Here is a 57,671-nt window from a genome sequence, read left to right as displayed (position 1 = left end):
TGAACATAGGCGGGATTGGGTTGAAAAGAAACTACTTCAACTTGGTCGGATATTTTGTATAGATATTTGCGCCTACGCAGTAATGAGTAATCACACACATCTGGTTCTGCACATTGATATAGCAAAAGCGAAGCGTTTAAGTAATAAAGCTATTTTGATTAGGTGGCACAAGGTATTCAACAGTACATTCCTATGCCAACGCTTCTTAAATGGCGAATTACTAACACAAGCAGAGCTCTCGGCAGTTAATGACAGAGTTAATTTATATCGAGAAAGGCTAAGTAGTATTAGTTGGTTTATGCGTGTTCTTAATGAGAGCATCGCACGAAAAGCGAATCAAGAAGATGATTGCAAAGGGCGCTTTTGGGAAGGTCGCTTTAAATCGCAAGCCTTGCTTGATGACGCAGCACTTGCAGCTTGCCTTGCTTATGTTGACTTGAACCCTGTGAGAGCAAAAGCAGCTAATTTACCAGAGCAATCAGACTACACCAGTATAAAATCACGTATTGAGTCAGCTCAAAAAGCAAAGCAACCGAAAACACTTATGCGCTTTGCAGGTAAACTACGCAAACATATGCCTAAAGGACTCCCATTTGAACTTAAAACCTATTTGCAACTTATTGATTGGACTGGCCATTCTATAAGAGAAGGTAAACCTGGTGTAATCCCCCTAGATGCAGCACCTATATTAGAAAGATTAAATATCTGCTCTGATAATTGGCTTACACTTACCACTTCCTTTACACGCTCATTTAAAAATACTGCAGGTAAAGAGCAAGCTATCACGGCTTATGCAAATAACATGAAACGAAAGCGAAGAAGCTCAATTACTAACAGCTTAGCTTTATTTGCTTAATTATAAATTAAACCTCCAGAACATAATTAATGAGCACAACCTCGTTGCAAACCTGAGGTATGCACTTTTTACAACTAATGCTTAGCAAATTGTCCAAGAAGAAACTAAATCCATCATTTTTAGTGTTAATTTGCATTTTAGTGGGCAAATATTATTCATACCTTAATATCCACACGCTCTTTTAGTTAAAGACCATATAGATTGTTAATTACGATTTAAAAAATAAAACTGGGTGTCTTATTAAAAGAGTTTTAAAAAGTGGATTTTACTAGGCTAAGTTATGCGTATCAGTGATAAGTACGCATTATCTATATGCAAAGCTCAACATTCATCACACAATCAATTTAATGCATAGTTACACCTGCAAAAACATAAAACCACACTTTAATTTGCAATAAAAACATACAAAAATGAAAATATAGAAAAATTAATGCAAAATAACACTTTTGCGGTTGACATCAGTTTCTAAAACACTTAAAAATACATCTAACATTTTTTAAACAACAGCCTTCTAGTCGGCTGTGATTTTTAGAAGAAATTAATAAACAATGAATATTAGCCGTCACCTTTTAGTCGTCAATGTACTCGTACTGGTCTTAGTTACAAGCCCAGCGGGAGTCTATTAAAAGGTGAAAGCACACTTTTTAAAAAACCCCCGCCCTATGCGGGGGTTTTTTTATGCATTTATGCTTGCACACACAGAGGAATGAGGATGAGTACAACAGAATACAATGGATCCGAACTAGTTGTTCGGGCACTTAAAGAATTGAATGTAAAGTATATTTTTGGTTACCCTGGTGGTTCTGTACTTGATTTATACGACGCATTATTTCAGCAAGAAGATATTGAGCATATTTTAGTTCGACATGAGCAAGCCGCAACACATATGGCCGATGGCTATGCCAGAGCAACAGGTGACGTTGGTGTTGTTCTTGCCACCTCAGGTCCGGGTGCAACAAACTGTATTACGGGTATTGCAACCGCTTATATGGACTCTATTCCTATGGTGGTGCTTTCTGGGCAAGTGCCTACAGGTTTAATTGGTGACGATGCTTTCCAAGAAACAGATATTGTTGGTTGTTCTCGTCCAATCGTTAAACACAGTTACAACTGTCGCAGCGCAAAAGATATCCCTACTATTTTAGCTAAAGCATTTTACTTAGCGAGCACCGGACGCCCGGGCCCAGTTGTGGTTGAATTACCAAAGGATATGTTAAACCCTGAGCTTAAATTTCCTTTTGAGTTTCCAAAAACAACTGAACTACGTACTTATAATCCAAATACCAAAGGTCATTCAAAACAAATTCGTAAAGCTGTCACAGCAATTTTAGAAGCGAAGAAATTAGTGATCTATTCTGGTGGCGGTATTATTTTATCAAACACCTCTGAGCAACTAACGCACTTGGTTGAATCATTAAACGCACCAATCACTAACACCTTAATGGGCCTAGGCGGTATCAGTGGTACTCACCCTAACTTTATTGGCATGTTAGGAATGCATGGTAGCCTTGAGGCAAATAAAGCCATGGCGAACGCGGATGTGATCTTAGCGCTAGGTGCACGATTTGATGATCGGGTTACGAATAACGTTAAAAAATTCTGCCCAAATGCAACCATAGTGCATGTTGATGTCGATCCAACTTCAATCTCTAAAACAATTAAAGCGCATATCCCGGTTGTTGGCTGCTTAAAGACCGTACTCGAACAATTACAAGCGGCTATTGATAAGAGCTCAATATCGATAGACCGTTCTGCGCAAGAAGATTGGTGGCGACAAATCATCAGCTGGCGTGAGCAAAAATGCCTTAGCTACAGCACAGATGGCGATAAAATCAAACCACAAGCAGTTATCGAGGCAATTTACAAAGCAACCAATGGCGATGCTTACATCAGCTCTGACGTAGGCCAGCATCAAATGTTTGCAGCTCAATATTATCCATTTAAACATCCTCGCCAATGGATTAATTCTGGTGGTTTAGGCACCATGGGCTTTGGTCTACCAGCGGCAATGGGTGTTAAGCTTGCCTTCCCTGATAAAGAGTCAATCTGTGTAACTGGTGATGGTTCAATCCAAATGAACATTCAAGAGCTATCAACATGTTTACAATACAATTTAGCAGTAAAGGTTGTGTCGTTGAATAACCGCTCACTGGGCATGGTACGTCAATGGCAGGATATGATGTATTCAGGACGTCACTCATCTTCTTACATGGAATCACTTCCTGATTTCGTAAAATTAGTAGAAAGCTATGGCCATGTAGGTATTCGCGTTGATCATATTGATGAACTACAGCCTGCTATTGAAAAAGCCATGTCTATAAACGACAGACTGGTATTTTTAGATATCTGTGTTGATGAAAAAGAACATGTTTACCCAATGCAAATTAAGCTAGGGGCTGTAGATGATATGTGGTTACGTAAAGGAGTAAAAGCATAATGCGCCGTATTTTATCAATCTTATTAGAAAACGAACCTGGTTCATTATCGCGCATTGTTGGCTTATTTTCACAACGTGCTTATAACATCGACAGTTTGACTGTTGGTACGACTGACGATCATTCATTATCACGAATTACCATTACCACCATGGGTGATGATCGTATTGTTGAGCAAATCACCAAGCAAGTTAATAAGCTAGTCGATGTACTAAAAATTATCGATCTAACTGAGATGGCACATATTGAGCGTGAACTGTTATTAGTTAAAGTATTCGCACAAGATGAGAATACACGTGCTGCTGTTACACGAGTTGTTGATGTATTCCAAGGGGCTATCTTAGATATGGGCCGTCATAGCTATACTCTGCAGCTTGTAGCGAGCACAGAGAAGGTTGAATCCTTCCTTGATACATTACGTCATGAAAGTGATTTGATTGAAGTAGTTCGCTCTGGCGCGGTTGGTATTGGTCGTGGTGATAAAGCGTTAAAGGCATAAGCCTTTTTCGCCACTTCGATTCAAATATAACAAATACAAAAAAAGGGCTATAAGCCCTTTTTTCAATATAAACCTAGTTACCCAATTATGGATTAACTTGGTCTTTAAGACCTTTACCCGCTTTAAAGCTTGGGATAGTTGCTGCTGCGATTTGAATTTCTGCACCAGTTTGTGGGTTACGGCCAGTACGCGCTGCACGCTCTTTTACTGAGAAAGTACCGAAACCAACTAATGCTACTGAGTTACCTTCTTTAAGAGAATTAGTAACTGCGCCAGTGAATGCATCTAGTGCACGCGTTGCTGCCGCTTTTGAGATTTCTGCATCAGTAGCAATTTTTTCAACTAATTGAGCTTTATTCATTGTTAGATTCCTATTCGTTATTATTTTGCCTTCGCAAAACCTATCTTTATGCATTTTTGAGAAGTTAGCAACAGCAAATTGCTATTTTTACGTAATTTGTTCAAAAATGACTACTATTTAACTATCAAAAACGAGGTTAGCGACGTTAATATTAATAAAGACTTAATTTAACCAACATCGCGAAGTTTTCTGGTAATTAAACGATTACTCGATTTTCTCGATAACTAAGGTTACTTCCCCGACCTCGATGCCAAACTTATCAATAGCAGTGCGGTTTATCAAGCGTGATTGTGTTACCAAGTACATCCAATCATCGAAATTTACCACTAAAGTACTATCATCATATGGAAGCTCGACAGAATATGTCCAATGGAACACACTGCCATTACTTTCACCTTTTGCTTCGCCAATAACATCTGATGCCGTACCTGTTATACTGCCATCATCATTAATGGTGATGTACCAAACACGTGTTTGCGTTTCACCGTCATCATAAACAAATTGCTCGTCAATTACGCCTTTGTTGCCATCCCAGCTTGCTTGCATGTCGACTACCAGCTTACGAGTTAATTCGCCTTTGTGGTCCTGTACTACCCCATAGGCTTTTAGCTCACCACTAAAAAACTGCTTAAAGTTAAATTCAGGTTCTGTGCCTCGATAATAATCAACATCGGGCGCAGAGCAGCTGGTAATTAACATTACCATAGCTAAAATAAGGATTGCTTTGAGTTTAATCATGTTTCCCTCCAATAAGCTGTTTGCGTAGTGATGGCTCAGAAGTCTCTGCGCTTAGCCAGATTGCTAAAAAGTTATCGGCAAACTTGTCATCATTTATCTGTCCAAGTGGCTTGCCATTAAAGTAAAAGGTCCCTATTGCCTGCTCATTTGTTTGAAACGTTAACGAATCGTTTTTAGAAATATCAGGCCATAAGTCCAACAGCTGTTTGTCGTAAGCCCCTACCATTTCATCTAAGCCTAAATGCTGCCATTGCTCGTTAGTGGCTTTAACAATGTCTTTGGCTTTAAAATCACGCAAATAGGTAAGTGTTAATTTACTAGGGTGTTGACCGAATGTGTAAGTGCCGTTGGGAGTTTCAAGTTTGGCGTTATAAACATCCCAAAATAAATACTCCATTTTAGCTTGGCCAACGGTTTTAAAACCATTTGCAGCAACATCTGCCATAAACAATGAGCACATAAATGCCGCTATAGTCATAAACTGTTTCATCGTCTTATCCTAAAAAACTAGTTATGCAATGTTACGTAAAACCATCACTAACTGATCATTTAGCGGCTAAAAAACGCTTATTAAAGGTAATAATGCATACAAACATCGTTGCCCAGCCTAAACCGTAATACAGCCAAAAACTTACAACAGTCAGATCCGTGCTTAATACACCAAATCGTATACCTGCATAATAGCTAGCCGGAGCAAAGGCTAAACAAACCAACCAAGCGAAATACCAAGGAAGCTTTTGCAAAAACTGCATAGACGTATTAATGGTAAGTAATAGTGCAGCCCAAAGAAAAGCGAGCCATAGAGGCAATGGAGATACTTTATAATTAATTAGCTCAAAACCACTTGCAAGCCATTCATAGCCCAGCGCAATTGGTAGACCACATGCTAAAAGCAGTATGTCTTGCTTGCGTTGCTCTGATAAAAAAAGCATTAAACAAATAATAAAAGAGGCAGGGATTACCGCATCGCGCTCAAGGAGTAAGGCACTAAACCATACTCCTTGAAACAACACGAAATTAATAATCGAGCGCAATGCCATCGTCAGAGTGTCCAAATCGCGGTTTACGGGCTACGAGGTGCACAGTGCTTATTGCACGAGTTCTAAATGCACCTTCACAATAGGCTAGGTAAAACAACCATAAACGATAAAAGCGCTGATCAAACTTAACTTTATCAATTTCAGGCCAGCTGGCAACAAAGCGCTCTCGCCAATCAGCCAATGTTCTTGCATAGTGAACACCAATATCTTTTACACTATGTACCACCATGTCAGTTTGCTGTTTAATTTGCTTATTCATTTCGTCTAAGCAAGGGAGACAACCACCCGGGAAGATATACTGCTGAATGAAGTCAGAGTTTTTCAGGTAATGACTATAACGTTGATCAGCAATGGTAATGGCTTGGATCAGCATTGCGCCGCTGTCTTTCAACAAAGAGTGACATTTGGCAAAAAAGCCTGGTAAATATTCATGCCCAACAGCTTCAATCATTTCAATAGACACGAGCTTGTCGTATTTGCCCTCTAAGAGACGATAATCCTGCTTTAATAAGGTGATTTTATGCTCAAGATTTAGCTCTTTAACTTTTTCTTCAACATAGGCATATTGCTCATCTGAAATAGTTGTAGTCGTTACATGGCAGTCAAAATGCGTTGCCGCGTAAATCGCAAAGGCGCCCCACCCTGTGCCAATCTCAATTACTGAGTCACCTGGCTGTAGATCAACTTGCTCACAAATTAATGCCAGTTTGTGATCTTGGGCTTGTTCAAGAGTGGCTTGTTTTGAAGGGTACACGGCACATGAATACAACATTTCATCACTTAAAAATGCACTATAAAGGTCGTTACCTAAGTCATAATGCGCTGCGATATTTTTCTTAGAACCTTGAGCTGAATTTCGATTTCTAAAATGGTTTAAGCGATGAGCTATACCACTAAAAAAAGCGAATTTTTTCTCAAAAGCATCAAGCTCGTCTTGGTTTAAGGCAAATATTTCAATTAATTTAGTAAGGTTATCACAATCCCAGAAACCTAGAATGTAGGCTTCACCAGCGCCCACGCTTCCTGACAATGCAAACAATTTATACATAGCTGCATCGTTAACTGTAACAGTGGCGTGTATATCACTGGTTGTATCACCAAATTGTGTACGGTCATTTCCTTCAATTAAAGTAATGCGACCAATTTTGATGCTATTAAATGCACCTATTACTAATTTTTTGTATAGTTTTGCCACCCAACCTGTTGCTTGAGTCTCAGTCAAATTTGATACTTTTTCCATCACATCACCTAGTTTAATTCTCTTGTTTGCCCGAATGACCAATAAATGGCACACGTTTACAAAATAGTTTCAGCGCGTGAATATAAATACCTTTGAATATACTCAACGTCATTGCTGGAAACTGCTTGAGCACCGCACTCATCCTCTCTTTATTGAGTGGATGCTTTTGTAAACGTAGCGTTGCGTCAAACAAGAGTGTGTCGTCTTTTTTATTTTCAATATGAATCATGGTGTTATCAGGATTCATTCTGATATGCCAATAATAGTTCATATCTAAGTTCATGAAAGGTGATACGGAAAAAACCTTTTTAAAGTTCACTTTTTTTTCGAGCGGCACGACATAATAATGACGTTCATTCCACGGAGTATTACTTACTTCAGCAAGCATATGCGTGAAATTACCATCATTACTTTGGTAGAAAAAAAAGTTAACAGGACTGAAATATATTCCCATACAACGAAGTTGCCCAAGCATATACACTTTAGTAAAGGTTTGCTTTACACCTAATTCAGCTATCTTGGCGAGCGCACGTTGCTGTACTGATAGCTGCATGTTTGTCTGAAAATTAAAATAATCGCTTTGTTTAAACTTTAGAGGTTTAAAGCCTGAACAGCCCAGCCATGGGTGAATGTTATTAAGTTCTTCAGGCTGAGCTAAATCGACCCACATCATGTAAAGTGGGTATTTGAAATGATGTTTTTTAACTGCAAAACGTCGGTGTCTTACGTCACCGACATAAATGGCGCTATTCAAATTCAACCCCAAGCTGCTTTGCCACGTTGACCGCACTTCTTACACCATCTTCATGAAAGCCGTTATACCAATAAGCGCCACAGAAATAGCTATTATTTTTGCCGTCGATTAATGACTTTTGCTGCTGTGCGGCAATCGATTCTTTATTAAATACCGGATGGTGGTAGGTAAACTCGCGTAAAATTTTATCTTTATTGATACCGTCAAGGTGGTTAAGGGTTACACAAAATTGCGTGTCGCTTTGAATACCTTGCAGAATATTCATTTGATAAGTCACAACAGCCGCTTTGTCTGTGTTGTTATTCAACAAGTAGTTCCAGCTAGCCCAAGCTGCCTTGCGTTTTGGCAACAACGCTGTATCAGTATGTAAAACCACTGAATTAGCAGTATAAGGAATGGCTGAAAGTACATTCTTTTCGTCTTCACTTGGGTCAAGTAATAACTTTAAAGCCTGATCAGAATGGCAAGCAAATACCACTTTGTCGAATATTTCGCTATGACCATCATCAAAATGAACGTGAACACTGTCATCTTTTCGAGATACCGAGCTGATATTACTATTTAAACGAATTTTATCAGCGAAGCCTTGGATCATGGGTTTAATGTATTCGCGAGAGCCACCCGGAATAACATACCACTGCGGACGATTAGTGATATCCAGCAAACCGTGGTTATAAAAGAACTTAACAAAAAACTCTACGCCAACTTGTGCCATTTCTTTAATACTGGTTGACCAAATAGCAGCGCCCATCGGCAAAATATAATGGAAGCGAAAGAACTCGTTAAAGTCATGCTCATCCAAAAATTCGCCTAATGTTTGATTGGCCTTGTAGTTTTGTTGTGCATGCAATGATTTGCACACTTCATTGAAGCGCACTATGTCTTTTAAGAGTTTCCAAAACTTAGGACGAAAGATATTACGCTTTTGTGCGAACAAGCTCCAAAATGTATGACCGTTATATTCAAAGCCCGTTTGCTCGTTATGCACACTAAAGCTCATTTGAGTTTTCTGACGCTCGACACCCAAACGCTTAAGTAATTTTTCAAAATATGGGTAAGTGCGGTCGTTAAATACAATAAAACCTGTGTCTACAGCGTATTCAACGCCATCAACCTTTACGTCAATGGTTGCAGTATGGCCACCTATGTAGTCGTTTTTCTCAAATACGGTTACATCGTAGTGCTTATGCAATAGGTGCGCACAGCTTAAACCCGCTATGCCAGATCCAATAACAGCCACTTTTTTCAACGTGATAATCCTTTTGCTAGCTTCAGCCAAAGTGGCGTAGGAAGCATTCTTAAAAATTTCAAAATGAAGGTAAAACGGTGCGGAAAGTGCACTTCTTTGCGCCTTTTCGCGACCCCTTTATAAATATAATTTGCCGCTTTTTCAGCACTCACCGCCATTGGCATTGGAAAGTCGTTTTTATCAGTCAGCGGCGTTTTAACAAAACCAGGGTGAACTAAAGTCACATCAACATCTTTTAAATCAACCGCTAAGCTATTAGCTAAATAACTTACACCGGCTTTAGACGCGCCATAAGCTTGACTGCGCGGTAGCGGTAAGTAAGTCACACTAGAGCTTACAATCACCAGCTGACCACCGGGTTTTATCTTTGGTAGTAATGCCTCAAGGCAATAGCCCATACTGAGTAGATTAGTGGTGATCACACGTTCGAACAAACTGCTATCAAAATTACGAGCATCATCAATATATTCACAATTGCCTGCATTTAGAATGACACGATCGAATTGTGTATAGGCGACTGTGCTCGAACGTATATCCTGAAGGTCTGTTGCATCAAATTGGCAAGACTCAATGTTTTGATGTTGGCTCAATTTAGCAAGCTTTTCTGTATTCCTGCCGCATGCAATCACATGCTCATTATTGTCTGCGTATAGCTTTGCTAATGACTCGCCAATACCGGAAGTTGCGCCTGTAATTAATGTTGTCATTATGCACTCGCCCTTTTATCAATAAATTTAACAGCCGAGCCAAGTACAGGGATATGCCTGTAAAGCATAGCGCCTACGTCAAAATAATCGCGATGATTAATTATTTTATCACCAGCGAACTTTAAACGGCTATGACCTGCAACAGAGATTGCTTGCCCTTTATTGAGCTTGGGATGACGGTATTGCATGGTCCAATAGATAAAGGCGGTATCATCTTTGCTCTGAGTATTTTCAGTAACATAGCTGTCTTCAATAACAAATTCACAAGATATAACGTTAGCATAGAGGTTTTTGAAATACTCACGTAGCTCGCCAAGACCATTTACCGCATGCAAGGGATCTGCAAAGTGAATATCTGGATGATAGATTTCATCCAGTAGCTGTAAATTGTCTTTATTGAGTGTTTGATAAACATCAATAAATCTATCAAGGATCGCCTTGTCCATGTCACACCTTAAATGCGTTTAGCGCTCGCTCTCGCGCGGCTTTATGATCAACAATTGCTGGCCAATAACTGCTCGACTTACCCTGTTTCGCTAAATAATCATGCGGAAAATGGATTTGCTTTGCAGGTACTTTTTCCAACTCTGGTAGATATTTACGGATAAATTCACCATCTGGATCAAATCGCTCACTTTGGGTGATTGGATTGAAAATTCGAAAATACGGCTGAGCATCACATCCCGTACTTGCAGCCCATTGCCAGCCACCGTTGTTAGAGGCAAGGTCGCCGTCTATAAGGTGCTGCATAAAAAAGCGCTCACCTTTACGCCAATCAATTAATAAGTGCTTAGTTAAAAAGCTTGCGACCACCATGCGTAAACGATTATGCATCCAACCAGTTTGCAGTAACTGCCTCATTGCAGCATCAACTAGTGGGTAGCCTGTTTTACCTTCGCACCACGCTTTAAAGTCGCTCTCATCATCACGCCATTTCACAGCGTTGTATTTATCATTGAAGTTGTCGTATTTACTTAGGTTTGGATAAATAACGATAAGGTGACGATAAAACTCACGCCAAATCAATTCGTTAACCCAACAAAACAAGTTACTTTTGCTGCTACGTAGTACATCAGGATGGCGCTGCTGAATAAGTGCCAATAATTGCTGAACGCTAACAATACCCAAGGCTAAATATGGGCTTAATCCCGAAGTGCCTTTAATGCTTGGGATATCACGCTGGTCTTGATAGGTTGCTAGCTTTTCTTCAATAAAGCGTGCGCAAACGTGGCTGAGGGTATCATCATCAACAGGCCATTTTTCTGAGCTGCCGTCTGAGTCTAATAACTCATTTGGCTGCCATTCAATGGGCTCGAACATCTTAGGCGGCTCAGCAAAATAAAAGTGGGTGTCTTGATAAGTTTTAAGCCATGCATTTTTAAATGGCGTAAATACTTTGAACATTTCACCACTTTGATTTTTGATGCTCCCAGGTGGCGCAATTACATCACCGTCGTATGCATAAAAAGCAATATTTTTACTGTCAGCATGCTGTAAAAACGTTTTATCACGGTTTACTTCGTTAAGCTCATATTCGTTGTTAGCGTATACATTTTTTACCTGATGTTGCTCACAAAATGACGCTAATTTTTCAACGCACCCATCGTAATCAACCGCATCAATGACATGTAATTTAATACCTTTACTGGCTAAAAGCTCACCTAAAAAGCCAAGCCTACGCTTTAGTAAATCAAGCTGTATAGTTGCCACATCATGTTTTTGCCATTGCTTTTCAGTAATAAAAAAAACTGCATTCTCGCAACCATTCTCGATTGCCTGATACAGTGCATCGTTATTAAAAAGGCGCAAATCGCGCCTAAACCAAAATAAAGTGTTCATTAAATTCCGTAGCGTAGTTTTAATTCGTTCGGATAGGGGTCTAGATAAACTTGTTTCGCCAAGTATTCATTTGGGTGAACTTTTAAATGATGCTTAATTAATGTCAGTGGAACATAAAGTGGTACGAGACCTTTACGGTATTCGTCAATTGCATCTCTTAGTTCTTGCTTTTCTATTTTAGAAAGTGACTTTTTAAAATAACCCTGTAAATGCATCAAGGTATTTGCATTATTTTTGCGAGAAGCTGGTTTTTTGAGGGCTGTCATTAACCCTAAAATGTATTCATCTGCCAAGGCTTGGATATCTTCACCATCAAAGGTGCCCAGTAAATTCCCTAAACTACGGTAAGCTTCGTAATTATGTGCCATCAATAAATACTTATATTGAGCATGGAACTGGGTCAATCTATGAACTGTGAGTGGCTGCTCACATAGTGTTTGCCAATGCTTATAGGTGTAAACGCGCATAACAAAGTTTTCACGAAGATGCATATCGTTTAAACGACCGTTTTCTTCACAAGGCAACAATGGATTGTGCGCCATTATTTGCTCTGCAAAAAAGCCGACACCTTCTGAGGTGTTACCTGTACCCGCTTCGTTGTAGATTTTAATACGTTCCATACCGCAACTAGGGCTTTTTGCACAAAACACAAAGCCGCTTAACTCAGCGGTTTGCTCTGTTGCCACTCGTTTACCATATTCTGTTAGTTTAGGGCCAACATCGCCAGTACCATCAGGACGGCACACTTTAATGGTGTCGCCAACTCGCACTTGGCGAATCGTTGGTCTAGGGATTGGCAACCCTACCGCTACTTCAGGGCAAAACTTTTTATACTCAACATGGTTAGCCAACTCATCCATGCAAAAATTAGATTTTTTGTGTCCACTGTCAAAGCGAACTTTGTCGCCTGCTAAACAGGCGCTTAAACCAATTTTAATTGTCGATTGCTGCATATAAACTCTACTAATAGATTAGATTACCAATTGGATTTAGTAATTTACTAATACCTTTATTGAAGTGTAGGGCACTACTAACAACTGTAAAGCACAAGCACCCTTCAATTGTTTTTGGCGTGTGATTGTGGCGACCATCTAACATCATAAAGTCACCTGGTACATAGTGTCCGTCTTCATCACTAAACTCACCATCTAATAATAAAGTTAGCTCAAACCCCGTATGTGTGTGCTCAGGTATTTCACCACCCGCATCAATGTGCAATAGACTTGCTCGTAATGGGCCGTCGTCTAAATCAATGCGAGAGCGGGCAAGTTTACCTATTTGCATAAAGTTACTGTGGCCAATACGCGTAAGTGCTCTAGGTAATGTGTAGGTTTTATCTTTAACATCAACCGATACCTGTGCTTGCTCGTATACCTCATCAATTGACTCGTCAGCTATGATGGCATCAAAAAGAGTTTTATCGAACATATCATCCATATCATTAGCAGACTCGATAAATATGTCGTCAGCATTTTTTGCCTCAAGCGCGGCTAACTCTTTTTGGCACACAGGACACATTTCAACATGAATAGCGACTGCAACACTCAAAGTGGCAGGTAAATTACCTTCACTGAACTTGGCAAGTAATTCGTTGCTAGGATGGTGCTTAATCATGGTGATCTCCCATTTCATTGCGTAACTTCTGCAAGGCTAAGCGAAGACGGGACTTCACTGTGCCTACGGGAATATTTAAATGTTCAGCAAGTTGCTCTTGCGACATATCTTGAAAGTAAACGCCACGCACGACTTCACGTTGTGCAAGTGGTAATTTATCAAGGTATTGTTTAATTTGTTTATCTTCTAAGTGGTCACTAAATTCGTGTTGACCCGGCTGGGCTTCATCAATTAGAGGCCAAATATCTTCACTGATACACTCTTCTTTACTGCTCTTCATTTTTCTGAGCATGTCGAAAGACGCGTTACGCATCACGGTATAAACCCATGTCGTCGCCGCCCCTTTCTCTTTATGGTAAAGATGTGCTTTACGCCAAACTGAGGTTAACGTTTCTTGAACTAATTCCATTGCTTGTGCTTCAGAGCCGAACTGCTTTATCCCAAAACGTTTAATTTTTGGTGAGAAATATTGGAAAAGTATTGCAAACGCACGTTTATCACGGTGCGTAGCAACAGCAAATAATGCATCAGCAAGCTCTTTGCTTGGTGTATCTGGCATGGCAGAGTATTGACCTGTGTTAGGTTTACAACCTGTTTGAAGTTGTTGACTTACCATCTTTATGTCATCCAATTATTGTCGTTTGTAGTAATACGCCAAAAAGTTGATGTTAGATCACATTAATCAGTAAATTCGTTGTTAATTAGAGTATGGAGGAAACTTAGCAAGTTTTCAAAGCTAGATTTATAAGCAAGTTGTTGTTTTTTAACTAACGATATAGGCAGGATCTCTAGCCAACGAGCAGCGACCCAAGCAAGGTTATCAAATTGTGGAGTTTTATATAGACCCGCTAAGTCAGGTTGATTTGCAAACACAGCACGAAGTGTGTCACTTAGTAAGGTATTTTCGTCATTAATTGGCGTGCTTACATACCACGAAGGTGACGTAGTTATTTCGATGTCAGCATGGCGTAGCTGCTGCTTATCCTGACTAGCGTTGTGAATAGAAACCGCATGTTCAGCATAAACATCAATTAATAGTTGGCCATTATCATCTTGATTGAAATCGGTTATTTGCATTAAACAACCTATCTCGGGCAAGTTAAGATCTGTGTCGTGTTGGTAAGTGCAAAGCACAAAACCTGTATTATCTTGCACAGCTTCTTTGACCATTGTTAAATAACGTTGCTCAAAGATTCTTAGCTTGGTGAACCCTTCAGGTAAAATAAAAACCGGTAAAGGAAAAATCGCACGCTTCATAAAGTCTACTATTCTAAAACCACATGCCTTTAATTACGTGCGCTTTCTATCCGCCGATCAATATTTCATGAAATCTTAATATCTACTTGTACTTTAGAAGTTGAACCATTGCGCAACGTTACGAAATAATTCGATTGATGCATATGCACTGAGTAAACTCAAAACCGGTGCAACCATAAGTAAAAATAAGCTGATTTCACTACTCATTGTCTTGTTTCCTTACTGCTTGTTTGTTGCTTTAGGAGCTTGAGCAACTTTTAACTCTTCTTCTTTCGAAGCAATTGCATCTTCACTCATGTATGTATCTAGTAACTTTTGAGCATCAAACTCAATGCTGTTCATTACGCTTTGTTTCAATTCGTTACTTGCTTGTTGAACATAGCTTTTAACAGATTGTGTAATTGTGTTGCTGATATCTAATTCAAAGTCAGTAGCACTTGCTTGAGTTGACGCAAATACAAGTAACGCAGCAGTAGTTAATTTAAGTGAGTTATTCATAGTGGTATTCCTTGTCTCTTTAAGTAATTAGTCGTAATTACTTAATCAAAGGTTGTGCCACCCTGAAAATAAATTTTAAGTTATTGATTTTAAACTATTTAAAAATATATTTATTTTTTAACCCCATTCAGTGTTAGTTAATAAAACCAACCAATTTAGATATTTTGACCAATATTTAGTGAAAAAATAAGCATTGCCAACTTCAGCGTACACTTGTACACTGAAACTGTTTTAATCACTCATTTTTAGTAGATAGATATGACAGAACAACTCCCCTACTCACGCCAAGAAGAACAACTTAACGTGCTTACTCACGGCATGGGAGTCCTGTTTGCGGTATATGTACTGTGGGATTTAATATCACAATCTAACGTTATATCAGCTACGGTAAGTGCCATCGTCTATGGAGCAAGCCTACTAGTATTATTTTTAGCTTCTACTTTGTATCACGCAAGCACCAAGGAGCGCATACGGGCCATTTATAAAAAATGTGACCACTGTGCGATTTACTTGCTTATTGCAGGTACCTACACGCCTTATTTGGTTATTTCGTTATCAGGGGCATGGTCAATTGCAGCTTTGGTGTTTATTTGGTCTTTAGCGCTTGGTGGTGTTGCATATAAATTACTGGTCAAAAACACGAATAAAAAAGTCTCGCTCGCTACCTATTTATTAATGGGCTGGTTTGCATTAGCACTTGTTTATCCACTTTATTTGAACCTTGATTTGAGCGCTTTATGGTGGCTGCTAGCTGGCGGGATTGCCTACAGTTTAGGCACTGTATTTTATAGCGCTAAAACCCGCCATTACAGCCATGCAATTTGGCATGTATTTGTGCTGGTTGGCTGTGTTTGCCACTACTTATCAATTAGTTTGTATGTTTATTAGTCCCATTGATGCAGGCGCATATTAATTTTAGCCTTATTAAAAGTAACACCTTCACTGAGTAGTTTTTGTCGTTGCTCAAAGTGTTTATTGCTACCTTCTGGAAACGATATTTTACCTTGGCTATTAACCACCCGATGCCATGGAATGCTTGAGCCCTCGGGCATCACTTTTAATAACCGCCCCACTAGTCTTGAATTATTAGGGTATCCCGCAAGCTTTGCAACTTGCCCATAACTGGCTACTTTTCCCGCTGGAATGGCGCAAATAATAGTATAAATTAAATCTTCTTTAGTTGCCTGCTGCACGACTAGACTCCAAATACTGTTTGCTGACTTCGCTAAAATCTTGCCAAATTGCTCTCGCAACAGGGCCATGATGGACAGAGTGCTGCCTAAAAACACGTATTTCAGCGCCAAACTGGTGTTCACGGTCAGTAATTTTTATTTGCTGCAACAAACCGGCTTCAATCTCAGCTTGGCAATGTTGCAAACTAATCATCGCCCAACCCGCACCAGACAGTAAAAACGACTTTACACTGGTTATATCGTCAATTTTCATTAATGCAGAGCCCAATGTATAAGACAACCTATCACTATCGAAACTCAAGTCACTCTCAAACATAGCCAAGCATGGGTAATTTTGAATATCAGCAAAGCTAATTTTACTAGGTACCACATTAGGTGCGCTGACTATACCGATATCAAATTTACCTATAGGCAAACTTTCAAGATCCCCTGTTGCATGGAACAGGTCAAACCAAGGCCCAATCCCTAAGTCCGCTTGATGACTGTTTACTTGTTCAAGGGATACAAAGCGTTTACCTGAAGAAATACTAAACTCAGTACTAGCAAAACGTTGGAAGGTTTCACTTATGACTTGATTGTAACTAGGTTGGTGGCAAAGTTGCTCGTAGCAAATTTTATAATTAGCTTCATTTCCTAGCGCCAACTCTTTAGCAAGCGAGCTCAGTTCACTGTTTGCGTTAAGTAACTGACGTGCCTCACGATAAAAAATACGGCCTTTTTCAGTAAGATGTAAGCGATACTGGCTACGGTCTAAAAGCTCAAACCCCAGCTCAGATTCGAGTTTTTTTATCGCCAGTGTTAGTGCAGGTTGGGTTTTATGAAGTTTTATAGCGGCTTGGCTCAAACTAGCACTCTGTACAATTGCATCTAAAATAACGAGTTGATTTAGGTTCATGATATAAAAACCACTACATAAATAAAATTAATGATGTTTCTAAAATTTAATAATTTTTATTTTATATGTTTGCAGCGTATCCTGCAGCTAATTTATGCATCATATCTATGGAGAAGACAATGAAATTGGCATTCGTTGCGATAACTACGAGCCTAATTTTGATGCTTGCGGCATGTTCTGAGCAGGCATCTAATACTGAGGTTGAGCCAGTTGTACGCCCGGTAAAATTATTCACTATAAGTAATCTTTCAGATGAAACTATACGTAGTTTTCCTGCTGAAGTTGTTGCTAACCAAGGTTCATATCTCGCCTTTAGAGTGAATGGTGAGTTACTTGAGTTCCCAGCGCTTGCCGGTCAGCATGTTGAAAAAGGACAACTGCTTGCCAAACTCGACCCTGAAGACTTTCAACTACAATATGATGAGCGCAAAGCGCGCTTTGAACTCGCAGAATCTCAACTTGAACGTGTACAAAAGCTTTTTGACCGTTCAATCGCCAGTCAATCTGAGTTAGACCAAGCCCTTGCTAACAAGCAAGTAGCAGAATCAGCATTAAAGATAGCTAAAACAAATTTAGATAACAGTGAACTACGTGCGCCGTTTGCAGGCACTGTAGCAAAGGTGTTTGTTAAAAACTTTGAGAACATTCAAGCCAAGCAAAATATTTTACGACTTGAAACCCGTGATTTAATGGATGTTGTTATTCAAGTCCCAGAAAAACTCATTGCACGCATCGATAAAGATGTTGAATATCAACCTGATGTTGTCTTTGATGGCTATCCTAACAAATCTTATAAACTGTCTGTGAAAGAATTTGATACTCAAGCAGATCCAATCACCCTAACCTATAAAGTGGTATTTTCTTTACCGGTTCCTAAAGATTTTAATCTACTTGAAGGTATGACTGGCCGCGTTGATATTGATTTAAGCAAGATCACCAACTCACAATCACCCTATACATTATTACCTGTAGAAGCTGTTTTCTCTGAGCCAACCGAGCCTGAAAGTAACAATAGTTATGTATGGATTTATGACGAAGAAAGTGGCCTTGTCCATAAGCAAGCTGTAGAAGTAGGACAGCTACATCGTGATAGTATTGAAGTATTATCGGGTATCAAAGCAGGACAAAAAATAGTCGCTGCAGGGGTTAACTTTTTAGAAGAAGGCATGAAAGTTCGTCCTTGGCAAAAAGAGCGAGGCTTATAATGAGCTTTGCTGCACTTGCTATCGAAAGGAAAGTGGTAAGTTGGATGTTTGCGCTGTTTTTGCTTATTGGCGGAACAGTGGCTTACTTTGGCTTAGGACAACTTGAAGACCCTGAATTCACCTTAAAAAAAGCCATGGTGATCACCCTGTATCCAGGTGCGTCGCCACAACAGGTTGAAGAAGAAGTTACATTTCCCATAGAGAATGCGATTCAACAACTGCCGTATGTTGATTACGTAACCAGTATTTCATCACCGGGTAAATCGCAAATTACCGTCGAGATGAAAAGCAATTATCGTAAACAAGACTTACGCCAAATATGGGACGAACTGCGTCGTAAAATCAACGACCAAGCAGCCTCAATGCCATCTGGGGTTTATCCGAGCAAAATTATGGATGACTTTGGTGATGTATACGGTGTGATGTACGCGGTAACTGGCGATGGTTACTCTTACGATGAACTGAAAGATTACGTTGATTATTTAAAACGTGAGCTTGTGTTGGTTGATGGCGTTAGTAAAGTAACTGTTGGTGGCGAGCAACAAGCACAGGTTATGGTTGAAATTTCAACCCGTAAACTTGCCCAGTTAGGTATTTCACCCAACCGCATTTATCAACTTTTACAAACTCAAAACAGTGTGTCGAACGCAGGTAAGGTACGCGTCGGCGATGAGTCAATTCGCTTACACCCAACCGGTGAATTCAAAGACGTTAAAGAGCTTGAAAATCTTCTTATTTCAAAGCCAGGTGAAAATGAACTTATTTATTTAGGTGATGTTGCTAAGGTATTTCGTGAATACGCTGAAGTACCAAACAATATTATTCGCTATAACCAACAGCAAGCATTACTGGTAGGTGTGTCATTTAGCACAGGCGTAAACGTCGTTGATGTAGGGGCAAATATTGATGCCCATCTAGCGTCACTCGAATACCAGCGACCGCATGGTATGGAAATCAACAGCGTTTATAACCAGCCAGCCGAAGTTGAGAAGTCAGTAAGTGGCTTTATTATCAGCCTGCTTGAAGCGGTTGCCATTGTTATTATTGTACTTTTAGTTTTTATGGGCTTTAAAAGTGGCGTATTGATTGGTGTAATACTTCTGCTTACCGTATTAGGCACTTTTATTTTCATGAAGTTGTTTGCCATAGATTTACAACGTATCTCATTAGGCGCCCTGATTATTGCCTTAGGTATGCTGGTTGATAATGCCATTGTTGTAACCGAAGGTATATTGATAAACCTCAAGCGCGGACAAACAAAACTGCAAGCTGCAACTAACATAGTTGATCAAACCAAGTGGCCGTTACTCGGTGCGACGGTTATCGCTATTACGGCATTTGCGCCAATTGGTTTGAGTTCAGATGCCAGTGGTGAATTTGCTGGCAGCTTGTTCTGGGTGTTGTTTATTTCATTATTATTAAGCTGGATCACAGCTATCACCCTAACGCCATTTTTTGCTGATTTAATGTTTAAACAAGCAACTGAAAAACAGCCACATCATGATGAAGACCCTTATCAAGGTGTTATTTTTAATGTCTATAAAGGCGTGTTACATGCGGCAATGCGTTATCGTAAAACCACATTGTTACTAATGGTTATCATGCTAGTGAGTGCTGTGTTTGGTTTTAAATTTATCAAGCAGTCGTTTTTCCCTGCATCAAATACACCAATGTTTTATGTTGATTATTGGCATACACAAGGTGCTGATATTCATACCACAATGGATGGCGTCGCAAAACTTGAAAAATTCTTACAAGCAGACCCTCTTGTAGAAGAAGTAACAACGACAGTCGGTCAAGGTGCCCCTCGCTTTATGCTGACTTACGCACCTGAAAAATCATACCCAGCTTATGGGCAATTGATTATTCGTGTAAAAGACCGTGAAGCCGTCACCACTATGATCAAAAAAGTACGTGATTACCAACACGAGCACGTACTTGATGCTCAGCTTAAAGTTAAACGTATGGAAATTGGCCCATCAACTGATGCAAAAATCGAAGCGCGTTTTTCTGGTGCTGATCCTGTGGTACTTCGCCAGTTAGCAAAAGAGGCAAAAGACATTCTGCATCAAGATGCAGGAGCATTTAACATTCGTGACGATTGGCGAGCACGTTCTAAGTTAATTCGTCCTCAGTTTAACGAGCAAAAAGCCCGTCGTTTAGGGATTGCCAAATCTGACCTCGATCAGCTGCTGTTAACCAGCTTATCAGGTAAGCAAGTGGGTGTTTATAAAGATGGCACGCAAATGCTGCCCATTATTGCCCGCTCGCCTGCAGAAGAGCGCTTAAACGTTGAAAGCCTGCGTGACTTACAAATATACAGCCCTGTGTTAGGTGTGTTTGTACCCGTTACACAAGTGGTTGATGACTTTGTGGTTGAGTGGGAAGACAGCTTGATCATGCGACGTGATCGTAAGCGTACTATCACAGTGATGGCCGACCACGATGTTATTGGTGATGAAACACCAGCAAAGCTCTTTGCACGTGTTCGCAAAGATATAGAAGCCATTAAACTTCCTAATGGCTATGAACTGCAATGGGGCGGCGAGTTTGAGTCGTCAAGCAAAGCACAAAAAGCCATTTTCGGTTCATTGCCACTTGGTTATTTAGCCATGTTCGCAATCACAGTACTGCTGTTTAACTCTGTTAAGCAACCATTAGTAATATGGGCGACGGTGCCGTTAGCAATCATTGGTGTATCGGCAGGTTTATTACTAATGAATGCAGCATTTAGCTTTATGGCACTGCTTGGCTTACTTAGTTTAAGCGGCATGCTCATCAAAAACGGCATTGTATTAGTTGATCAAATTAACCTTGAACTCGATAGCGGGAAAGACCCTTATAAAGCAGTGTTTGACTCTGGTGTAAGCCGTGTTCGCCCTGTAGCGATGGCTGCGATTACCACCATTTTAGGCATGATCCCACTGCTATTTGACGTGTTCTTCCAGTCAATGGCGGTAACCATTATGTTTGGCCTTGGTTTTGCCACAGTGCTGACCCTGATTGTTGTGCCTGTGCTTTATACCATGCTGTTTAAGATCAAAGTACCTAAACAGCGTCACGCTAATTAATACAGATTGACTCTCAACCAAAAGCCCTAACAGCAAACTGTTAGGGCTTTTTCTTTATTAGAATGACTGGTAACTAAAACCGCCACAGCATAAAAAGCTATTCAAACACTACATTTTAAAAGCTCAAGCTTACTTTTTCAGGCTTAATGTACCTGTGCGTTTGGTGCTGCTACGTTTCGTTTGATTTGGTTTTGCTGAGTGCGAATTGCCAGCCTTTGCTCTTGATTGACCTTGTTTGGCATCGTTGCGTGCTTTTTTCACGTATTTAGAAAAATCGCGCTTTTTTTCTTCTTCATTACGTGGTTTTTGCTTGGCACGGGCTTGGGTTGGCTGTTTATTTTCATCAATTGAGCGCTCTTCTGTTTTACCTGAGTCGGCAATTGAGTTATTGATCTCTGCCATTTCTTGCTCGGTTAAATGACGCCACTGCCCTACTTTTAACCCTTTTAGGGTAACGTTCATGATACGTGTGCGTTTAAGAGTCACCACTTCATAGCCTAAATATTCACACATGCGGCGAATTTGGCGGTTTAAGCCTTGTGTTAGCACAATGGTAAATTGCTGTGGGCCAGTTTGTTTTACCTTACACTTTTTAGTAACAGTATCAAGAATAGGAATACCGTTTGCCATCTTGTTAACAAACTGGCGGTTTAGCGGTTTATCAACTGTCACTACGTATTCTTTTTCATGATTATTACCAGCACGCAGGATTTTATTAACGATGTCGCCTTCGTTGGTTAAAAAAATCAAGCCTTCTGAAGGCCTATCTAAGCGTCCGATTGGGAAAATACGCTCTGGGTAGTTAACCGCTTTAACAATGTTACTTTGAATTTTTCGCTCAGTTGTACAAGTAATACCAACAGGTTTGTTATAGGCGATATAAACTCGTTTAGGTTTTGCTTTTAATGGCTGACCATCAATTAGAACGTCATCATCATTGCTGACTTTTACGCCCATTTCAGGCAAGTTGCCGTTAAGAGTTACACGACCTTCTTCAATATATTTATCTGCCTCACGGCGTGAACAAAAACCTGTTTCACTGATAAATTTATTTAATCGCTTTAACTCTGTCATGGCATACTTCTGTCTGGATTTTAAAGCCGCTAGTTTATACCAGAAGCCTTTGCCAAGCTAGGTAGAATCTAGGCTCTTTCGCAGCACTTTTAGTGCAGCGCTGCATTTTTAGGCTTTTCACTCAATAAACTATGCAGGGTATCAAAATCGAACGCGTACTCGCTACTTTTAGTGTTTTGCAGTAAAAAGGTTTCAAAGGGGATAACCGACCAGTCTTTAATATTTCTAAGCCAGCCATAACTTTTTATGTTGTGCTGTGTAATGACCCCAAGTTGAAACTTAATCGCATTATGGTTTTGCCAATAAGGATTACCATTATTATGATCGACTAAGCTTATTAATGCCCACGCACCCATCATAAAATGCCCGCCAACACTGGCCGTGAGTTTTTGCTGTTCAATCAAGTCTAAATTTTCATCAAGCCAATCTATACCACCAATAAAATAAGCTTTCTCTGCTTTTTCTTTTACTGCTTCAAGTGCACCTTGTGCCATTAAATCAGAAGCGCACCAAATTACATTAGTATCTGGATATCGTTGTAATAAACGACTGACTTTATGCACTGCCTCTTGCTTGCTCCAGTTGGCATAAACAACTTGCTCAAGCTCTACATCTTGTTTACGTAAGTAATGAACAAGGCCATCACTGCGGGTATCTGATTCGGAGCCATAATGACCATTAATCGCAACAAAATGCGGCGTTTGCTTTGCAGCTATTGCCTCATTAAGTAAAGCTTTGCCAAGTTGCTCTCCCGCTTTAAAGTTATCGTGAAAAACCTCTCCTAACCAGTATTTAAAGCGCTGGCGAGGCTTACCAACTTCATCTCGCTCAACGCCGACAATGGTTTCTTCCAGTGTTATAAAGTTAACTTTGTGCTGCTCAAGTAGAGTCATTGACTGCTCAGCACCACCTGGGTAATTGATCAAGATAGCGTAATCTGGCTTGGGGTTATATTGTAGGTACTGTTTTAATTCAGCTAATTGAATATGACGATTACCGCCGCCGTAAATGGTCGTGAGATTGACATTATTTTGCTCGGCAGCCACGTGCATGATATCACTCACTTTTTGCCAAAATATGTCGGTTTTAACTGATGGATTAACGAGCAACACAGAAAACTGATCGCCTGCATAAAGTGGTGAACAGCAAAGCAATGTTAAAACTAACCAGCAAGTGCGCATAACCACTCCGTTTTGTTTTCTTTTATTGTAGTATACGAGACATTATCTCGACAATTTTCGCCAGATTAATTCACACGGACCATGTTTAAAGTACTGGCTATAGACTTTACAAAATACCAATTGAAAAACAAGCACACCCGCAATAACCAACCAATAATCTATTCGATCGAAATTAAGTGCAGCGCTTGAGAATGCAACTTTAAAAAACAGTATAAATATTACTGTTTGCATCAGATATAAAGTCAATGACATGCGTCCAGCCTGCTGTAGCAGTAACCATTTACTGGATTTATTTTTAACTATTTTTACAATGATATGGCAATAGCAAATGGCCATAGCTAAAGCTGCTAGCCAATTTATAGGCTCGACAATCGCGTACATAAATACACTACTGTTAGGGTCTATCATCAACCTTACGACTGTTAAACCAATAGCCGCTGGAACAATCATGTTAAGCTGAGCTTTCGTTAAGCCGTCAACAAAAACCCCTTGTTTATATAGATAAACGCCCACTAGCATTAGCCCTGCGGCCATCCACATAGTGATCAGCGGCACTGCAATAAGCATCACAGTAAACATTAATACGTTACTGACAAATCCGGCAAAGTAGGAAGAATAAGCCGCATCATAAGCCATCAAAAACGCGTCTGAGCTTCGCGTTAAAGGCGTTAATTCAGGTTCGACAAAGGCAAGTAAAAATGAAATAAAGGCACCGAGAAGTAAAAACAACATGCCCATACGCAGTATTTTTTCGTTATCTTGCTGGCTAAATTTAAGGGTTAACCAACCAGCACAGGCATAAATAAACAAAATATCGCCGGCCCAAAGCAAAAAGCCGTGAGCAAGGCCAATATAAGCAAGCACTTTTAAGCGATTGTGTTGTTTATCTATACTTTGCCAAAGCTGCCATTGAATAACCAATGAGGCACCAAATAATAGGCAAAAAAGGCTTCTAAAACGTCCATCAATAAATAACACATTAATGATGTTTATGACGGTATCAGAAATTGGTGGCGATGAGCTTGGGGTATAATCATACTCAAACATAGCAAAGGTATAGATGTTCATAAACATCAAACCTAGCACCGCAATACCTCGTAAAACATCCATATTTATATTGCGCATAGTTCCCTTATAAGTTTTGTCTACAGCTATCGCTCCAATTTACCGCATTTTCGTATATTTTGGGAAGCTCCCCACTCTCAATATTTAAATAGGCAACTGCTTGCTCCAGTGCCCACCAGCTTCCTGTTTCGTATGCTTTAACAGTTTCGAGAATGTAATAGAGAATATTCTTTTCTTGCATTAATGCTGCATGTATTTCGTCAGGAAACGGCAATCTATCCAACAGCTTTTCCATCGGCTGATCTAATATTGCATCGAGTAATGAAAACAGCCCCGTTAAAAATGCCTCTCCGGTTTGTTGTTTTGCGACACGCTGCGCTATTAATTCACAAAAACGCGCTCTGACAACACAAAGCCGAGTAAGCTCGGCTGGTTTTGATTGGGCGCTATGGGCGGTGATGATCAAACTAACAAACTTTTTCAGTCGTTCATGACCTAGGTACACAAGCGCTTGCTTTAATGAACCTATTTTACTTTTTATTGGAAATACACCACTGTTTATTAAGCGTAATAGCTTATACGCAAGTGCAGTATCTAAAGAAAACAGTCCCGCGATTTCGCTAATATTAGGATCAGGGCGCATTACTTCAGCATAAATCGACAAAACTAATGCATAGTTGTAATCTATATCGCGATGTTGGATCATTTTTGGTTTTGCAAAAAAGTAACCTTGGAAAAAATCGAAACCCATTTTGTAGGCTTTCTCATAATCATCGGCAGTTTCAAGCTTTTCTGCTAATAGTTTTATTTTTTTATGCTTTTCCAGCTTCTGTAAAACAGGCGCAATGTCCTCAAAGGGGGTTTGCTTCACATCGAACTTAATCAAGCGAATTAACTTTAAAAAGCGGTCCCATTCAGGTTGGTATACGAAATCATCAAGAGCAAGTTTGTAGTTATTATGGAAAAGCTCCCGACAAAATTCATAGTTTTCATCTGTTGGCTCCATCGTTTCGAGAAGCTCAATAACCACGTCTTGAGTTGGCAAAAACGCGCATAGGTCCAGTTTCAACGATTCTGGACCTATGTTAATTAACGCCTTTTTGCCCGACGTAATATGGCGAGTGCCTAGATTGAGCTGGTTTTCCATAATCAGACGCGCAGTAGCTGTGCTCTCTGAAACATCCGGGAAACTGTTTTTTAAACTATCTCTAAATAGTAGCTCATAGGCGACAACTTGTTGACGACGATTAAAGACCGCTTGCCTAGCAACAAATACAGCCACTTTACCTACTTTTGAATTTTTATATCACACTAAGTAATTAATAGCTGAAATAGACAAAAAAGTCACTTAATTACCATGAATCACGCAATATTTATTGATATAAGCCTGATAAATAGCCATCTGCTACAGATCCCCATGTAAAACGAGCATTTTTAGCTTGTTCACATATCGAGCGCCATTGCTCAGGTTGCGACTTTTTAAGGTCTAGCGCATCACTAAAACCAGTAATAAGTTCGTAGCTTTGAGAGGCTAAACTCTCACCTCTAAAACTAAAACCACTGACATTATGCTCGACCGTATCCTGTAAACCGCCAACACCATGAACTAAGCATGGCTGTCCAGCGCGCATTGCTAACATTTGACTTATTCCACATGGCTCAAATGAGCTTGGCATTAAGAATAAATCACCCAAGTGATACATATATTCACCAACCAAGTGTGCATAGCCTTTTAAAAATAGCAGATTCTCTTGGCGTGCCATGACAGTTGTCATGATTTGCTCAAGTTCAGCATCACCAGAGCCAAGAATTATCATGTAGCCATCATGTTGCTTTAAGCGTTGACATAACTCATCTAAAACCAATGCTTTTTCATAAGGTTGACGCAGTAAAAGTGCCTTTTGATCTGTTAATCGACCAACACTCGTCACAAGCGGACCCGCAAAAGGTTTTGTTTTGAACTGTAATAAACGTTGGTGAGCAAGATAATAACTTGAATCTAAGATGGGGCTCTTCGCCATCCATTGAAATAGTGCCGACTCTGCATGATGGTAAAGTGTTGCAAGGTTGATATCTTTGAGTTCCATTCCTGGATATTCACAACCATTTAGGATCCCTACCACACGACCTTCACGATAGGCTGCCTGCAAATCAGCTTCTAGTCCTTCTCCACCAAAAAAACCATTTGCAGCATCACTCGGACGCAATACTTCTTGACAGTAGGTTGGTGAAACAAGGTGCACTTTATCAACTAAATTAATCGCTGCTCGCATCGGATTAAAACAATCGTGATAACGCGGATCGCACAATTTCTCGCCGTTATAATTTAAGCCCGGAAACCATGCTTCTAAACTTGAGCTATCGCCTTTAAATGGGCGAATACCCTGCAATGCCAAATTATGAACGGTATAAGCTAAAAATAACTTAGATAATGTACGGTAACGACCGTCATTTTTTAGTAATAATGCCACACAGGCGCTATGCCAGTCATGCAAATGCATTACATCAGGGGTTCGGATAATTCCTTGTAGTAAGGCTTCACACACCGCCGCATTAAACAATGCAAACTTACTCGCATCGGTTGCAAAGGGCCTGCCAGGTTCATCATTACAATACACGGCACCATTATGGCGACTGAATTCCCAATGAGAAATAATCAGTTGCGTAACACCGTGTTCACTATTGGCAAGTTTCCACACGTCTAGTTGCTGCATATGCCCTGCAAATGGAACATGTACAACACCGATATGATGACGTTCAAGATAATGAAATCCGTAATCAGGGATCACAACATCAACAGTAAGGCCTTTATCAACTAACGCTTTAGGACAGTCCCTAACAACATCCGCTACACCACCGACTTTAGCATTCGGTAATGCGTCATTCTCTGCAGCCACCATCAACACATGCATGATTAGCAGTACTCCATAACATTAATTCTTACTATGAAACAAGGAGTAGCAATTGCTACTCCTTACTACACTATGACTTTACCATTAAACAAAGTATTTATTACTTTGCTTTTGTTGCCTTTGCTTTTTTCTCAAGCTCATTCAACATGTCTCGAGTAACAAGTACGATACCCTTTTTCGACACTCTAAAGCCATTTTCTTTATCAGCTTCATTATCAAAACCAATTTCAAGGCCAGCAGGGATCTCACAGTTACGGTCTATAATAGCACGCCTAATGCGGCAATTACGGTTAATTTTAACCCCAGGTAAGATCACTGACTCTTCGATTTCACAATATGAATGAACATATACATTCGAAAACAGCAGTGATTTTCTAACCATTGAACCAGAGATAATACAGCCACCCGATACCGTTGAATCCACAGCCATACCACGTCTATCATCATCATTAAAAATGAATTTAGCAGGTGGTAATTGCTCTTGATATGTCCAAATCGGCCATTTAGGATCGTATAAGTCAAGCTGAGGCTCTGGCATAACAAGCTCCATATTGGCTTCCCAAAACGAATCCAGGGTACCTACATCACGCCAGTATGGCTGGCCTTCATTTTCATCTCTAAATGGGTATGCAAATACATTGTGCTCTTCAATGATGGCCGGGATAATATCGTGACCAAAGTCACGACCAGAACCCTCTGTTTCTGCATCTTTTTTTAACTGTTCAAATAAGAACTCTGTGTTAAAAATGTAGTTACCCATTGACGCTAAACAAGTACCTGGTTTACCCGGCACTGAAGTTGGCTCAGATGGTTTCTCATCAAAACGGCGAACTCTGTTATTCTCATCAACAGTCATTACACCAAAGGTACCTGCAGCCTCTTCACACGGTACTTCGATACAGCACACTGTCATATCTGCACCAGTTTCAACATGCTTAGCAAGTAAACCGCCGTAATCCATGCAGTAAACGTGGTCACCTGAAAGGATCATCACATATTTAGGCAGCTCATGACGAATGATATCCATATTTTGGAAAACGGCGTCTGCCGTACCACAATACCAATCATCACCTTTACGTTGTGATGCCGGCAGTATTTCTACCGACTCACCGAGTTCTTTTTTAAAGTGTCCCCATGCACGGTTTACATGGCGGATTAATGAGTGTGACTTGTATTGAGTTGCTATACCAACACGACGAATGCCTGAGTTAATACAGTTTGATAGAGGAAAATCGATTATTCGATGTTTCCCGCCAAAATACACTGCTGGCTTAGCACGCCAGTCTGTTAATTCATGTAAACGAGAACCACGCCCACCTGCTAAAATGAGTGCATACGTTTCTCTTGTTAAACTACTTATGTATCGATTTGCATAACTAGGCATAACTCTCTCCGTCTTAAGTTAGCTGCTTTTCTTCTGTGTGTTTTGCTTTGCGCTAATGTCTAACAGTGGTTCCAAGTGCCAGATGTCATCACTGTATTGACTAATTGTTCTATCGCTCGAAAACATGCCACTAGCCGCCGTATTTAAAATACTCATTTGCGTCCAGTGAGCAGTGTCTAGGTAAGCTTTTTCAACTTGCTCTTGTGCCTCAACGAAGCTGGCAAAATCATGTGCAACTAACCACGGATCGTGCGGGCTCTTAATCGCAGCAATAATGTCGTCGAATAGATTTGGTTCAAACAAGTTAAAGTGACCGCTTTCAAGTAACTGCATTACCTTGTATAGGCTGTCGGTTTGATGAATAATCTGCTCAGGATTATAGTGCGCTTTGATATCATCAATTTGTTCTGCTCGAGCACCAAACAAGAAGAAATTATCAGCACCTACTGCGTCACGGATCTCGATATTGGCACCATCTAACGTACCAATGGTCAAAGCACCATTCATCATGAATTTCATGTTACCGGTACCCGATGCTTCTTTACCTGCTGTTGAAATTTGCTCAGACAAATCCGTTGCTGGGCAAATAGTTTCCATTGCTGTCACGTTATAATTTGGTAAAAAAGCCACTCTCAAGTACGGTTTTGCCAATGGATCTTTATTGATCACTTCAGCAACATTATTAATTAACTTAATTATCTTCTTCGCCATGTAGTAACCAGGTGCTGCTTTACCACCTAATAACACACAACGAGGGACTATATTTGAAGTATCACCTTGGCGAATACGATCATATAAGTGAATAACATGTAATATATTTAATAATTGGCGCTTGTATTCATGAATACGTTTTACTTGCACATCAAACATCATTGATGGATCAAACTCAACGCCACAACGAGCCTTAACAAGTTCAACAAGGCGTTGCTTATTGCTATGTTTAACTGCTTGCCATTCTTTGTGGAATTTAGTGTCGTCGTATAAGCGACGTAATTGACTAACTTTACTGAAGTCACCTACCCACTCATCACCTATGTGCTTATTGAGTAGTTTGGCTAAATCAGGGTTACAATGTGCAAGCCAACGACGTGGCGTAACCCCATTGGTCTTATTATTGAATTTTTCTGGCCAAAGCTGATAAAACTCATTGAATAAGCCCGCTTTAAGTAGCTCGGTATGAAGTGCAGCAACGCCATTTACTGAGTAGCTACCAACAATTGCCAAATACGCCATGCGGATTTGTGGCTCTGGGCCTTCTTCAATAAGCGATAATGCTCGTTGTTTTTCAACATCACCAGGCCATGCTTGAGCAACATCTGCTAAGAAGCGGGCATTGATTTCATAGATTATTTCTAAGATACGCGGTAATAATCGCGCAAATAATGATACTGACCACTTCTCTAATGCTTCTGGCAGTAAAGTGTGGTTAGTATAAGCCATGGTTTTTGTGGTAATAGACCAGGCTTCTTGCCAATCTAGCTCATACTCATCAACCAAAATACGCATCAGTTCTGCTACAGCAATACTTGGGTGTGTATCGTTTAATTGAAAAACATGGTAATCAGCAAAGTCAGAGAAATCTTCGCCATGTTTGCTAACCCACGTATCTATGATGTCTTGTAAGCTCGCCGATGATAAGAAGTATTGCTGGCGTAAACGAAGCTCTTTACCATTTTCACTGCTATCATTTGGATAAAGTACCATGGTGATTTGTTCCGCAAGGTTTTTACGAGCAACAGCTTCTGAATAACTACCTGCGTTGAATTCGCTCAAATCAAATTCGTCAGTCGCCTCTGATTTCCATAAACGTAGCGTGTTTACGATATCGTTTTTATAGCCTGGAATTGGCACATCATAAGGCACAGCTAAGACATCGTGAGAATCAAGCCATTGACGGTGCTCACGTCCGTATTTATCAGTATAACTTTCAACATGACCAAAGAATTTTACACGCTTTGATTGCTCTGGGGCACTTAGCTCCCAAGGATGACCTTCGCGTAACCAGTTATCGGGCTGTTCAATTTGATGGCCATTTTCAATCGCTTGATTAAACATGCCATATTCATAACGAATACCATAACCAATCACAGGTAGTGCCAAGCTTGCACAACTATCCAAGAAACACGCAGCTAGACGGCCCAAACCACCGTTACCTAAACCTGCGTCGTGCTCAGCTTCTGCAACTGTCTCTAACTTTGTACAGTAATCTTGTAATGCTTTTGCAACTTGATCGTCTAAATCTAGGTTTAGAATGGCATTACCAAGAGCACGACCCATTAAAAATTCAAGAGATAAATAAGCAGTTTTACGACGCTTTTGTCCGTGAATTTGCTGATTAGTTACACGGCAACGTGCAACCAATCTGTCACGAATAGTTAATGCTAAAGCATGATATAAATATAATTGCGATTCACCGACTTTGTCACGCCCAAGGGTGTAATAAAAATGGCGAGATAAATCATCATCTAAGGTGCTTTCATCAACGGTAGGGGCATCCTGCCAGCCCTTAACAACACATACTTGATCGGCATTTTTAGCCATGATTAGGATCCTCTGAATTGGCGGTAAAAACCCAGCTGCTCATTGCAGCAATCTGTTGTTCCTTATCAACATCATAAGTTGACATAGGATGTATACTTGTCAGTGCTAAATGCCACTTCCCTTTCGCAAGAGGGGGTAATTGACAAGTAACAGACTCTGACCCAGCATTTAAAATGATCAATAAAGCTTGGTTTGTGTGTTTATCAGTCAGGCTATAAATCAACACTTGGCGATCACCTTGATGCCAATCGTCTTGTTCCATTGCGGTGCCTGATTCGGTGAACCACGCGACGTCGTAACGTGGATCATTATCATGAACAAAAAAACGATGCTTAAAGACACTAAACTGCTTTCGTAAACGCAAAACATCATCGATGAATCGAGTTAATGGATGATTAATTTGCGAGTCTTTCCATGCAAGCCAGCTAGTGCGATTATTTTGGCAGTACGCGTTATTATTACCACCTTGTGAATGGGCCATTTCGCTTCCTAGTGAAAGCATTGGAACCCCTTTTGAAAGTAATAACGTCAATAGAATATTTTTTTGTTGCTGCAAACGTAATGCGTTAATTTCTTTATCGTCAGTAAAACCTTCTACACCACAATTAAAGGAGTGGTTGGCACTGTGTCCATCTCTATTTTGTTCACCGTTGGCTTCATTATGTTTCTGTTCATAACTCACTAAATCATTAAGCGTGAAACCATCATGGCTCGTCACAAAATTAATGCTGTTAAGTGGTCCTCTGAGATTATGCTCAAATAAGTCGAACGAACCATGTAAACGCTTTGCAAGCTCACCTATAACCCCCTGCTCTTGTCGCCAAAAACGTCGGATAGTGTCACGATACTTGTCGTTCCACTCACGCCAAGGTGCAGGAAAAGCCCCTAATTGGTAACCGCCCGGGCCAATATCCCATGGCTCAGCAATCAGTTTTACTTTACTCAAAACAGGATCTTGGTTGATTGCTTGGAAAAACGCATGCGCTTGATTAAAGCCATTAGGATTACGAGCAAGAATCGTTGCAAGATCGAAACGAAAACCGTCTACCCCCATTACTTCAACCCAATATCGCAAGCTATCAAGCACCAGCTGTAAGGTTCTTGGTGAATCAATATTCACAGTATTACCACAGCCGGTATCATTGATATAATGCTGAGGTTTATCAGCCACAGTGCGATAATAGCCAAGGTTATCTAAGCCGCGTAAAGAAAGAATAGGCCCATCAGTTCCTGCTTCAGCAGTATGGTTATAGACAACATCCAAAATTACTTCGATATCAGCCTTATGAAGAGCCGCAACCATTTGCTGAAATTCGCCGATATCATCATTCACTAGATAATCTTTGTGCGGCGTGAAGAAATTAAGCGTGTTGTAACCCCAATAGTTTTGTAGGCCTTTAGCCGTTAAGAACTGCTCACTTATGAATGCGTGCACAGGGAGTAATTCAAGACAAGTCACCCCTATAGTGCGTAAATGCTCTATAAAACTCGGATGGCTTAAGCCTAAGAACTTACCTTGTAGTGCTTTAGGGATCATTGGGTGTCGACATGTTGCGCCAGTAACATGGCACTCATAAATCACCGTTTTACCCCAACTATGATTAGGTTTTTTACCTGTATAAGGTGCAAGCTCGCGAACTCGAGACTTGGGCATATCAACAGCGTTATTGACTTGACTCAACTTACCTACAGGCATCTGACCATAATGGCGCTCACTCCAAGTAAACTCACCATGCAAGTCTCGCGCATAAGGGTCTAGTAGTAGCTTGTGATTATTAAAGAAAAGCCCTTTTTCTGGTGCATATTCACCATCTGCCCTGTAACCATACAATGCCCCTGCTTTTAAAGGGCTAACGTGCAATGTCCAAATGCCACCTTCGTTAAGGTGCATTGAAAGAGTCATTACTTCTGAATGACCGCTATTGTCAAATAAACACAATGACACATGCTGAGCTTGGGGTGCATACACAGCAAAATTAACACCGTTTTCAACAATAGATGCCCCTAGAGGCATCGTTGAACCGATTTGAAGCTCTACACTATGACTCATCGTTCACCTTCTTCAGGTAAATAGTTGCAAGCCCAGGTAAAGACACGCTTATACTTTGATTGTAACCATGACTCGCAGTAGGCTGACTAAAGATAAGTTGTTCTGTATTACCGCTAACTTCAACACCCGAACCAAAGTATTCTTCATTGTCAGAATTAAAGATAACTTGATAACAACCTGGCTTAGGAACGCCTATTACATAGTCATGATAAACTTGCGGTGTTAAGTTACTAATTACCAGAACATAATCGTCAGCATGCTTGGCATAACGGATGAAACTAAACATGCTTTGTTCTGCATTAGAACTATCTAACCATGCAAAGCCCGCAGGGCTAGTATCTTGCTCATAGAGTGCAGGAGTCGTGGTATAAATATTATTCAGTTGTTTAATTGTTTGTTGCATACCACTATGACTAACATGCTCAAGCAAGTGCCAGTCAATTGATTGGTCATGATTCCATTCACTACGCTGAGCAATTTCAGCTCCCATAAATAACAGCTTTTTACCCGGATGAGCCCACATAAATGCGTAGTATGCTCGTAAATTAGCAAACTTCTGCCAATCATCACCTGGCATTTTCTCTATCAATGAGCCTTTACCATGCACAACTTCGTCGTGACTTAAAGGCAAAATGTAGTTCTCGCTATAGGCATACACCATTGAAAACGTCATTTCATGATGATGGTGGGCACGATATAAAGAATCACGCTGCATATAATGCAAACTATCGTTCATCCAACCCATATTCCATTTATAGCCAAAGCCTAAACCGCCATGATCGACCTGCCGTGTCACTCCCGGCCAAGCAGTTGATTCTTCAGCTACCATCATAATGCCAGGATTTTTACCGTAACAGCGCAGATTAACCTGCTTTAAACATTCTATTGCACCAAGATTTTCACGACCGCCATACTGATTTGGGATCCATTGCCCTTCTTCTCGGCTGTAATCGAGATACAACATTGATGCAACCGCATCAACACGCAAACCATCAATGCCAAATTCATGCAACCAATACATTGCATTAGCAATCAAAAAGCTGCGAACTTCAGCACGATCATAGTTGTAAATATAGGTATTCCAATCAGGGTGAAATCCCTGTCTTACATCTGCATGCTCATATAAATGCGTGCCATCAAAACGATGTAGACCATGTGGATCACTTGGGAAATGACCCGGCACCCAATCTAAAATAATACCAAGATCAGCGTCATGGCATTGCTCAATAAAATATACAAAATCCTCAAAACTGCCATAACGGCTAGTTGGGGCAAATAAGCCCACAGGCTGATAACCCCAAGAACCATCAAATGGATACTCACTGATAGGCATTAATTGTAAATGCGTAAAACCAAGATCTTTAGTGTACGGAATAAGGTTATCAGCAAGCTCACGCCATGTTAAATAGCGGCCCTCATCATCGCGTCGCTGCCAAGAGCCTGCATGCACTTCGTAAATACTGATTGGTGCATCGATACTGTTACGCTTTGCGCGATTTGCTAACGCTTCATCAGACAACTGTATCTTCTTATTTAGCTTTTGTAAGACAGAAGCAGTGCCCGGCGCTTGTTGCATTTTAAATGCAAACGGATCGGCTTTATCAAGTACTTCACCAGAAGGTGTACTAATCGCAAACTTATAGCACTGATGCTCTTTTAAACCTGGGATAAATAATTCCCAAACGCCACTGGCTGGGTGAAAGCGCATAAAATGACGGTTGCGCTGCCAATAATTAAATTCGCCAATAACTGAAACGCTACTCGCGTTAGGTGCCCAAACAGTAAATCGCACACCTTCAACACCTTGCTGGGTTACAAAGTGCGCACCAAAGTGCTGATAAGCGTGTTCAAGACTACCTTCGTTAAATAAGTACATAGCTTGTTCATCAAGTGTACTTGTAAAACGATACTCATCTTCTTGAAGATACTGACTGCCATCCCCATAATTCACATCCAGTTGGTAATCAGGGATTGATTTTGCTTTGACAGTTGCAATAAATAAATCGCTGTCACCTTGCTTTTTGGCCTCAATAACCTGCTTGCCTTGCAAAATTGACAACTGGCTTGCCCCAGGTAAAAAACAGCGAATCTCAAAGCTTGATGCACTAACTTTATGGGGTCCTAAAAAACTGAAAGGATCTTTATAACAACCTGAAGACAATGCATCGATATGTGCTTGATAAACCATGGGTTCAGCAAAAGGCTTTTGACCAACACGACTGCTCATTTATTGATTCCTTATCGAAATTAAATTGGCTAAAAATGCATGCTGAGCACGAATAATTTGCTCAGTTGGGCGTGAAAGAACGCGCCGCCAATTTGGGTATTCTTTATCAGTTCCGGGAATGTTCACCGGCAAAATTTGCTGATCTAAATCGTCAATTTGAATGGTAAATAATCTGGCTGGAGCAGCTGCTAACGATGAGGCTAATAACTCATACACCACAGACGCTTCAGAATCTAATGATAAGTGCTGCCCTGATTCTCTTGCGATAAAATTAAGCATACGATGCTTTTCGACATTTCTCGCTTCATGTTGCGCAGCGCTTTGTGCACTATCAAGCAAACCATACTCTTGCTTAACAGTAATATCGTGACCAGTCCACCACCCTTTAAATGGCGGTACATCATGATTAGCAATCATCAACAAACTATGCGGTGCAAAGTGCTCTGATGCTAAAAATTCACCTTGATAATCTTTTTCAAAATAGAACAAGCCATTTGAATAAATTGCACTTGCTTTTAGTGCTTCGCGAACCTCACTTGGTACAACACCTAGATCCTCACCTATCACGACACAGTGATTAAGATGGGATTCTATTTTCAGTATCGCCAACAAATGTTCAAATGGGTAGTAAACATAACATCCATCTTGCTGGGCGTTATTTTCAAAACACCACCACAGCCTTCTGATTGCCATCACATGATCTATGCGCAATCCACCAACATCTTCCATATTGGCGCGGATCAAAGAGCGATAGAAGGCAAAATTATTTTTACTTAACTTTTGAGGATTTAAAGCTGGCAACCCCCAATTCTGACCTTGTTCAGCCCAAGGATCAGGAGGCGCTCCCACATTTGCCCCCACTGCAAATAACTCTTCTTGGCTACGAAACTCACTGCCATCACCAGCGCAACCAACAGCTAGATCGTTAATAAGACCTATCGCCATATTTGCTTCATTTGCGATATGCTGACAATGATTTAGCTGTAAATGTGCCTGCCACTGCAAGTAACTGGCATATTCATTATCGTCAACTACCAAGGTTGCTAGACTGTGCTTATGATTACTACAAAACTGCTTAAACTCTGCTTTTCGTTCAGCTGACGCTGTCCGGCAAAATTGAGTGTATAAACAACGAAATGCATCATATTTAAATCGACTAACAGCAGAATAATCTATAAAAGGTTCAGTTGTAGCGGGTTTATCACTGAGCAATTGTGATAATGGGTCATTATTCAATGCATCTTCACACAGAGAAATCGAAATATATAGCGGGTTTAACAACGCTCGGCTGTTAGGGCTATAAGGGCTAGCTCGCTCAGGACTGTGTTCAAATAATAAATGCAATGGATTAAGTAAAATGTAATCCATTTCTTGTTGCGCCACTTCACGGATTAAAGTTGCTAAATCAGCAAAATCGCCAATACCTAATCCTTGCGCATTACACAAACTGTAAAGTTGGATGGAAAGTCCCAAACGCTTTTTATCATCAATTGAGTAACACTCTTTAGGTGTTATCCATAATTGGCTATGAGCTTGTTGATCAGCAACCGTTATCACTGCATCATGATAACCAATAGGCATAGCAGGAACAGGTAAAGCGACTTCAAGGTAACGAACCCCATTAAAACCATAGTCTCCTGTCACGGCAAGTCCTTGCAGATTTTCACGTGTCAGATTTATGGACAAGGATGGTATGCTAAGGTGACAAGCTCGGCTCAACAAGCGTTCATCGATACGAACTTTTAAGTAAGGGTCATGTGCCTCAATAATGCTAGTTTGAGGCAACAAAGTCAGCCACGTTCCTGCATCTAAAGCAAAATTTAACTGATTTATTTGATCAGAATTAGCTGTGTCTATACCACAACAGCTTAGTGCCTGGCGGCGTGTATTTTCTTCGAAAATAACATGCTCGCCAGTATACTTCGTATATTCATAGCCTATGCCATGCAGATAATATAACTGCGAAAGTGACTGCATCAACTCACCTAAACGCGTTGGGTATTAACAATACTATTATCTGTTCCAAATTCATTTGGAATATAGCCATCAGCCTGGTGGTCGTTATCCCACTCTTGACCATTAATTAGATAACGAAAATGAAATTCTTTATCAAGTGGTAGGCGTTGTTTACATTTAAACACTTGTTCTTTTTTATTGAATTTCATTGGCACTGGTTGCCAATCTGTAAATTCTGCAACTAACTGCACGTCATCTGCATCGGGACGCTTAAACTCAAAGGTAACTTCTGTTTCGTCTTTAGTCTTAAAAAAACGTTTACTTAACATAGTGGGCTCCAATCAACCAATTGGTAAATTTATCCTTGTCACAGTACCGCTTTTAACAACTTACTGCGCGAAACTGTGCGTTTAAGGTTTATTTATCTAGATACTTATGAAAATAAGTGAACTTAGTAAATCAAACCTATGTTTACGCATTATGACAGTGCATCAGCTTATTTTTTGCACCAAAAAAGAGCAAAAAACAAACTATCTTAACACCCATCATCTTGCTAACTTGTTATGAGCAATAACTGAACCAAGTTGGCTATAAAATATAGTTTAATTTCAATATGTTTTTTAGGTGTTGCTTTTAAAGCATTGTAAAAGTAGTTAACTTGCGGACTTTGGTAAAGTGAATAAATTTGAAGCTTATTTAGAGTAAAAACACTAAATACAACATTACACTTAATACAACAAGAATAAATACAACAAACTGCATGAGTAGTTAATTTCTAAAATAAAAACACACATTCAACAGCAACGAAAACTTAACCTTTATTTTTACTTATATTTTTAGGTTAAATAAACACAATAAAAACAGCATCACCTTATTATATTTCAAACAAATATATAGAATAAAAAGACCACTATATAAGCTGACGATACAATTTACATTTTTTAAAAAATATCTCAGCAATAAAACGAAGACAATAAGTAGAAAAGCGTAAATTTTAGACTTACATGCAGTCCCTTTTGAAAAGAACTTTCCAAATCTATGCAACAAGCTAATGATTTTTCCCTACAGTTTAAAACCAGTTCTCTCACTAATCTGTAAACACTTGAAAGCTTAAAAACCACCAAAAACGCAACTTTTATATAAAAACAACCACAAAGAGAAAATTATCATACATATTGTTATTATAAATAAATTGATCATGCACAAAGAAATCATCACCTCAAATGCGCTAAACTAGAATATCTGCTCGATAATACGCTTACTCTGCTGCTACACAATTCAGCAATTAGCAACAATAGAAGAATTATTTGAGAAGGAAAAGGTTAGAGCAAATATACTAAACAATGTGAAATTTCACATTTACTTACACCCATTGTTCCATTAGACAAGAAAGGCTTTGTTAATTAAATTTACAAGCAATATACTCAAGGCATTAAGCTGGTGAGTTTTATAGTAAAACATTAACACCAAAACGGTAGTAATCTATGACCAAATCTTTTCGTATAACGTGCATAACCATAATAACCGTAATGGCTTTTTGTTATGGCTGTAACATACTGTTAACCAAGCAAGTTAATGATATACAATTCAATATTAATACTGCAGAATTGAGAACATTTGAGCGAGCGTTGTTAAATGTTGAGCCATCGCCTTGGTACAATGTGATACTATATGGTCAGAAAACGTTTCTCGCTGATGACTCTCAATTTGTCGTAATTCAAGCAACCCCAGTTGCAATTAATGCAATTGAGGCGAATAAACTTATCAAACTAACACTTTTATCACCTGTTAATATTATTGTTTTTCTTCTGCTTGCATTAGCAATAAGCCTGGTAGTTACAAGAAAAAAGCAATCAAGTAGTGAAAAGTATTTGTTAAAGGAGCTAAATAAGCAAACGACAGAGCTATTAGAAAACTTAAATGTTGTCCATGTGCCATCTGAGCCTACAGTAAAACCTATCATTCAACTTAAAAAAAATGTTCAAGCACTTAGCTCGCATATAACGACCTATACGAGAGAATCTGAAGTGAGTATTCATCAAGACAAACTCACCTTATTACTCGACCGCCATGCTTATATTGAATACCTCGCAGAACAATTACAAATAGCCGAAAATAACAAACTCAGATGTTCTTTATTATTCATAGATTTAGATGGCTTTAAGCAAGTTAATGACTCATTTGGGCACAGCTTTGGGGATGAAGTGCTCATTCAAGTTGCAGCCCGTTTAAGCAGTGTATTACGTCATCATAAATTAATAAATTTGTCTCCTAAAAGTCAGCTTGAACAAAACTTAGCTCGTTTAGGTGGTGATGAGTTTTCAATATTTATAAGCCAACAACTAGATCAACAAAAAACAGTTGAAGTTGCTCAAAATGTGTTGAGAGAGATTGAACGTGATTTTGTTCTTGGTAATAAGTTAATAAAAATTAGTGCAAGTATTGGTATTGCCGTTTACCCTGATAGTGCGGCTACACCGCAATCTTTATTACAGATGGCCGATGTTGCTATGTATCGTGCTAAAACAGATGGGCGCGGTATTTTCAAAGTTTATTCACCCGAAATGGGTAAAAAGATCCGCCGATACCATTATTTACTTGAAGAAATGCGTTTAGCAATCGCAAGTGAAAGCTTTCATTTGTCTTTTCAACCCATCGTACATGTTGAGGATTGCGCGATAGATTACTTTGAAGCGCTGATCCGTTGGGATCATCCAGCTGAGGGCTCTATTGCTCCTGACGAATTTATACCAATCGCTGAAGAATCAAACCTAATCTTAGATTTGGGTGACTGGATAATGCTTGAATCGTGTCGACAAATGTCAGCATGGCATAACGCAGGCTTAAAGAAGGTTAAAATTTCAGTAAATATCTCTGGTGTGCAATTAAAGCATCTTGATATTTATAAATTCATCACAGAAAAACTAGCTAAAACAGGTCTACCAGCAACAGCACTAATGCTTGAAATCACAGAGTCTACGCTGATAAAAGCTAGTAATAAAATCATTCATTCTCTAGAGCGCTTGCGTGAAGAAGGCGTCACTATTGCAATTGACGATTTTGGTACAGGATTTAGCTCATTGAGTACATTGGCTGAATTACCAATTGATGTTATTAAACTCGATAGAATGTTTGTCTCACAGGCTGATCAAAATCCTAAATATAACCAGATATTACATACGTTGAGTGAATTAGGGCAAAAACTTGGATTAAAAATTGTTGCTGAAGGTGTAGAAGATCACAGCCAGTTTGAGCTTGTCAAATCGCTTGGCATAAGAAGTGTGCAAGGCTATTTAGTTAGCCACCCTGAATCATCCGTTTATGTAGGCCATAAAGTTTTACAAGACAACTTAAACTTTATGTCTGTAACAGGCACTGGTGTTTGGAATATACAGTAATTATCGTTATGACTATAATAGCGTGTACTTTTCCAAATATGTGCCTTAAATGTTAAAAAAAAGCCTATTATCTATATTACTGTTTTCCATCACGTTGATGGGAATTTTTGTAGCCTCTTCAATTTACACGCTTTACAGTAAAAAGCGTTTAACTGTTGACCCTAAAGTGAAAGAAATTTCAGGAATTGAATTTGATAAATATAAACGGCTATGGGCTATTAACGACAGTGGTGACCAACCGAAGCTCTATCGGCTCAATAAAGATGGCTCAATTGCAAAAGAAATCTTAGTAACAAATGCCAAAAACATTGATTGGGAAGATATGACACAAAATAAATTTGGTCATTTTTTTTTAGGCGACTTCGGCAATAATAACAATGATAGAAAGTGGTTAACCATTTATAAAATCGAAAACCCTATTGATATCAAAGGCGACACCACTGAAGCCGAAATTATCAAGTTCACCTATCCAGAAATGGATGGTAACCCCATTACTCCAGATCAAAGAAACTTTGATTTGGAAGCGTTTGTAGCTCTCGGTCGTCACCTCTATTTATTCACTAAAAACAGAACAGAACCATTTGATGGTATCACCAAAGTATATAAAGTAGGCGATCATGCCGCTAATTTTGATGCAGAGCTAATTGACTCATTTAAAACCTGCACCACCATGGAAAAACTCTGTTGGATCACTTCTGCAGCACTTAGCCCAGACCGCTCCAAGTTAGTACTGTTAGATTCAACTAGCATCTGGCTATTTGAGAATTTTCAAGGTGATAAGTTTTTCTCTGGCGACGTTTCGCTTATAGATTTAGGTATCGTGACCCAAAAAGAAGCGATTACTTTTTATGATGACAATACGATTGTTTTCACTGATGAAGAATTTAAAGGTATTGGTGGCAACGCTTATGTGATTGAACTTGATAAGGTTGAGAAAAAAGTCATCCGAAAAGCGCCTAAACCTAATCACTAAGGGCTACTTACTTTATTTGAAAGTGCCTTTTCAATATCGATTCCCAAAATCAGCACACCAATGTGCTGATTTTCATCATCCAATATGGGTACACTAAACTGCACCTGAAAGTGCTTAGTCGACTCATCAAACTCAACCGTGTCAATGTAGTAGTCATCATCTTGCAAATACATATTTAAAAACTTAGCTTCATCACCCTGCCAATAATCGGTTGTGACTTCACTGATTATGACATTCTTGCCTTGTTTATCGGTGACGATTATTTCTGTAATTAGGCCTTGCATTTGCTTTTGCCACACTTGTAAGAATTGTGAACCCTCAAGTTTGAGAAAGCGCTCTGCAAGTATTGGTTTATTGTCAATAACTTGCTTAGCCCACTGCTGATCAATCTGCTCTAACTGTTTGATTTCAATTGGCTCTTCATTACTTTTTATTACCGCTTGTTGCACCTGTTCTGAGCTTGCTAAATGCTGTATTTTTTCTAGGAGCACTTTCACTAATGTTAGTTTTTCAATTTTTGACAATATGAAGGGGCTTTGTGAACAGCTATTTATGTGGCTATTAAATATGTTTAAAAACTCAGGAAACTCCTTGAGCGTTTTATTTGCCGCAAATAAGCCAAGTGGAACATAGCGGTAAAATGCCTGCGCGTACTCGTCAGGTTTTATTTGCAGTTGCACAGCGTTGTATTCAAATTCTTCTAAATCAAGCAAAATTCTGTCTATACGTTGCTTTTTAAATACTTTCAGTAGTTCATGTGTAGTATTAACTTCTACTTCAATATTTTTATTGCTTAGTTGATACCAGTCAGCCTGATGGCTTCCCCTAACAACCCCATAACGAAGGTCTTCTTCAGCGATCGTCGCTGAATCTGCATGGGTAAACCAGTACCAATTTTCTAAATACATAGGTGCAGAAAGTTCACCATACTCTTGCATTTGCGATAACAGGTTTGCGGTAAAGTAACCATCTAGCCGATTTAACTGCACTTCCCTTTTTGCTCTGAGCCAAGGTAGCTTATGTAACTTAAATGGCACATTGATTTGCTTAAATATACATTCAACATGACTTATTGCATTATGAGGTACGTTAATTGGCAGATTCGTTCCTATCTGAAGCGGTTGAGCCACAGTGAGAGAAAGCAAAAAAGAAGCAAGCATTAATATCAGCCTAAACAACTAATAAATTAAATTTATTATAGACAATAAGCGCGTTTTTACTTGCTAAACAATTAACGCTTAAATTTTGTCTCTAAAATCACCGACGAGGTCGTACGCTCAACACCATCTAAGTTACCAATATCATCTAAAAGGTGGCTCAGCTTTTCAAGGTTTTGGGCTTGTACAACAGCAATCAAATCAAATTCCCCGCTAATTGCATAGAGTTGTGAAATAGCATCTATCTGCTTTAGCTCTATGTTAGTTTTAGTGGTGAGTTTCTGTTTAACTTTGATTGAAACATGCGCTGACACCATTTGGTTCAAATAGGCATCTCCATAATCAACGCTGTAGCCTTTTATTACACCTGACTCTTCTAGTTTTAACATACGACTTTGTACTGTTGAGCGAGAGAGATTAAGCGCTCTAGCTAAGTCTGAAATACTAGCGCGGGCATTAGTTCTTAAGATAGATAAGAGCTTTTCATCTTGAGGAGTTATCACTTTGTTCACTTTCATCGTTAATTTGCTTTTTATTTTAGTCATTTTTCACAAAATAGCACTGCAAATTTAAGTTCCTAACCAAGATAATAAGAAAAATAGATAAGAAAAATAATCTCATCGTGCTTAATTAGGCAGGAACGGCTTAACTGATCTAATTTTCGCAATATACTTTTTTCATACTAAGCCAGATTTAGGTGCAACAAATGCAAGTAACAAGAGAACTTTTTAACGACGTAATGGTACCAAACTACAACCCATCAGAAGTGATCCCTGTAAAAGGTCAAGGCTCGCGTGTTTGGGATCAAGACGGTAAAGAATTTATCGATTTTGCAGGTGGTATTGCCGTTAACTGTTTAGGTCATTGTCATCCAGCTCTTGTCAATGCGCTGAAAGAACAAGGCGAAAAAATTTGGCACTTATCAAACGTAATGACCAATGAGCCTGCACTGCGCTTAGCTAAAAAATTAACAGACGCAACGTTTGCAGATAAAGTGTACTTTGCAAACTCAGGCGCAGAGGCTAACGAAGCAGCATTAAAATTAGCGCGTCGCTGGGCATTAGATGTACACGGCGAGCAAAAAAATCAAATCATCGCGTTCAACAAGGGCTTCCACGGTCGTACATTCTTTACCGTTACCGTAGGTGGTCAAGCCGCTTACTCAGATGGTTTTGGTCCTAAGCCAGCTGCAATCGACCACTGTGATTATAACGATTTAGCAGCTTTTGAAGCACTTATCAGTGACAATACATGTGCAGTGATGATGGAACCTCTGCAAGGTGAAGGCGGTATTATTTCACCTACAAGCGAGTTTATCGAAGGTGTACGTGCACTATGCGATAAACACAATGCTTTACTTATTTTTGATGAAGTACAAACAGGTGTTGGTCGTACAGGCGATTTATACGCATACCAAGGTACTAATGTAACTCCAGATATTCTTACAACAGCTAAAGCATTAGGCGGTGGCTTCCCAATTGGTGCGATGATCACAACAGCTAGTATTGCAGAGCATCTAAAAGTTGGTACACATGGCTCTACTTACGGTGGTAACCCACTTGCATGTGCTGTAGCAGAAGCTGCTTTTGATACCGTAAATACTGCAGAAGTACTTGCTGGTGTGAAAGAGCGTGAACAGCTTTTCCGTGAAGGCTTAACGGCAATCAACAACAAATATGATGTATTTAGTGAAGTTCGTGGTAAAGGTCTTTTATTAGGCGCAGCACTAAATAGTAAATTTGAAGGCCGTGCACGTGATTTCTTAGTTGCAAGCACAAAGCATGGCTTAATGAGCCTTGTTGCTGGTACAAACGTTGTGCGCTTTACGCCATCTTTAGTGATCCCACTTGAAGATATCAAAGAAGGTTTAGCTCGCTTTGAAAAAGCGGTTGCAGACGTTGTAAACGGTTAATTCTAGTTGGCGCATGCTTTTAAGTGTGCGCCATTGGAGTGCAATTAATGCAAGTATTACGTCCTATCACAGCAAATGATTTTGCTGCGTTGAAACAAATTGCTATCGAGTCAGGCCATGGTTTTACCTCACTGCCAGTCGATGATAATTTATTACAACAAAAAATCGAACGCGCAGAACGCAGTTTTGCTAAAGATATAAATAAACCACAAGACGAAACCTACTTATTTGTACTAGAAGACAGCAAGACCGGTGACGTTATTGGCACAACAGCTATCGAAGCCGCTGTGGGTATGTCGGTTCCTTTGTACCATTATCACTTAGGAAAAACCGTTCATCACTCCCCTACACTAAATGTTTATAATACTGTCGATATCTTGAGCATGTGTAATGATTACACCGGTTGCTCTGAGATTTGTACATTGTTTTTGCGTGAGCAAAACAGAAAAGGCTTAACTGGTCGCTTTTTATCACGTTCGCGTTTTTTGTTTATGGCGCAACATAGTGAGCGTTTTGCCGATACCATCATTGCAGAAATGCGAGGTGTTAGTGATGAAGACGGTCACTCACCTTTTTGGCAATGGCTACAAGAACACTTCTTTAGCATTGAATTTCCACAAGCTGATCACTTAGTTGGCCTAGGCGATAAAGTGTTTATCAGTGAGTTAATGCCTAAGTACCCTATCTATGCCAACCTGCTTAGCAAAAAAGCACAAGCTGTCATTGGTCAGGTTCATGAAAAAACCAAACCTGCACTGAAACTTTTAGAAAAAGAAGGGTTTGAGCATCGTGGTTACGTCGACCTATTCGATGCAGGACCAACTGTAGAGGCAAAACTTGGTAATATTCGCAGTGTTCGAGAGTCACAAGTATGCCCTATTACTATAGGTGAACTTGATCATATCAATGAGAAATGCTCAGACACACTGGCAATTTGTAATCAAGGCGTGAATGACTTTAGAGCCACTTTTACTAAACATGCTCATTACAATCACGCTAAGCACACCTTAATCGTCAGCCAGGAAGTGGCAGAAGCACTTAAATTAAAACAAGGGGATGCAGCACGGTTCTTCCGTCTGTAACCACTTAAGGAGTTTAAAATGAGTGTAACAACTCAACTTATAGATAACCAATGGCAAGCTGGCCTTGGTCATGATTTTAGTTCAATCAACCCAAGTAATGGCGAGGTTGTTTGGCAAGGTAAAACCGCCACCGCTGAACAAGTAGCTGATGCAATTAAAGCAGCCCGCAATGCACAGCTTGGCTGGGCTGATATGAGCCTTGAAGATCGTATTGTTATTCTTGAAAACTTTGCAGCCGAGCTTAAAGAAAACAGCGAAGAGTTTGCGACTATTATCGCCCGTGAAACAGGAAAACCACTTTGGGAAACACGTACTGAAGTAGGTGCAATGACGGGTAAGATTGCTATCTCTATTAAGGCATACCATGAGCGCACGGGTACGACAGAAAACCCTATGCCGGGTGCTAAAGCATTTATTCGTCACAAGCCACATGGTGTTGTTGCGGTGTTTGGCCCATACAACTTCCCAGGTCATTTACCAAATGGCCATATTGTTCCTGCTATTTTAGCGGGTAATACGGTTGTATTTAAGCCATCAGAACTAACGCCTCATGTTGCTGAGTTCACCTTAAAACTTTGGCTAAAAGCAGGCTTACCAGCCGGTGTCATCAACCTTGTTCAAGGTGAAGTAGAGACAGGTATTGCTCTTGCATCTCACCAAGATATTGATGGCTTATTCTTTACGGGTAGCTCAAATACAGGTCACCTATTACATAAACAATTTGCAGGTCACCCAGGTAAAATTTTAGCACTGGAAATGGGTGGTAATAACCCACTGATCGTAAAAGATGTCGCAGATGTAAGTGCCGCTGTTCACGACATTATTCAGTCTGGTTTCATTACGTCAGGCCAACGTTGTACCTGTTCTCGTCGTTTATTTATTGAGAACTCAGCAAATGGTGATGCAATTTTAGAAAAATTAATTGCTGCAACAAAAAACATCAAAGTGGCAGACAGCTTCAGCGAAGATCAACCATTTATGGGTGCAATGATCAGCGAAAAAGCAGCACTAGGTATGGTTGCAGCTCAGCAGCAGTTACTTGATATGGGAGCGACATCTCTTGTTGAGCTTAAGCATCTCGAGCCGGGCACAGGTTTTGTAAGCCCAGGTATTATTGATGTTACTGCTGTCAAAGATATGCCAGATGAAGAGCATTTTGGTCCTATTATCAAGGTATATCGTTATACAGATTTTGATAGCGCGATTAATGAAGCAAATAACACCTCGTTTGGTTTATCTGCAGGTTTATTAAGTGATGATAGCAACGACTACCAGCATTTCTTAAAACGTATTCGTGCCGGTATCGTTAACTGGAACCGACCAATTACAGGCGCATCAAGCGCTGCACCGTTTGGTGGTATTGGTGCCAGTGGTAACCACAGAGCAAGCGCGTATTATGCTGCTGACTACTGTGCATACCCTGTTGCTTCTGTTGAAGCCGATAAAGTTAACTTACCACAGACCCTTGCGCCGGGCTTAATTATTGAATAATTGATTGGCGGCCTTGCCGCCTTAATTGAAGGAATTAAACATGCACACAGATGTAAACGCCCTATTTGAAAATCTATGGGAAAACTATTTATCAGTTACGCCTTCGGCAGTAAAAGTACACGAGCTACTAGGCTCTACACAAAAAGATGACGTGATTAACGATCACATCGCTTTACGTACTTTTAATCACGAAAAAATCGGTTTAGAAAAACTAGCTGCGCACTTTTTAGCTGTTGGCTACAAAGAATGCGGCGAGTATCATTTCGAAGCGAAAAAACTATACGCTAAGCACTTCGAACATTCAGATCCTAAACAACCTAAAGTTTTTATCTCTGAATTACTTGTTGAGCAATGCTCAGAAGAATTACAAGCTATCGTTAACGACATGGTTGCACAAATTGACGAAAGTGCAGTAACAGCTGATAACTTCCTTTACTCTGGAACGCACTGGCAAGTAAGTTCAGACACTTACAAAAAGCTGTTAGCAGAAAGCGAATATGCAGCGTGGATGTCGGCGTGGGGTTACCGTGCTAATCACTTTACTGTGAGCATCAATGAATTAGCAAAATTCGATGATATCGAAAGTGTTAACCAAGCACTTAAAGATGCTGGGTTTGCATTGAATACATCAGGCGGCGAAATCAAAGGTTCGCCTGAGGTATTGCTTGAGCAATCTTCAACGCTTGCTGATGACAGCGAAGTGGAATTCAGCGATGGCAAAATGGCTGTACCAAGCTGTTTTTATGAGTTCGCACTACGTTATGCAAAACCAGATGGCGAGCTTTACACAGGCTTTGTAGCAGCATCTGCCGACAAAATTTTTGAGAGCACCAATGCTCGATAAGTAACGGCTTGTTAGCTAAACCAATAATTATAAAATCCCCTTTTTTGGGGATTTTTTTTCGTTTAATAAAATCTGTTTCTCTAGAGTATCAAAAATTTAAATCGTTATAATTAATTAAAAATCAACAGGTTAAAAATATATTTCTGTTTTTGAAATTTTTTATTGCGCAAATAAAAAAGCAGATCTATTATCACGCCGCTTCTTGATGATAGCCAATCCGAGTACATTACAAACACTGTTTGTAGCAAGGCGATAGAGCAACTATCCAAGAGTGTATTTGATTGCACAGAACATACTGTGCGCTTAATAACACTCAACTGACTCGGACTTCCATTTTTTTCCGGGCAGTTGCTTAATTGCCGGAGAGTAAAATGGCTATTTCAACCCTTACACAAGACTTAACAATCAAAGTACCTGCAGCGTCGGTTGCTGCAAATGAATCAATTGCACAACCATCAAACCAATTTATTGAGCAACTTGTTGCACAACATGGCGCGCCATTAATGGTGCTAGATTGTGAATCTGTTCGTCATCAATACCGTGCATTGAGCCGTGCTTTACCTGGCGTTGTTTTACACTTTGCATTAAAGCCACTGCCTCATCCTGCGGTTGTTCGTACGCTTTTAGAAGAAGGTGCCAGCTTTGATTTAGCAACCAGCGGTGAAGTAGACTTAGTCGCCAGCCAAGGCGTACCAAGTGATCGTACTATTCACACGCATCCTATCAAACGTGATCGTGATATCCGTGATGCACTTGAATACGGTTGCAATGTGTTTGTGGTAGATAACATCAACGAACTAGAAAAGTTCATTGCATACAAAGACCAGGTTGAGTTACTTGTTCGCTTAAGTTTTCGTAATGCGGAAGCTTTCGCAGATTTATCGAAAAAATTTGGTTGCAGCCCAGCAATGGCCATTGAAATCATTAGCTACGCGCAACAATTAGGTATTCGTATCAAAGGGTTGTCGTTCCATGTTGGTTCGCAAACAGCGAGTCCAACTAAATATGTCACTGCTATTGCTGCATGTAACCAAGTGATTAACGATGTAGCCGCATTAGGATTACCTGCGCTTAGCACGCTTGATATCGGCGGTGGTTTCCCAGTGCCATATCACAAAGACGTGCTGCCAATTGATGAATTTTGTGCGCCGATCAATGATGCCTTAGCGCAGTTACCCGAGACAGTGCGCGTGATTGCTGAACCGGGTCGTTTTATTGTTGCTAGTGCTGTAACCAGTGTTGCATCGGTAATGGGTCAAGCGGTACGTGATGGCAAACCTTGGTATTACTTGGATGATGGTATTTACGGCTCATTTAGTGGTTTATTGTTCGATGAAGCCTCATACCCTATAGGCTCGTTAAAGCAATCAAACGATCGCGTAGAGTCAGTATTAGCAGGCCCAACTTGCGATAGCATCGACGTAGTAAGTGAGTCAATCATGCTACCAAAATTAAACAATGGTGATTTAATCATCAGCCGTATGATGGGTGCTTACACATTAGCAACCGCAACAGATTTTAACTTCTTCAAACGTGCAGAAGTTATCGTACTGAATGATGTAGTGCAGGTTGACGCACTCACCGGTTAATCGTTTCCTCGACTAAAAGCATGTAAGGCAACATGCTTTAACTCTTAAAATGCAGCTGCTCATTCCAGCTGCATTTTTTTATACCAATTCGCTTAATTAAGTCTTATTGCGGGTTGGTCTTAAATAAAGAGTGGTTTGTAGTCGTTTTCTAATTGTTCAAACGACAAGTTGCCAATAAAACGTCCAAAGCTTAGCCAAGTTGCTAGGCCTCGTAAGTCTTTAAAGTGTGGTGGAATAAATTTAGGGTCTTCAATTACACCTAGATCATGCAATTGTGATATCAGTCTGAAATCATCAATTGAGATTTTACCGACCAATAACAAGTGCAATTGATCAATTCGACCTAACTGAATGGCAACTCGGATAAGGTTATACACCAACACAAAACCTTTGATATAAGCGATATCTTTGGTAAAAGGTAAACCTGTTGCTGTACTTCCTCTAAACACTCGTTGTGTGAGTGTATAGCTATCGTCTTTACTCAAACCTTGCGCTACATAGTCACGATAAATATCAACGAACTCAGCGCCATCAATAACCTTAGTAATACCTTGAATACGATTAACTAACTTTGCTAAACGTCGTGGCGTCGACTTTAAGGTAATAATTTCGGTCAACACCGCAAGGCCTTCTTGGGTGACCGTGGAGCTCGGTGTGCCTTTACTTAAACAAGTTAAATATGGCTGAGCAAGACCGTTTTGCGTCGTACCCACATGGATCCAGCCTTCATGCACTTCAAGAATATCTAGCTCTCTTTGAGAGAATTTAACATCTTGATTAAGTTTAATATTATTTGCACCGGCTGCGGCGTCACTAACAATACCGTCGCTCAGAATAACCTCAACATCGATGCCCGGCATCGTTTGAGCCACTTGTGATGCTAAAATTTTCACCGCGTCTTCTGCATCTATATTTTTTGGATCATCAGGCAAGATATCGGCATCAAGCATACTCTTTAGTGGCTGCTCAAGCATAGTTGCAAGCTCTGAAAGTGACGGCTCTCCAGCATGGAATAAATCTTTAGGATGACCGAACAGCTCTACAGACAGATCATGAAATTCAGGGGTACCACGATACTCAATCATACTAAGTACGGTTTTATATTCAGTACACATCTTGCTCATGTATTGCGCAATAGGGTTTAGTTGCCCTAATTGGCTGATGATATCGCGATTTAAATCAGAAAACGCACGGCGCAGTTCGCTTGGTACAAAACCAAGGTCACGCTGTTGGTAATAGGCTTGATCAACTGTTGGGTTTTTCTGGCATTTATGCTTAAAAAACTCTTCTTTGATTTGTTTATCCCAGTTGATCGCATCAAGGATACGAATGGGTGTTTGCAGTGCGATTAATCGGTCAGATAACTCGCGTGTTTTTGCTAATAATGCCTTATCTATCATGCTCTAGGCTCACTGTGTAATGAGCCTTGAGCATAGGCTAAATTTGCATAATTACAAAGCAAAATCACACGGTTTTTATTAAAATTTAGCCTGTGTTGAGACTAATTTTCCATCGTTGTAAAGAAGTAAACTTGGTACCGAATTAATGCCATTTTCGATAAATAACTCATTTCCATAATCGATTGAAACAGGCATGGTTACAGAGAATTTATCAACATATTCTTGCACTGCACTTTGATCTGTCCATAACTGACTCACTTTAACCTCGACATCAATTCCTTGCTTTGCCAACTGATTAACATGTTGCTGCGCTAATTCACACTGCTTTGCCATTGCAGGACGAGTGTCAGCTAAGTACCAGTCGCACCATGTTGCGGTGAATAGTACTGCTTTTTTGCCTTTATTCGGAATAACCAAAGGAGCCGCTTTACCTTGCTTTTCACCTAGTAATCGCGCTTTTTCAACTTTGCCATTGTGTGACAACAAGCGTAACGTGTTATCAAGCGGTTTATCAGCTTCGTGGCCTTGAAAAATAACCTTTTCATCGCTATCAATTAACACATGAAAAGGGGTGCCCATAAATTCATAATGTTTAGCAACCCGGCCTGTATGATCGGTAAATAATGGCATGCTAAGTGAAAAACGCTCTTTAACTTTAGCAACAGCGTGTGCATCATCATTGAGGTCGATATTAATTGCTACAAATTGAATTTTATCGCCATACTGTTCGTAAGCATGCTGAAAATGCGGCATCTGCTCCATACATGGCTTGCACCAAGTAGCCCAAAACTTTAAGTAAACTGGTTTTTTTCCTAAGTAGCTTTCAAGTTTGACTATTTTCCCTGTTTCATTTTCTAAAACAAGGGGGGCTGTATTTGCTGATATGCTTTGGCTTACAAGCAACAAGCCTGTTTGTAGTATCAGTAGTATTAATTTATAACTCATTGTGCGTCCCTCAAATAAAACCAATTTTAAGTTTAAGGTAAGACAAAATATTGTAAATTTTCGACATCTGCTGGCTAAATGCAGATTTAATGATTTATCGCAAACTAAGCCATAGAAACACTCAAAACATTAAAAATAGCACTAAACTTTTTATAGATATGAAACGTACTACATTAAAAAGGAGTCATCATGAAAAATGAACTAGACGGTAAATTAATTCTTTCTGTGTATGAAAAAATCATTCAACACGGTGAAGACCATGAAGATGGAAAGCTTTACGAAGGTATTTGCGCTTTTTCTGATATCGATGGATATACAGTCTATCTAAAAGGCAGTGGTGTATTACTACGCTTTGGTTTTCATAATACCTATCACCTTGACTATCAACACGAAAAAAACAAAGAAGACTTTATGAAGAAAGTGCTTTATATCGCAGAGCAGGAACTATAAATAAGTAATGAAACGACGGGTAAAAGCTGAATCCAAGCAGCAAGTTGCATTTATCAATCAGGTTATTAATGAATTAAAAAATGACCCAAGTAAGCTAGATATTATTCGCGACAATCTTAGCTACTATCGTGAGCAACAGTTTCTTAAACGAGGTTTTTTACTTGCTATTGAGCGTTTTGATTGGGTGTTTGAAGCAACGAATGATGTAGAGCAAATCTGTGCGCAAATTTTAGCCGATGATTACATTGGTAAGCGTTTGCGCCGCTATCCCTTGCTATATAAGGGCGTATTGGAACGTACCTATTAGATTTCCCACCGCTAAAACATGATCTGTCCGGTAAAAAATGCTAGGTTAGCGCCATTTTGAAATAACGAGAACTGGACATGTCAAAAACTATAAACTCTCACAACACCCATGAGGGTGGCAATAATGGGTTGTTTAACCGATTTTTAGCCACCGTTGAATTTTTGGGTAATATGCTCCCCCACCCAATCACATTATTTGCAATGTTTTGTGTTGCCATTATTGTATTTAGTGGCATTGCCGATTGGTATGGTTTAAGTGCCATCGACCCACGTCCAGAAGGCGCTGCTGGACGCGACCCCGATGGTGTTATTGAAGTTGTCAGCCTGCTCAGTGCCGAAGGCCTGCAGCGTATCGTCACTGGCCTTGTTACAAACTTTACAAGCTTTGCACCACTTGGCACAGTACTGGTTGCTTTATTAGGTGTGAGTGTTGCAGAGCACTCAGGTTTACTTTCTGCAGCTATGCGAGGCATGGTAATGGGCGCATCTAAACGCCTAGTTACTTTCATGGTGGTATTTGCTGCGATTTTATCAAATACAGCATCAGAGCTTGGTTATGTCGTACTGATTCCACTAGCAGCCATGATATTTCACAGCCTTGGTCGCCACCCACTTGCGGGCCTTGCTGCAGCATTTGCAGGTGTTTCAGGCGGTTACAGTGCCAACCTATTGCTAGGCACCATTGACCCTCTTCTTGCTGGTATTACTACACCTGCAGCACAAATGATTGATCCAAATTACCAAGTTGGCGCTGAAGCAAACTGGTATTTCATGATGATCTCAGTATTTTTAATTGCCATTTTAGGCACGTTCGTTACCGAGAAAATCGTTGAGCCACGCCTTGGCAAATACAACCCAGATGAAGCAAGCAATGATTTACCTAAAAATGACATTGCAGGTTTAACCGATAAAGAAAAGTCAGGCCTTAAGTGGGCGGGTGTGTCACTGTTAGTGGTATCATTATTACTTGCTTGGACAATTGTTCCTGAAGACGGCATTTTGCGTAATCCAGAAACAGGCCTTGTTGCACACTCGCCATTTTTAAAAGGCATTGTGGTATTTATCTTTGTGACTTTTGGTATCCCGGGCTTTGTTTACGGCCGTGTCGTTGGCACCATGAAAAACGATAAAGATGTCATTGATGCCATGAGTAAAAGTATGAGCTCGATGGGGATGTACATTGTGCTGGTTTTCTTTGCCGCGCAGTTCGTTGCCTTTTTTAAATGGACTAACCTAGGCACAATTTTAGCGATTAACGGCGCTGCTCTGTTACAAGCTCTAAACCTAACAGGTCCAGAAGTATTCGTGCTATTCATTTTAATGTGTGCATTGGTAAACTTAAGTTTGGGATCTTCTTCAGCGCAGTGGGCTGTAACTGCACCTATCTTCGTGCCAATGTTAATGCTAATTGGCTACGCGCCAGAAACTATTCAAGCGGCGTATCGAATTGGTGACTCGGTTACTAACCTTATTACACCAATGATGAGCTATTTTGGCTTGATACTGGCTGTTGCAACTAAGTATAAGAAAGACATGGGTATTGGTACATTGGTTGCGACCATGCTTCCATACAGTATGATCTTCTTTGTTGGTTGGGTGGCGTTATTCTACTTATGGGTATTTGTACTGGGCTTCCCTGTTGGCCCTGAATCACCGATTTACTATCAACCTTAATCTCATCAAAGAGATGAAAAAAGCCAAGCTAATGCTTTAATGCCTGTCAGTTAAGAGCTGACAGGCATTTTTTGGGGCTTTCGTTCAGGGTACCGACTGGGTCTCTTTTTCACACATCTTGGATAATGTCTTTCTCTTCGCTCTGGCAGCACAAAGGTTTCAGCCATTGCAATAAGTTTATTTATTACGCTCGGTACTTTTCCTGCTGAGGTGTGAGGCAACATCATTAACTCCTTGATGATATAGCCAGAAGCATTGCTGTAACTGAGTTGATAAGGCCATATCCCTTTCAGGCTGTAAGCCATCTTAGTCATCATATATCGTACTAAATTGTATGCGAGCAATACGCCCCATAACTCTTGTTTTACTAGCTCTGGGGTTTTGCTACGTAACGTTAATTCATTTTTGAGCAAGTACTGTTTCATTTCCCTGAACCCAAGCTCTATTTCCCAACGGTGACTGTATAGATCGACGATATCAGCACTTGGATATTTCATTGGGTCGGTCATAGACGTCAGTATCTGATGCTGTTTTCCATTGATGGTTTTCGTCAACAATCTAGCTTCGATAGTAGTAGGTAAGTCTGGGTACCTCTTTCGTGATTGAGGTGTTGTTTTTAGTCTAATCAGTTGGTTATGTTTTCCAAACTCCCTGATAACTTCATATTGCGTGCCTTTTTTTAAGGGAATTAGCCAGTGCCTTGATGTACCAGTGGTAGACCATTTATGAAGTAGCCCTAATGAGTAAAAACCTTTATCAAACAGCGTTAGGCTATTGTCGGGTGTTTGCTCTATCAGCTGCTCAGCGAGCGTCATTTCATTAGCCGCAACGGCGTCAAAGGCGGATGCGGTCAATAAGTGACTTGTGAGTTCCATTTGACAGACCATACGAATTTGAGGAAAAGCCGATTCGCGTTTGTCATTGTGCAACTTACCAAATGCATCATTGTTAGCTGGCGTGTCTTCTGCACGCCACACCACGCCATCAACGCCAAGTAAGGTTAATCCACACCAGTTTGGATGTGGTGTGTCTTGATGCCAACGGGATTGAGTCATATTAAAGATATGACGAATAGATTCCGAGCCTAAACGCTGTCTTGCTTGAACAATCGCACTAGGAGCTACAAAAGGTTTCTTACTTGGTAATACAATATCAAGACGATTAATGACCTGAGTCATAGGCATATCTCGAAACAATGCGCTGCCAATCACACTCCAGACCATTAGCTCAAGAGGTAGCCTGCGCTTCCTGAGTGTTGCGACCCCAGACTCTGCAAGTGCTTGTTGTATTAAAGACTCATCCAGTATTTCCGACAAGCTGTGAATATTAGAATCGATAAATGATGAAATATTGGCGAAGCTATGATTAAGGGGCATAAAAAAATCCGATGACCTGTGATCATCGGATTTTGATCCTATTATGCCAAATGTCAATTGCTTAACTGATCGGCATTGGACTTAATGTCGGCTTTTTGGCTGGGTGGTTTAAGGCTTAGCTTTCTACTTCTTCCCAATGGTTTTCGATTTCTTCTAGGCGAATTACTTTTGCAGCTTCCTCAGCTTCAGTATCCGACAGTAAATCAAGAAAATAACTTACGGGATTATTTTTCTCTTGGCTTTCCATATACAAAGCTCTTAAAGCCGCATCTGTAGTACGTGGGATTTTTGTTTGACCTTTCTCATAACGTGCAATTGTCTGTTCATCTACACCAAAACGTGTCGCAAGCATTTTTTGAGAAACATTCATTTCAATACGTAAAAATTTAAATTCCTCATACACAAGAGGTCTGTTGCTGTCTACAACAGCCTGTGCTATTGCGCTATGAAGTCCGTTCATATCATCAATACTTGTATATTCTTCACCATCGATTTCTTCAACGGTAACACCATTTTTTAGATACACGTTTGATAAACCGCTTTCAGTATAATGGTACATATCAACCTCTTAATCTATCCATACAGTTACTAGAACTGACATAGGACTGTCATGATGATTCTTAAGTGCAACAGTCAACTCAATAACTTTGCCCGCTGCTAAACCTTTCAAGTTAAATTTCCAATCTCCAGAGGCCTCAGGGTATGGACCCTCTCTGAACACCGAATGTTTACTCTTAAGTAGAGTAATAATTTGTGCTGAAGTAACCCCTCGTTCATGCATGCGTTGTTTAACATGCTTGCTCCATCGAATCCTGTGGGTATAATTCTCTGCCAGATCATTCATTATTTTTCTGGCTGTTCCCTCTGTAAGAGGAAATTCTTTAACGCCTTGTGGATTATTTTCAACCATGAACCACCTATCAATCTGACACCTGTCATTTTGATAGGAAGGCAACGTATTGTCAACTATTACTTGAAAAAACTCTAAACGAACTTACTATCGCCGTATGCCAAAAACAACCCACTCCCGCCTTCAGCAGAAGAGTGAGCTTCATTCCTAACTCGTCTTGGGGCAGAAACGAGTTACGCTTGAAGGTTAGCTATTGGCACAGACTGTGTGAAAACTCTGATCACCTTTTGGTCTAAGTATGTTCTGCTTATGATCTATTAATCTATACATTTAGTTCACTTAATATACTGATATTTATATAATTAGACTATTGATTCAGTTGA

General features: G+C 40.0%; 51 protein-coding genes (1 of these 51 running past the window's edge). 16 read left to right on the top strand and 35 right to left on the bottom strand.

Annotated elements, in window-relative coordinates; genetic code table 11:
- From L1264_RS05770 to ilvN, 3 genes are all read left to right on the top strand, one after another.
- On the top strand, positions 1 to 856 hold the 3' portion of the coding sequence (locus tag L1264_RS05770) for a transposase (RefSeq protein WP_199527754.1). Its footprint begins 119 nt before the window's first position; only the last 856 of its 975 coding nucleotides appear in the window; the start codon falls outside the window, past its left edge; the stop codon is at positions 854 to 856.
- A 712-nt stretch (positions 857 to 1,568) separates the two neighbouring features.
- Positions 1,569 to 3,293, top strand: coding sequence for an acetolactate synthase 3 large subunit (locus tag L1264_RS05765; protein WP_135926386.1), 1,725 nt, complete (start codon positions 1,569 to 1,571; stop codon positions 3,291 to 3,293).
- The gene (gene ilvN, locus L1264_RS05760) at positions 3,293 to 3,790 is read left to right on the top strand and encodes an acetolactate synthase small subunit (protein ID WP_135926385.1); all 498 of its coding nucleotides are present in this window, start codon (positions 3,293 to 3,295) and stop codon (positions 3,788 to 3,790) included. Before L1264_RS05765 ends, ilvN begins: the two co-directional genes overlap by 1 nt.
- An 85-nt stretch (positions 3,791 to 3,875) precedes the next feature.
- Here the strand turns inward: ilvN and L1264_RS05755 are convergent, their stop codons facing one another.
- The 15 genes from L1264_RS05755 to L1264_RS05685 form a co-directional block, all read right to left on the bottom strand.
- Complete coding sequence (locus L1264_RS05755) at positions 3,876 to 4,151, bottom strand: HU family DNA-binding protein (protein ID WP_036972004.1); 276 nt, start codon at positions 4,149 to 4,151, stop codon at positions 3,876 to 3,878.
- Between the two features lie 204 nt (positions 4,152 to 4,355).
- The gene (locus L1264_RS05750) at positions 4,356 to 4,889 is read right to left on the bottom strand and encodes a DUF3833 domain-containing protein (RefSeq protein ID WP_138557710.1); all 534 of its coding nucleotides are present in this window, start codon (positions 4,887 to 4,889) and stop codon (positions 4,356 to 4,358) included.
- Complete coding sequence (locus L1264_RS05745; protein WP_235403766.1) at positions 4,882 to 5,379, bottom strand: chalcone isomerase family protein; 498 nt, start codon at positions 5,377 to 5,379, stop codon at positions 4,882 to 4,884. The genes L1264_RS05750 and L1264_RS05745 overlap by 8 nt, the downstream gene beginning before the upstream one ends.
- Before the next feature lie 55 nt (positions 5,380 to 5,434).
- The gene (locus L1264_RS05740; RefSeq protein WP_138557711.1) at positions 5,435 to 5,929 is read right to left on the bottom strand and encodes a DUF2878 domain-containing protein; all 495 of its coding nucleotides are present in this window, start codon (positions 5,927 to 5,929) and stop codon (positions 5,435 to 5,437) included.
- Positions 5,907 to 7,169: an SAM-dependent methyltransferase gene (locus tag L1264_RS05735; protein ID WP_199527755.1), complete on the bottom strand. Its 1,263-nt coding sequence runs from the start codon at positions 7,167 to 7,169 to the stop codon at positions 5,907 to 5,909. Before L1264_RS05735 ends, L1264_RS05740 begins: the two co-directional genes overlap by 23 nt.
- A 13-nt stretch (positions 7,170 to 7,182) precedes the next feature.
- The gene (locus L1264_RS05730; protein WP_199527756.1) at positions 7,183 to 7,923 is read right to left on the bottom strand and encodes a DUF1365 domain-containing protein; all 741 of its coding nucleotides are present in this window, start codon (positions 7,921 to 7,923) and stop codon (positions 7,183 to 7,185) included.
- Entirely contained in the window at positions 7,916 to 9,172 is a 1,257-nt protein-coding gene (locus L1264_RS05725; protein WP_135926380.1) for an NAD(P)/FAD-dependent oxidoreductase, read from the bottom strand. Before L1264_RS05725 ends, L1264_RS05730 begins: the two co-directional genes overlap by 8 nt.
- Positions 9,169 to 9,879, bottom strand: coding sequence for an SDR family NAD(P)-dependent oxidoreductase (locus L1264_RS05720; RefSeq protein WP_135926379.1), 711 nt, complete (start codon positions 9,877 to 9,879; stop codon positions 9,169 to 9,171). Before L1264_RS05720 ends, L1264_RS05725 begins: the two co-directional genes overlap by 4 nt.
- On the bottom strand, positions 9,879 to 10,325 hold the full coding sequence (locus L1264_RS05715; RefSeq protein ID WP_135926378.1) for a nuclear transport factor 2 family protein: 447 nt from the start codon (positions 10,323 to 10,325) through the stop codon (positions 9,879 to 9,881). Before L1264_RS05715 ends, L1264_RS05720 begins: the two co-directional genes overlap by 1 nt.
- 1 nt (position 10,326) lies before the next feature.
- Positions 10,327 to 11,718 carry a deoxyribodipyrimidine photo-lyase gene (gene phrB / locus L1264_RS05710; RefSeq protein WP_199527757.1) on the bottom strand — a complete coding sequence of 464 codons (1,392 nt, stop codon included), beginning with the start codon at positions 11,716 to 11,718 and terminating at the stop codon, positions 10,327 to 10,329.
- The gene (locus tag L1264_RS05705) at positions 11,718 to 12,671 is read right to left on the bottom strand and encodes a YbgA family protein (protein ID WP_135926376.1); all 954 of its coding nucleotides are present in this window, start codon (positions 12,669 to 12,671) and stop codon (positions 11,718 to 11,720) included. The genes phrB and L1264_RS05705 overlap by 1 nt, the downstream gene beginning before the upstream one ends.
- A 10-nt stretch (positions 12,672 to 12,681) precedes the next feature.
- Positions 12,682 to 13,332: a ChrR family anti-sigma-E factor gene (locus L1264_RS05700; RefSeq protein WP_135926375.1), complete on the bottom strand. Its 651-nt coding sequence runs from the start codon at positions 13,330 to 13,332 to the stop codon at positions 12,682 to 12,684.
- Positions 13,325 to 13,948: a sigma-70 family RNA polymerase sigma factor gene (locus L1264_RS05695; RefSeq protein WP_135926374.1), complete on the bottom strand. Its 624-nt coding sequence runs from the start codon at positions 13,946 to 13,948 to the stop codon at positions 13,325 to 13,327. Before L1264_RS05695 ends, L1264_RS05700 begins: the two co-directional genes overlap by 8 nt.
- Positions 13,949 to 14,010: 62 nt before the next feature.
- The gene (locus L1264_RS05690; RefSeq protein ID WP_135926373.1) at positions 14,011 to 14,589 is read right to left on the bottom strand and encodes an LON peptidase substrate-binding domain-containing protein; all 579 of its coding nucleotides are present in this window, start codon (positions 14,587 to 14,589) and stop codon (positions 14,011 to 14,013) included.
- 219 nt (positions 14,590 to 14,808) lie between these two features.
- Positions 14,809 to 15,087, bottom strand: a complete 279-nt coding sequence (locus tag L1264_RS05685) for a hypothetical protein (protein WP_135926372.1) — start codon at positions 15,085 to 15,087, stop codon at positions 14,809 to 14,811.
- A 258-nt stretch (positions 15,088 to 15,345) separates the two neighbouring features.
- On the opposite strand from L1264_RS05685, the gene trhA reads away from it, so the two are divergent.
- Entirely contained in the window at positions 15,346 to 15,975 is a 630-nt protein-coding gene (gene trhA, locus L1264_RS05680; protein ID WP_138557715.1) for a PAQR family membrane homeostasis protein TrhA, read from the top strand.
- On the opposite strand, the gene L1264_RS05675 is transcribed toward trhA, so the two are convergent.
- Together L1264_RS05675 and L1264_RS05670 are read right to left on the bottom strand one after the other, a co-directional pair.
- Positions 15,972 to 16,280: an MGMT family protein gene (locus tag L1264_RS05675; RefSeq protein WP_235403764.1), complete on the bottom strand. Its 309-nt coding sequence runs from the start codon at positions 16,278 to 16,280 to the stop codon at positions 15,972 to 15,974. The two genes, trhA and L1264_RS05675, sit on opposite strands and share 4 nt — an antisense overlap.
- Positions 16,264 to 17,175 carry a LysR family transcriptional regulator gene (locus tag L1264_RS05670; protein WP_135926369.1) on the bottom strand — a complete coding sequence of 304 codons (912 nt, stop codon included), beginning with the start codon at positions 17,173 to 17,175 and terminating at the stop codon, positions 16,264 to 16,266. Before L1264_RS05670 ends, L1264_RS05675 begins: the two co-directional genes overlap by 17 nt.
- 119 nt (positions 17,176 to 17,294) lie before the next feature.
- Here L1264_RS05670 and L1264_RS05665 point away from each other — a divergent pair, with 119 nt between their 5' ends.
- Positions 17,295 to 18,380, top strand: coding sequence for an efflux RND transporter periplasmic adaptor subunit (locus L1264_RS05665; protein ID WP_135926368.1), 1,086 nt, complete (start codon positions 17,295 to 17,297; stop codon positions 18,378 to 18,380).
- Positions 18,380 to 21,451, top strand: a complete 3,072-nt coding sequence (locus tag L1264_RS05660) for an efflux RND transporter permease subunit (protein ID WP_135926367.1) — start codon at positions 18,380 to 18,382, stop codon at positions 21,449 to 21,451. The genes L1264_RS05665 and L1264_RS05660 overlap by 1 nt, the downstream gene beginning before the upstream one ends.
- A 129-nt stretch (positions 21,452 to 21,580) precedes the next feature.
- Here the strand turns inward: L1264_RS05660 and rluF are convergent, their stop codons facing one another.
- The 11 genes from rluF to L1264_RS05605 form a co-directional block, all read right to left on the bottom strand.
- Entirely contained in the window at positions 21,581 to 22,525 is a 945-nt protein-coding gene (gene rluF, locus L1264_RS05655; RefSeq protein WP_199527760.1) for a 23S rRNA pseudouridine(2604) synthase RluF, read from the bottom strand.
- Between the two features lie 89 nt (positions 22,526 to 22,614).
- Positions 22,615 to 23,706 (bottom strand): ABC transporter substrate-binding protein, encoded by a 1,092-nt coding sequence (locus tag L1264_RS05650; RefSeq protein WP_199527761.1) that lies wholly within the window; start codon positions 23,704 to 23,706, stop codon positions 22,615 to 22,617.
- Positions 23,707 to 23,748: 42 nt separating this feature from the next.
- Positions 23,749 to 24,831, bottom strand: coding sequence for a DUF418 domain-containing protein (locus tag L1264_RS05645; RefSeq protein ID WP_199527762.1), 1,083 nt, complete (start codon positions 24,829 to 24,831; stop codon positions 23,749 to 23,751).
- Between the two features lie 7 nt (positions 24,832 to 24,838).
- On the bottom strand, positions 24,839 to 26,053 hold the full coding sequence (locus L1264_RS05640; RefSeq protein ID WP_235403763.1) for an EAL and HDOD domain-containing protein: 1,215 nt from the start codon (positions 26,051 to 26,053) through the stop codon (positions 24,839 to 24,841).
- 91 nt (positions 26,054 to 26,144) lie between these two features.
- Positions 26,145 to 27,683: a glycogen synthase gene (locus tag L1264_RS05635; protein ID WP_199527763.1), complete on the bottom strand. Its 1,539-nt coding sequence runs from the start codon at positions 27,681 to 27,683 to the stop codon at positions 26,145 to 26,147.
- A gap of 100 nt (positions 27,684 to 27,783) precedes the next feature.
- Positions 27,784 to 29,067, bottom strand: coding sequence for a glucose-1-phosphate adenylyltransferase (gene glgC / locus L1264_RS05630; protein ID WP_135926361.1), 1,284 nt, complete (start codon positions 29,065 to 29,067; stop codon positions 27,784 to 27,786).
- An 18-nt stretch (positions 29,068 to 29,085) separates the two neighbouring features.
- Entirely contained in the window at positions 29,086 to 31,608 is a 2,523-nt protein-coding gene (locus L1264_RS05625) for a glycogen/starch/alpha-glucan phosphorylase (RefSeq protein WP_135926360.1), read from the bottom strand.
- A complete protein-coding gene (glgX, locus tag L1264_RS05620; protein WP_138557723.1) occupies positions 31,601 to 33,658 on the bottom strand; it encodes a glycogen debranching protein GlgX in 2,058 nt (685 codons plus the stop codon). Before glgX ends, L1264_RS05625 begins: the two co-directional genes overlap by 8 nt.
- Positions 33,648 to 35,885 carry a 1,4-alpha-glucan branching protein GlgB gene (glgB, locus tag L1264_RS05615; RefSeq protein ID WP_199527764.1) on the bottom strand — a complete coding sequence of 746 codons (2,238 nt, stop codon included), beginning with the start codon at positions 35,883 to 35,885 and terminating at the stop codon, positions 33,648 to 33,650. Before glgB ends, glgX begins: the two co-directional genes overlap by 11 nt.
- Positions 35,886 to 37,862 carry a 4-alpha-glucanotransferase gene (gene malQ / locus L1264_RS05610; protein WP_199527765.1) on the bottom strand — a complete coding sequence of 659 codons (1,977 nt, stop codon included), beginning with the start codon at positions 37,860 to 37,862 and terminating at the stop codon, positions 35,886 to 35,888. It lies immediately after the preceding gene.
- Positions 37,863 to 37,870: 8 nt separating this feature from the next.
- Positions 37,871 to 38,170, bottom strand: a complete 300-nt coding sequence (locus tag L1264_RS05605) for an isoamylase early set domain-containing protein (protein WP_135926356.1) — start codon at positions 38,168 to 38,170, stop codon at positions 37,871 to 37,873.
- 1,155 nt (positions 38,171 to 39,325) lie between these two features.
- On the opposite strand from L1264_RS05605, the gene L1264_RS05600 reads away from it, so the two are divergent.
- Both L1264_RS05600 and L1264_RS05595 read left to right on the top strand, forming a co-directional pair.
- On the top strand, positions 39,326 to 41,239 hold the full coding sequence (locus tag L1264_RS05600; protein WP_135926355.1) for a putative bifunctional diguanylate cyclase/phosphodiesterase: 1,914 nt from the start codon (positions 39,326 to 39,328) through the stop codon (positions 41,237 to 41,239).
- Positions 41,240 to 41,288: 49 nt separating this feature from the next.
- Positions 41,289 to 42,212 carry a hypothetical protein gene (locus tag L1264_RS05595; RefSeq protein WP_199527766.1) on the top strand — a complete coding sequence of 308 codons (924 nt, stop codon included), beginning with the start codon at positions 41,289 to 41,291 and terminating at the stop codon, positions 42,210 to 42,212.
- On the opposite strand, the gene L1264_RS05590 is transcribed toward L1264_RS05595, so the two are convergent.
- Positions 42,209 to 43,372 (bottom strand): cellulose-binding family II protein, encoded by a 1,164-nt coding sequence (locus tag L1264_RS05590; RefSeq protein WP_199527767.1) that lies wholly within the window; start codon positions 43,370 to 43,372, stop codon positions 42,209 to 42,211. The two genes, L1264_RS05595 and L1264_RS05590, sit on opposite strands and share 4 nt — an antisense overlap.
- Positions 43,373 to 43,443: 71 nt before the next feature.
- Positions 43,444 to 43,872 carry an Lrp/AsnC family transcriptional regulator gene (locus L1264_RS05585; RefSeq protein ID WP_135926352.1) on the bottom strand — a complete coding sequence of 143 codons (429 nt, stop codon included), beginning with the start codon at positions 43,870 to 43,872 and terminating at the stop codon, positions 43,444 to 43,446.
- 203 nt (positions 43,873 to 44,075) lie between these two features.
- Here L1264_RS05585 and L1264_RS05580 point away from each other — a divergent pair, with 203 nt between their 5' ends.
- The 5 genes from L1264_RS05580 (at position 44,076) to L1264_RS05560 (ending at position 50,287) form a co-directional block, all read left to right on the top strand.
- Positions 44,076 to 45,281: an aspartate aminotransferase family protein gene (locus L1264_RS05580; RefSeq protein WP_135926351.1), complete on the top strand. Its 1,206-nt coding sequence runs from the start codon at positions 44,076 to 44,078 to the stop codon at positions 45,279 to 45,281.
- Positions 45,282 to 45,328: 47 nt separating this feature from the next.
- On the top strand, positions 45,329 to 46,363 hold the full coding sequence (gene astA / locus L1264_RS05575) for an arginine N-succinyltransferase (protein ID WP_135926350.1): 1,035 nt from the start codon (positions 45,329 to 45,331) through the stop codon (positions 46,361 to 46,363).
- 18 nt (positions 46,364 to 46,381) lie between these two features.
- Positions 46,382 to 47,854 (top strand): succinylglutamate-semialdehyde dehydrogenase, encoded by a 1,473-nt coding sequence (gene astD, locus L1264_RS05570; protein ID WP_199527768.1) that lies wholly within the window; start codon positions 46,382 to 46,384, stop codon positions 47,852 to 47,854.
- Positions 47,855 to 47,894: 40 nt separating this feature from the next.
- On the top strand, positions 47,895 to 48,698 hold the full coding sequence (locus L1264_RS05565; RefSeq protein ID WP_199527769.1) for a DUF1338 domain-containing protein: 804 nt from the start codon (positions 47,895 to 47,897) through the stop codon (positions 48,696 to 48,698).
- 371 nt (positions 48,699 to 49,069) lie between these two features.
- Positions 49,070 to 50,287 carry a type III PLP-dependent enzyme gene (locus tag L1264_RS05560; RefSeq protein WP_199527770.1) on the top strand — a complete coding sequence of 406 codons (1,218 nt, stop codon included), beginning with the start codon at positions 49,070 to 49,072 and terminating at the stop codon, positions 50,285 to 50,287.
- Between the two features lie 119 nt (positions 50,288 to 50,406).
- Here L1264_RS05560 and L1264_RS05555 read toward each other — a convergent pair whose 3' ends face one another.
- Both L1264_RS05555 and L1264_RS05550 read right to left on the bottom strand, forming a co-directional pair.
- Positions 50,407 to 51,687: a flavohemoglobin expression-modulating QEGLA motif protein gene (locus L1264_RS05555; RefSeq protein WP_063707629.1), complete on the bottom strand. Its 1,281-nt coding sequence runs from the start codon at positions 51,685 to 51,687 to the stop codon at positions 50,407 to 50,409.
- A gap of 78 nt (positions 51,688 to 51,765) precedes the next feature.
- Entirely contained in the window at positions 51,766 to 52,632 is an 867-nt protein-coding gene (locus L1264_RS05550; protein ID WP_328255651.1) for a TlpA family protein disulfide reductase, read from the bottom strand.
- A 189-nt stretch (positions 52,633 to 52,821) separates the two neighbouring features.
- Between L1264_RS05550 and L1264_RS05545 the strand changes: the two genes are divergently transcribed.
- From L1264_RS05545 to L1264_RS05535, 3 genes are all read left to right on the top strand, one after another.
- A complete protein-coding gene (locus L1264_RS05545; RefSeq protein ID WP_135926344.1) occupies positions 52,822 to 53,082 on the top strand; it encodes a DUF3081 domain-containing protein in 261 nt (86 codons plus the stop codon).
- 7 nt (positions 53,083 to 53,089) lie between these two features.
- On the top strand, positions 53,090 to 53,389 hold the full coding sequence (locus tag L1264_RS05540) for a hypothetical protein (protein WP_138557731.1): 300 nt from the start codon (positions 53,090 to 53,092) through the stop codon (positions 53,387 to 53,389).
- Between the two features lie 77 nt (positions 53,390 to 53,466).
- Positions 53,467 to 55,062: an AbgT family transporter gene (locus L1264_RS05535; RefSeq protein WP_135926342.1), complete on the top strand. Its 1,596-nt coding sequence runs from the start codon at positions 53,467 to 53,469 to the stop codon at positions 55,060 to 55,062.
- A gap of 50 nt (positions 55,063 to 55,112) precedes the next feature.
- Here L1264_RS05535 and L1264_RS05530 read toward each other — a convergent pair whose 3' ends face one another.
- The 3 genes from L1264_RS05530 to L1264_RS05520 all read right to left on the bottom strand — a co-directional run bounded on the left by L1264_RS05530 (position 55,113) and on the right by L1264_RS05520 (position 57,348).
- Positions 55,113 to 56,438, bottom strand: coding sequence for an IS4 family transposase (locus L1264_RS05530; protein ID WP_235403762.1), 1,326 nt, complete (start codon positions 56,436 to 56,438; stop codon positions 55,113 to 55,115).
- A 115-nt stretch (positions 56,439 to 56,553) separates the two neighbouring features.
- Complete coding sequence (locus L1264_RS05525) at positions 56,554 to 56,997, bottom strand: helix-turn-helix domain-containing protein (RefSeq protein WP_036973810.1); 444 nt, start codon at positions 56,995 to 56,997, stop codon at positions 56,554 to 56,556.
- Between the two features lie 9 nt (positions 56,998 to 57,006).
- Positions 57,007 to 57,348 (bottom strand): DUF4258 domain-containing protein, encoded by a 342-nt coding sequence (locus L1264_RS05520; protein WP_036973811.1) that lies wholly within the window; start codon positions 57,346 to 57,348, stop codon positions 57,007 to 57,009.
- Between the last annotated feature and the right edge of the window lie 323 nt (positions 57,349 to 57,671).

The organism is Pseudoalteromonas sp. APAL1 (genome assembly GCF_021532475.1).
Lineage (GTDB): Bacteria > Pseudomonadota > Gammaproteobacteria > Enterobacterales > Alteromonadaceae > Pseudoalteromonas > Pseudoalteromonas lipolytica_C.
The sequence above is the reverse complement of the archived record's forward strand: the minus strand, read 5'-3'. Positions and strand labels throughout refer to the sequence as shown.

Bases quoted from the DNA above. Each gene is read 5' to 3' on its own strand.
- glgB (WP_199527764.1), bottom strand. From the start codon at position 35,885: ATGAGCAGTCGTGTTGGTCAAAAGCCTTTTGCTGAACCCATGGTTTAT.
- rluF (WP_199527760.1), bottom strand. From the start codon at position 22,525: ATGACAGAGTTAAAGCGATTAAATAAATTTATCAGTGAAACAGGTTTT.
- L1264_RS05690 (WP_135926373.1), bottom strand. From the start codon at position 14,589: ATGAAGCGTGCGATTTTTCCTTTACCGGTTTTTATTTTACCTGAAGGG.
- L1264_RS05600 (WP_135926355.1), top strand. From the start codon at position 39,326: ATGACCAAATCTTTTCGTATAACGTGCATAACCATAATAACCGTAATG.
- L1264_RS05685 (WP_135926372.1), bottom strand. From the start codon at position 15,087: ATGAATAACTCACTTAAATTAACTACTGCTGCGTTACTTGTATTTGCG.
- L1264_RS05670 (WP_135926369.1), bottom strand. From the start codon at position 17,175: ATGAACCTAAATCAACTCGTTATTTTAGATGCAATTGTACAGAGTGCT.
- L1264_RS05665 (WP_135926368.1), top strand. From the start codon at position 17,295: ATGAAATTGGCATTCGTTGCGATAACTACGAGCCTAATTTTGATGCTT.
- trhA (WP_138557715.1), top strand. From the start codon at position 15,346: ATGACAGAACAACTCCCCTACTCACGCCAAGAAGAACAACTTAACGTG.
- L1264_RS05695 (WP_135926374.1), bottom strand. From the start codon at position 13,948: ATGGTAAGTCAACAACTTCAAACAGGTTGTAAACCTAACACAGGTCAA.
- L1264_RS05735 (WP_199527755.1), bottom strand. From the start codon at position 7,169: ATGGAAAAAGTATCAAATTTGACTGAGACTCAAGCAACAGGTTGGGTG.
- glgX (WP_138557723.1), bottom strand. From the start codon at position 33,658: ATGAGTCATAGTGTAGAGCTTCAAATCGGTTCAACGATGCCTCTAGGG.
- L1264_RS05645 (WP_199527762.1), bottom strand. From the start codon at position 24,831: ATGCGCAATATAAATATGGATGTTTTACGAGGTATTGCGGTGCTAGGT.
- L1264_RS05705 (WP_135926376.1), bottom strand. From the start codon at position 12,671: ATGCAGCAATCGACAATTAAAATTGGTTTAAGCGCCTGTTTAGCAGGC.
- L1264_RS05560 (WP_199527770.1), top strand. From the start codon at position 49,070: ATGGCTATTTCAACCCTTACACAAGACTTAACAATCAAAGTACCTGCA.
- L1264_RS05745 (WP_235403766.1), bottom strand. From the start codon at position 5,379: ATGAAACAGTTTATGACTATAGCGGCATTTATGTGCTCATTGTTTATG.
- L1264_RS05740 (WP_138557711.1), bottom strand. From the start codon at position 5,929: ATGGCATTGCGCTCGATTATTAATTTCGTGTTGTTTCAAGGAGTATGG.
- L1264_RS05660 (WP_135926367.1), top strand. From the start codon at position 18,380: ATGAGCTTTGCTGCACTTGCTATCGAAAGGAAAGTGGTAAGTTGGATG.
- L1264_RS05625 (WP_135926360.1), bottom strand. From the start codon at position 31,608: ATGGCTAAAAATGCCGATCAAGTATGTGTTGTTAAGGGCTGGCAGGAT.
- L1264_RS05605 (WP_135926356.1), bottom strand. From the start codon at position 38,170: ATGTTAAGTAAACGTTTTTTTAAGACTAAAGACGAAACAGAAGTTACC.
- L1264_RS05520 (WP_036973811.1), bottom strand. From the start codon at position 57,348: ATGGTTGAAAATAATCCACAAGGCGTTAAAGAATTTCCTCTTACAGAG.
- L1264_RS05580 (WP_135926351.1), top strand. From the start codon at position 44,076: ATGCAAGTAACAAGAGAACTTTTTAACGACGTAATGGTACCAAACTAC.
- L1264_RS05540 (WP_138557731.1), top strand. From the start codon at position 53,090: ATGAAACGACGGGTAAAAGCTGAATCCAAGCAGCAAGTTGCATTTATC.
- phrB (WP_199527757.1), bottom strand. From the start codon at position 11,718: ATGAACACTTTATTTTGGTTTAGGCGCGATTTGCGCCTTTTTAATAAC.
- L1264_RS05650 (WP_199527761.1), bottom strand. From the start codon at position 23,706: ATGCGCACTTGCTGGTTAGTTTTAACATTGCTTTGCTGTTCACCACTT.
- L1264_RS05715 (WP_135926378.1), bottom strand. From the start codon at position 10,325: ATGGACAAGGCGATCCTTGATAGATTTATTGATGTTTATCAAACACTC.
- L1264_RS05525 (WP_036973810.1), bottom strand. From the start codon at position 56,997: ATGTACCATTATACTGAAAGCGGTTTATCAAACGTGTATCTAAAAAAT.
- ilvN (WP_135926385.1), top strand. From the start codon at position 3,293: ATGCGCCGTATTTTATCAATCTTATTAGAAAACGAACCTGGTTCATTA.
- L1264_RS05535 (WP_135926342.1), top strand. From the start codon at position 53,467: ATGTCAAAAACTATAAACTCTCACAACACCCATGAGGGTGGCAATAAT.
- L1264_RS05750 (WP_138557710.1), bottom strand. From the start codon at position 4,889: ATGATTAAACTCAAAGCAATCCTTATTTTAGCTATGGTAATGTTAATT.
- L1264_RS05595 (WP_199527766.1), top strand. From the start codon at position 41,289: ATGTTAAAAAAAAGCCTATTATCTATATTACTGTTTTCCATCACGTTG.
- L1264_RS05635 (WP_199527763.1), bottom strand. From the start codon at position 27,683: ATGCATGTGTTGATGGTGGCTGCAGAGAATGACGCATTACCGAATGCT.
- astA (WP_135926350.1), top strand. From the start codon at position 45,329: ATGCAAGTATTACGTCCTATCACAGCAAATGATTTTGCTGCGTTGAAA.
- L1264_RS05755 (WP_036972004.1), bottom strand. From the start codon at position 4,151: ATGAATAAAGCTCAATTAGTTGAAAAAATTGCTACTGATGCAGAAATC.
- L1264_RS05720 (WP_135926379.1), bottom strand. From the start codon at position 9,879: ATGACAACATTAATTACAGGCGCAACTTCCGGTATTGGCGAGTCATTA.
- L1264_RS05550 (WP_328255651.1), bottom strand. From the start codon at position 52,632: ATGAGTTATAAATTAATACTACTGATACTACAAACAGGCTTGTTGCTT.
- L1264_RS05530 (WP_235403762.1), bottom strand. From the start codon at position 56,438: ATGCCCCTTAATCATAGCTTCGCCAATATTTCATCATTTATCGATTCT.
- L1264_RS05555 (WP_063707629.1), bottom strand. From the start codon at position 51,687: ATGATAGATAAGGCATTATTAGCAAAAACACGCGAGTTATCTGACCGA.
- L1264_RS05590 (WP_199527767.1), bottom strand. From the start codon at position 43,372: ATGCTTGCTTCTTTTTTGCTTTCTCTCACTGTGGCTCAACCGCTTCAG.
- malQ (WP_199527765.1), bottom strand. From the start codon at position 37,862: ATGCAGTCACTTTCGCAGTTATATTATCTGCATGGCATAGGCTATGAA.
- astD (WP_199527768.1), top strand. From the start codon at position 46,382: ATGAGTGTAACAACTCAACTTATAGATAACCAATGGCAAGCTGGCCTT.
- L1264_RS05700 (WP_135926375.1), bottom strand. From the start codon at position 13,332: ATGATTAAGCACCATCCTAGCAACGAATTACTTGCCAAGTTCAGTGAA.
- L1264_RS05545 (WP_135926344.1), top strand. From the start codon at position 52,822: ATGAAAAATGAACTAGACGGTAAATTAATTCTTTCTGTGTATGAAAAA.
- glgC (WP_135926361.1), bottom strand. From the start codon at position 29,067: ATGCCTAGTTATGCAAATCGATACATAAGTAGTTTAACAAGAGAAACG.
- L1264_RS05765 (WP_135926386.1), top strand. From the start codon at position 1,569: ATGAGTACAACAGAATACAATGGATCCGAACTAGTTGTTCGGGCACTT.
- L1264_RS05565 (WP_199527769.1), top strand. From the start codon at position 47,895: ATGCACACAGATGTAAACGCCCTATTTGAAAATCTATGGGAAAACTAT.